The sequence below is a fragment of the Sulfurospirillum arsenophilum NBRC 109478 genome (assembly GCF_000813345.1).
Classification (GTDB): domain Bacteria; phylum Campylobacterota; class Campylobacteria; order Campylobacterales; family Sulfurospirillaceae; genus Sulfurospirillum; species Sulfurospirillum arsenophilum.
In genome coordinates this window covers 1-47,872 of the sequence record NZ_BBQF01000007.1, presented here as the reverse complement: position 1 = coordinate 47,872, position 47,872 = coordinate 1, and the positions used below count along the sequence as shown (strand labels likewise).

The following is a 47,872-nucleotide window of genomic DNA, read 5'->3' as shown; positions in this document are numbered from 1 at the left end:
CGATGTGGTTATTACGAATAACCTAACAAAGATACGTCCAGGTTCTGCCATTAACCTTGCAGAAGCGAAGGAATAAGCTATGTTTTCAAAATTCTTTATCAACCGCCCCATCTTTGCAACCGTTCTGTCGATTGTTGTGATTATTGCGGGGTTAATGGCGATTCGAGGGTTACCTATTGAAGAGTATCCTGAAGTTACGCCTCCTCAGGTTGTTGTGAGTACAACGTACAATGGTGCTAATGCTGAAACCATCTCAAAAACGGTAGCGGCTCCCATAGAAGAACAGATCAATGGTGTTGAAAATATGATGTATATGTCCTCAACCGCATCATCCACAGGAACACTGACTGTCAATGTCTATTTTAAAATCGGAACCGATCCTGATCAAGCGACGATTAATGTGAACAACCGTGTGCAAGCAGCTCTTAATAAACTACCTTCTGAAGTGCAAGCGCAAGGGGTTACAGTACGCAAACGATCATCCAATATTATAAAATTGGTTACACTCGTTTCGCCCAAACAAAGTTACGATCAGATTTACCTTGCAAATTATGCTCTTATTAATGTTATCGATGAACTTAAAAGAGTAGAAGGTGTGGGCGATGCTTCTTTATTTGGAACGCTTGATTATTCGATGCGTATCTGGATGAAGCCTGACCAACTCGCAAAATACAATCTTACTCCAGCTGATGTTATTAATGCAGTATCGCAGCAAAATGCACAGTTTGCTGCGGGAAGGTTTAATCAAACACCTTCTGAGAGTTCGCAAGCTTATACCTTTACAATCAGCACCAAAGGGCGATTGGATAAAGTTGATGAGTTTGAAAAAATTATTCTAAAATCCAATAAGGATGGTTCAACCTTACGCCTTAAAGATGTAGCAAGAGTAGAGCTTGGTGCAAAGTCGTATGATATTTCAGGAAAGCTCAATGGACAGCCTGGTATTCCTATTGGTATCTATTTACAATCAGGTGCCAATGCCCTTGCCACTGGTAAGCGAGTAGAAGCTGCTATGGCAGAAATTGCTAAATCTTTTCCTGAAGATACGGAGTACCATGTGCCTTATGATACGACAAAATTCGTTGAAGTTTCCGCACAAGAAGTCGTTAAAACACTCATAGAAGCGCTCTTACTCGTTGTTGCGATTGTTTATCTATTTTTACAGAATATGAGAGCAACGATTATCCCAGTCCTTGCAATTCCTGTTTCGATTATTGGTTCATTTGCGGGTATGTATGCTTTAGGATTTTCGATTAACCTTTTAACCTTGTTTGGTTTAGTGCTTGCCATTGGTATCGTAGTCGATGATGCCATTATTGTTATTGAAAACGTGGAGCGTATCTTACACTCTGAAAAAGATATTAGCGTCAAAGATGCTACCATTAAAGCGATGCAAGAGGTCACCGGTCCCGTTGTTGCCATCGTTTTAGTGTTGTGTGCGGTCTTTATTCCTGTAACGTTTATGGGTGGATTTACGGGTGCTATGTATCAACAGTTTGCGATTACGATTGTTATCTCTGTGGTCATTTCTGGGTTGGTTGCGCTGACGTTGACTCCTGCCTTGTGTGCAATTTTACTTAAAAAGAAAGAACCTAAACCGTTTTGGTTTGTACGAAAATTCAATGAATTTTTTGATGCCTCAACCAACTGGTTCACGAGTGGTGTCAGTCTCGTCGTTCGTCATGGAGTCATTAGTATTATTGTTTTTGCGGCACTGATGGGAACAACTTATCAGCTCTTTCAAAAAATCCCTACCAGTTTAGTGCCTAATGAAGATAAAGGGTATCTGGCTACCTTGGTTTCACTTCCCCCCGCTGCGACATTGAACCGCACACAAGAGATTATGGATCAATTAGACGATATCACACTCAAGATGGACGATGTTGTGTATTCGATGGTAATCACAGGATTTGATCGTAGTAGTGGTGCAAATAAGTCCAATGCAGGAACCTCCTTTTTACTCTTAAAAGATTGGGATGAGCGTAAAGATCCATCACGCCACTCAATGGTACTGAGTAAAAAGTATAATGAAGCATTTTCAAAAATTGCAGATGCCAATATTTTTACTGTCAATCCACCTCCTATTATAGGTCTCAGTCTTACGGGCGGATTTGAGATGTATTTGCAAGATAGAACAGGTAGTTCATTTCATGATTTAGGAAATGTTGTGAATGCTGTGGTCGCTAAAGCGCGTCAACGTCCAGAATTGATGGTCGTTAGGAGTACCTTTGATTCGGCTGTACCTCAATATCAGATGAATGTTGATCGTGAAAAAGCGATGGCACTGGGTGTTTCTATTCAAAACCTCTTTAGTACACTTCAAGCAACATTTGGGGCTTATTATGTGAATGACTTTAACCTTTTTGGACGTACATACCAAGTCAATGTTCAATCCGATGCCAATTTCAGAGAAAAACCAGAAGATCTAAAAAATGTTTTCGTTAAGTCTGACAATGGAAAGCTTATTCCGTTAAGTTCGCTGGTCAGTTATGAACGTATTGTGGGTCCCGATATTGTTGATCGTTTCAATCTTTTCTCAGCTGCAAAAATCATGGGAGAACCAGCCCCAGGTTATACATCAGGTGATGCACTCAAAGCTATCGAAGAGGTCGTAAAAGAGGTAGCACCTTCAGGTTATACAATAGCATGGTCAGGAACGGCATACCAAGAAAAAGCCATGTCTGGAAGCGGAAGCCAAGCGTTCATTTTTGGAATCGTCTTCATTTTCCTAATCCTAGCAGCGCAGTATGAGAGATGGTTAATGCCACTTGCCGTAGTCACCGCTGTTCCATTCGCGGTCTTTGGAGCGATTATGGCAGTCTATCTTAGAGGTCTTAGCAATGATATCTATTTCCAAATCGGTCTGTTAGTCCTTATTGGTCTTTCAGCAAAGAATGCCATCTTGATCGTTGAGTTTGCCATGCAAGCCCAAGAGAGAGGTAAGTCTATTTTTGATGCAACCCTAGAAGCGGCACGTCTTCGTTTCCGTCCGATTGTTATGACATCACTTGCCTTTACCATTGGTGTATTACCACTAGCACTTAGTTCTGGTGCAGGAGCAGGAAGTCGTCATGCGATTGGTACGGGTGTTATTGGTGGAATGATCGCCGCAACAACCATTGCGATTTTCTTTATCCCACTTTTTTACAACTGGTTAGCGCAGCTTAATGCGAAGTTTGCACGTAAAGGAAAAAAAGATGAAGAATAGTCTCTATTACAGTGCTGTTATAGCCTTAATGCTTAGTGGATGTTCGCTCTCTCCAGAGCTGAACATCCCAACAACACAGTTTCCTGAAGCATACCGCTCTGATGTAAAAAGTGAATCACCGTATGTGGACGCAGCATGGTGGAGTAGTTACCACGATGCAAAGCTTTCAGCTCTTATTGAAGAGGCATTGGCAAATAACTATGACCTTCAAACGTCTATGGCAAATATCTCTTTAGCTAGAGCAACGCTTTCCAGCAGTACCTCCAATCGTTACCCAAGCCTTGATGTCCAAGGTTCAGGTCAAAGAATCAGAAGTAGTGCCGATACGTATAACTCTAAAGCGCATAACACGTACAATGACTTCTCACTCAGTGCAGTGCTAAGTTATGAGCTAGACCTATGGGGCAAATATAAAGAAGCAGAAGCCTCTTCAAGATCTTCACTTATAGCAACCTATGCTGCTAAAGATACGGTGAAGATCTCTTTAGCTTCCAGTGTGGTGGACAGTTACTTTACCCTTATTAGTTTGTATGAACAACTGGACATTACCAATGAGACCATCAAAGCAAGAGAAGAAGGACTTAAACGTAATGAGTCTAAGTACACCCTTGGAGCTATCTCTAAAGGAACGCTTTTATCTGAACGCGCCGAGCTAAACAGTGCTCAAATCACCAAAGATGCCCTAGAGCAATCAATCGCTTTACAACAAAGTGCATTGGCAGTACTTGTAGGTAAATCACCTGAAGCCATTGCTGCTTTTAGTAAAGATGGTTTACCAAGAGTGTTGCCAAGTGATATAACAGTACCGTCTAACTTACCATCGGAACTGTTAACCAAACGTCCTGATATCAAACAAGCCGAAGAGAATCTCAAAGCAGCCAATGCTAACATCGGTGTAGCACGTGCGGCATACTTTCCAAGTATTAGTCTCTCAGGCGCACTTGGGTTTGAAAGTACACAACTCTCTAATCTGATGAAGTCGCAATCCGCCATGAACAGCTTTGGTGGAAGCCTTGCCTCACCACTGTTTAATATGGGTAAAACCAGCTCCAACGTTGAGAGTGCCAAAGCCAATAAAGAGCTAGCAGAGATTGCTTATGCAAAGACAGTACAACAAGCGTTTCAAGAGGCGTATGATGCTTTAAATAAACGTCATACACTCACTCAAAAGCTTGAGCATCAACTCTCTTATGAGAAGAATATTGAACAAGTCTATACATTGGCTAAAAAACAGTATGAGAGCGGTTATGGCGATTACTTAACCCTTTTAGATGCAAAGCGTAATCTTCTTTCTGCAAAACTAGCAACATCGCAAACCAAACAAGCCTTGCTGAGTTCGGGTGTTTCTCTTTACAAATCACTTGGTGGCGGTTGGGACAAAGAGGTGTTTGAAAGACACGCTGAAGAGCTGTAACGTCTTTACATGTAAAGCGTGAATGTGAAAATATATATATGAGGAAAAAAAGATGAAAAGAGTTTTGATTTTAGGAGCAAATGGACAGATTGCTCGTGTAGCCATTGATATGCTTTTGAAAGATACTAATGTCAAGTTAACACTTTTTTTACGTAATGCAAAACGTTTAAAACATATCGCACAGAACAATAACGTAGAATTAGTAGAAGGTGATGTTTTAGATAAGGTTGCACTAAAATTGGCAATGGATAATCAAGATATTGTTTATGCCAATCTATCGGGCAATTTGGAAGCACAGGCTAAAACCATTGTTGAAGTAATGAATCAAACAGGTATTAAGCGTTTAATTTTTATTAGTTCTATGGGGATTTACAATGAAGTTCCAGGAGAGCATTATGGAAGTATCTTAGATCCTTACCGTAAATCTGCCTCTATTATTGAAGCATCAGAACTTGATTATACAATTATCCGCCCTGCTTGGCTGAATAATCAAGATGAAATTTCGTATGAAACCACTCAAAAAGGAGAGGGATTCAAAAATGCATCCGCATCGGTTTCTCGCAAGAGTGTAGCCGATCTTGTTATGAAACTTGTGAGTACACCTACTTTGGGGGTGCATCAAAGTTTGGGTGTCCATAAAGCGTAGTAATATAGAGTTGGAGGTTCTCAATCTGAGGTGCCACCTAAATATTTTGTCCCAAAATAGGGACTTCAATTATAAAAAGGAAAAAATATGAACACAACATTAGAACAACGCATTCAACAATTGGAAGATCGTGCAGCATTGAAGCATCTTATTGATCATTTTGCGAATTTGGCAGACGACAAAGATGTCGCCAATCAAATGTTTCTTTTTACTGAAGACGCTGCTGTTGATACATACTTTGGCGATACACTTTTCGCCTCGATGCGTGGTCGTGATGAGATCGGCAAAGTCTTTACGGCATTCTTAGCCAACTTTGAAATTGTCTATCATATGAACGGACAACAAACGGTAGAGGTAAATGGAGACAAAGCTTCCTCCATCCACTATTGTCAAGTTGTATTGATATCAACCGTTGATGGTAAAAAAATCAAGAATACCAATGGCATTATCTATAAGGATGAGTATGTTCGTCAAGATGGAAAGTGGCTTATTGCAAAACGTCTCGCTCGCTTCACTTGGCGTGATGAAGTGGAATTAAAAACACCAAACGTATAAAGTTTTGATGGACATGGGCAATGTTGTAATTGCCCATGCTATCCACAATAAACTGCTAAATACAGACTTTTACAATGTATCTTAAGACTTTTTCATTATGTTTGCAGAATAAGGCAATGAATTTCCAAAATCGTTCTATTAAGAAGTGTAGATAAAAATATATAATTTTTCAATTACAACTTAGGCTTAAACAAGTTATTTGATAAGGAGAAAAATGCTTAGTACTAACTATCTGAGGATTTATTTACTAACGCTCATCAGCTTTTTGGTCGGTACTTCACAGTTTATTATTGCTGGAGTTTTAGACAAAATTGCTACATCACTTGATATATCCATTTCAAGTGCAGGTCAATTAGTCACTGTATTTGCTCTTGCAAGTGGACTTGGAACGCCAATTTTAACCGTTTTAGTTTCAAAGTATTCATTAAAAAAACAACTTTTAATTGCACTGTTTATCTTTTTAGTAGGTGCTTTTTTAACACCTCTAAATTTAGGATATGATGTATTGATCTTTGCAAGAATTATCACAGGGATAGGAACTATTTTATTTGTTGTTGTTGCGTACGTTGTTGCTGGACGATTGGCAGGAGAGGGAAAACAAGGCAGTGGAATGTCATATATTGCCTTAGGGTTTAGTTTATCACAAGTTGCCGGAGTTCCACTGGGTAGAATCATTGCCAATATCTATAACTGGCAAATGATATTTTATATTGTAGGTGTTTTAGTGCTTTTAGGCTCTATTGTGGTGATGCTTTCATTTCAAAATAGAACCCCTCAAAAAATGCCTTCTCTTAAAGAACAAATGTATATTTTAAAAGATAAAAGGGTTGCTTTATCTTTAAGTATTACAGTATTCGCCTTTATTACTTTTTCCGCGATTACGACGTTTATAACCCCTCTTATATTCTCCATTGAAAAAGTGAGTGAGCACACCCTTGCACTTATCTTTACGATTCTTGGAATTGCAAGCGTTATTGGTTCAAAATCGGGAGCGACAATTGCCGATAAAATTGGTGTAACACGCGTTTTATCCGCGACACTCATCATAACGGCTATTTCATTGATTGCGATGAATGTTTTTTCAAGTTCTCTCTCTGTCTTTATTACAATGCTTACCATTTGGAATATAACGATATGGATGTTTGGACCTACACAAGGGCTTAATTTATCTAAGATGGTACCTACGCATGCCTCAATCCTTTTGAGCCTTAATAGTTCATTTGTGCAAGTTGGATTTGCACTCGGTGCATTTTTGGGTGGCATAACCATTGAAAGTTTTTCTATTCATTCGATACTTCTTCTTGGTGTCATGTCGACATTAATCGCACTTGCAATTTATCTCTATACATTAAAAAAACATACATAAATAATAATTTGAAAAGAAGGATTTACATGAAAATACCCGTAAAAAAGACAAATATTATGCATTGGATTCTATTTTCAATGCTTGCGCTCATCATGACTGGATGTGCAGGAAATATGAAAAATATGGGTTTGGAGGAAAATTCAAAACCAACTGTCTTAATACCGCCTGCAATAGCTACGCCTATGAGTGCAACGGCAATGCCTTTGAACAACTATGATTATGAAGAAAAAGAATATTTTATTCAAGGTAAAGCAAGCAGGTATCGTATAAAAGATAAAATGAAGGACGCCCAATTCATTGATTCAGGATATCCCTATACAACAAGAATTCTTGTAAGAAAACCCAACAACCCCGCTAAATTTAACGGTACTGTTATCATAGAATGGCTCAATGTCAGCTTGGATCAAGATGTTGATTTTGTATTTGGCGCTACGAGAGAATTAGTTGTTAGAGAGGGCTATGCGTGGATTGGAATAAGTGCTCAAAGACATGGTGTTGAAGCAATGAAAAAGTGGAATCCAAAACGTTATGATGCCCTTAATGTTGCGGTTTCTAATATCGACCCAGTTGATGGAAGTGAAATTGACCCTGCAGATCCTCAAATTATGGCAGTAGGTGCAGACGTCTTAGCTTGGGATATTTTTTCTCAAATAGGACAGATGGCATCATCAAGTGCACCTGAAATTATGGGAAATTTAAAGGTCAAAAAAGTTATTGCAGCCGCTGAATCTCAATCAACGCTAAAGGTTTCAACCTACTATAATAGTATTCAGCCTTTGCATCATGTCTATGATGGTTTTCTCTTTTATGATAGAAGTGGGTTGTTGCGTACTGATATAGATGCTAAAACGATTGCTATCGGAACTGAAATCTTTACAGCATTAATGGGATACCCATCACAAGAAGACACAGATCATCAACGTTGGTGGGAAGTAAATGGTGCATCTCATTTTTCTTTGGATGAAGTAGAAAATTATGTAGATCCATTTATGAAACGTGACGGAGCTTTTCGTGATGCACATGGTAAAGCGTTAAATTTATCTGAAATTACAGCAAAAAATGGTCCTTGTACTCCTGCAACGATATACAGTCGTGTACCAAATGGTGATATTATGAAAGCTGCACTAAAATCACTCAATAGATGGATTTCAGGGGGTAAAGCTCCTAAAAATGCACCACGATTTATTGTTGATGCACAAAATAAATATGTTCGTGATGTAAATGGCCAGGTACTTGGCGGAATTCGTACTGCAGCACAAGATGCACCGATTGCAACAAATGCAGGTATTGGGCAAGGACCTTGGTTTTGTGGACCATCTGGTAATCATGTTGACTTTACAAAACAAGAATTTTGCAAACGTTATGGCAATCACGATAATTTTGTATCAAGAGTGAAAGCGGTTGTGAATGCAAATGTTCATGATGGTTTTTTACTTCCAGAAGAAGCGCAAAAAACTATCAATGAAGCAGAATCTTTAAATTTCTCTTGCATAAATTAATTTATGCAAGGGGTTAGTCGTACTCTAATAAACTGAATATTTATACAATGGTTGATTTTGCAGTGACTTTTTATACTATGTAATAGTTGCTTATTTACTGGGAAATCAATGTAAGAATCTTCCATACAGCAGAGAGAATAGATGACAATGTATCTGTTGAATTTTAATATATGCATAGGAGAAAAAGATGGCACAACGTACTTGGCTTATTACAGGTGTTAGCAGTGGTTTTGGTCGCGAGCTTAGTCAACAACTTCTTGAACGTGGCGATCGTGTTATCGGTACAGTACGCGATACAAAGAAAATTGATGATCTTATCAAGCGTTATCCAGAGACTTTTAAAGTTGAAATATTGGATGTGACCGATACAAAGGCAGTACATGAAATGGTTAACCAATCATTTGCACGGTTTGGACGTATTGATGTGGTCATTAGTAATGCAGGGTATGGCTTATTTGGTGCTAGTGAAGAACTCACTGATGCCCAAGTTACACATATGATTGCTACCAATCTAACAGGCTCCATTCAATTGATTCGCTCAGCCCTTCCTCATCTTAGAGCACAAGGCGGTGGTCGTGTAATTCAGATTTCATCGTATGGTGGACAAGTTGCTTTTGCAGGCAATTCGCTTTATCACGCGACTAAATGGGGTATTGAAGGTTTTGTTGAATCGGTTGCCCAAGAGGTAGCTTCTTTTGGAATCGGTATGACAATTATTGAACCAGGAGGTGCACGCACCGAGTTTCGTTACGGCAGTGCACAAGTAGCTACCCTAATGCCTGAGTATGATGCAACACCAGCGCATGCATTTTTAAAGATGCTAGATCCTGCAAATGGTTTGGCACCAGGGGACCCTGCACGTATGGCAACGCGTATTATTGAAAGTGTTGATATTGAGCCAGCTCCTTTGCGTATGGTGTTAGGTTCTCAAGCATTGGAGGGTACGATTGCAACATTGAAAAAACGTCTGAGTGCCTTTGAAGCTCAAAAAGAGCTTGCCGCATCGACGGATTTTCCAGCAGGTGAATAAGCAAATATTATGAGTAGATATAAGATTTAAGGGCTTGAAATAATCAATATGCGTGAAAGAGAGTAGTATCGTATGAGAGAATTGGAACAATTTCTTGGTTTATTCATCGCGGCAGTTATACTTGCGGCACTTGCAAGGCGTGTGGGAGCGCCTTATCCTGTTTTTCTTGCGCTTGGCGGTGCGGCACTTGCATTTTTGCCTGGAGCACCGATGTTATCTCTTCCTCCTGAACTTATTTTGGCACTTTTCGTAGCACCCGTTTTATTGGATGCAGCCTATGATTCTTCACTTAGAGATCTTAAAGATAATTGGTTTCCTGTGATGTGTTTGGTTATATTTGCCGTTGGTATTACAACAATGGCAGTTGCGTTTGTCGTTCACGCAATGGTCCCATCAATGCCATGGGCTGTAGCAATTGCGCTTGGTGCAATCGTGGCACCACCCGATGCGGTAGCTGCAACAGCGGTACTTCGACCGTTACATACACCGCATCGTATCTTGACAGTCCTTGAAGGAGAAAGTCTATTAAACGATGCCAGCTCGCTTTTAATTTACCGCTTAGCCGTGGGTGCCATCGTAGCAAATAGTTTTACCGCGTCTGAAGTGGCACCTGTTTTTTTACTAGCAGTAGCAGGTAGTCTGATTGCGGGTCTTGTATTTGGGTGGTTGACTTTGCGTGTGATGGAGCATATAGAGCATATTCCAACTGCCATTATCCTTCAATTTATATGTGCTATTGGGATATGGATTCTTGCGGAAGATCTTGGGTTGTCTGCGGTACTCACGACCGTATCTTATGCCATTGCTATGGCACGTACAGCTCCATGTAAGATTTCTGCTGAAACACGTATTTCAACAAATGTTGTGTGGCAAACGGTTGTTTTTGCTCTGAATATTTTTGCGTTTATTTTTATTGGTTTACAAATGAGACCTATCTTGGGGAACTTGATTGAAGCGGATCGTACACACTATTTGATTATTGCGATTGTTGTACTCTTCACTGTTATTATAGTGCGACCTCTTTTGCACATGCCTTTTAATTTATTCGCTAGATGGAGGGAACGTCAAATAGGTTTTAATTCTCCACGTCCCATGGTAGGAGCTACAATTCAAGGTGGTATTGTTATTTCTTGGGCGGGTATGCGCGGTATTGTTTCCTTATCTGCGGCTATGGCATTACCTTCGGAGTTTCCATATCGCGACCTCATTCTTTTAGTAACATTTGCTGTTGTGTTTGGTACGCTTGTCATTCAAGGGCTTACTCTTAAACCATTGATAAAAATCTTCAATTTCCATGACGATAATCACATAAGTCGAGAAGTAGGCATTGCTCGTAAAGCGATTTTACATTCAGTATTAGCAGAGCTTAAAAATGATCATTCTCCTTCGGCTGATGAAATCCGCCAAAAATTTGTTACATTTTTCAAAATTGATACAGATTTTGACAACACACAATATGCACAGTTACAACACGTTATCCAATCAGCTAGAAAAATAATCGTAACGATGCGTGCCAGTGAAGAGATTGGTGATGATGCATTTCATCGCATAGAAGAAGAGTTGGATGGGCTAGAAATAGCTTGGAGTAATAAAAATACATAAAATTGATGCAAAATGTATTTCAGGTGTTTCACTTTACAAATCACTTGGTGGTGGTTGGGACAGAGAGGTGTTTGAAAAGAGTTTGTAAAAATTTTGAAAATCAAATAACACAAGAAAATAAATTTTAAAAAGGAAAAACATGCATAATGATAACACTATGAGTAGACGTCAGTTTTTAGTTACCGGATCTAGTGTTGCTACTGCGACACTACTTTCTGGCATTCCAGCCTTAGCGCAAGAAAAAACAATGAAAGTAGCCAATAGTGCTATATCACCACAAAGTTCATTGTTAGGACGACGAAAATTAGGCTCACTTGAAGTTTCCAGTCTTGGCTTGGGGGTTCAGAACATGAGCCGTAAATATGATACTTCTGTGCCATATAAACCAGAAATGATTGATGTTATTCAAACAGCTTTTGACAATGGTGTTACTTTCTTTGATGCGGCAGAAGCCTATGGACCGTTTGAAGTCGAACGAATTCTTGGTGAAGGCGTAGCCCCTTTTAGAGATAAAATAAGTATCGCAACGAAGTTTGGCTGGAACATAGACCAAGAAACGGGTAAGCGTTTACCCGGGCTCAATAGCCATCCAAAACATATAAAACAGGTTGTTGAAGGTATGTTAAAACGCCTTAGGACAGATCGTATTGATTTACTCTATCAACATAGAGTTGATCCTGCAATTCCTATAGAAGATGTTGCAGGAGCTGTTAAGGATTTGATGACTGAAGGAAAAGTTCTTCATTGGGGACTTTCAGAGATGGGACTTCAAACACTGAGACGTGCTCATGCGGAGCTGCCCGTTACAGCTGTACAAAGTGAATACTCTATGCTTTGGCGCGGACCAGAAAATGAAGTAATCCGAACTTGCGAAGAACTTGGCATTGGTTTTGTTCCATGGAGTCCTCTAGGTGTTCAATTTCTTACGGGGTGGATCGATGAAAATACACGATTTGCCGCTGGAGACTTTAGAAGTACTGAATCTAGATTTGCTCCTGAGAATTTGACACACAATCTTGCACTTGTCGCGTTATTAAAAAAATGGGCATTACAAAAGTCTGCTACTCCTGCACAAGTCGCACTCGCATGGTTAATGGCGCAAAAGCCATGGATTGTGCCAATTCCTGGAACAACACATAAAGGGCATATGCTACAAAATATTGGTGCTGTTAATGTTCATTTTTCAGCAAGTGAATTAGCTGAACTGAACGATTCCATCGCTAAAATTGAAATTCGAGGGAAACGCTTACCCGATATGGTGCAAGCATTTTCCAATGTCGAAGCTCCTATAAAAAATAAAATGTAAAGCTTATAGGAACCTATGTCCTAACGAAATATATTGAAGAGTATCTATACGATACTCTTTTCTTTCAAGAAAGCTATTTGTTAACTAAAACTTCGTAGAAATGGGCAATATTTAGGGAGAATTGTTCTATTGAAAACCTCGCTCTTCTTTCTATAATTTATCTCGTTATATACGAGAAAAATCAATCAAAACCTCCTAAAAATAGCCATTTTATTAGATCTGTTTTTATTCCTTTTGGTTGATTTTTTCTCATTTATTCCTTCATTTTAACATTCAAAAAATCATATTTTATTCAAAGAGGATTCCTATGGAAAGCATTGGAAGTTTTGTCAATATTAAAAGCCATAATTTATACTTTAATGGCTGTTCAGCGTGCGAGGGTAATTGTTGCAATGGTGCCAAAGGTTTTGCGGCATCTCCGCTTATATTAGAAGATTTTGAAGATGTCTATAAAAATTTTCCTATTTTATTTAGCGTTAATGGTGAAGATTTGGTCGTTTATGTTTTACTGAACGATGGAAAGGGGCATTGTAAATATTACATTGATAAGAAGTGCAGTATATATGAACAAAGAACACCAGCATGCAGGCTCTATCCTATTAGTCCTTATTGTGAGCATATTCTTGTGGATACTGCGTGCCCTGCTGTTAGTTATGAAAGTGGAAAATCATTATGTAAAGATGGTATCGTACAGAGTGATTTTTACACGAAGAGGCTTGAAAATTTTGTAGCAAAACGAGACGCAACGAAGGTGTTTTTAGAGAGTATTAAACAAGTAGAAGATTTTGAATACGTAGGCGAACTTCTAGGGCTACCACTGCTTAAATACATTAAATCAAGTGATAACCCCTATATTCAAATGCATTTAGAATCATTAAAACATTTTTGGGTATAAGTCTTCCAAAAAGGGAAGATTCTTTTTAAATTTTATTTGGCAACACACATGATCTCTCCTAAAAAAGGATTGATCATAGCTACTTTTTGCTCTTCAGTAATTTTGAGTGACTGCATAAAAGGATCTAACCAGTGGTGTGCAGAGAGTCTGAACATACTCCAGTGAATGGGAACAAAGAATTTAGCTTTGATGTCTTTAATAGCTTGGATGGTTTGTTCGGGCATCATATGCGCGTAAATCCAACGCTTATCGTACTGTCCATTTTCCATAAAAGCGACATCAAATGGCCCATACATAGAGCCAATCTCTTTAAAATGTGGGCTGTATGCCGAATCTCCACTAAAAAATAATTTCTCATTTTTTCCTTTGATAACCCATGAAGCCCAAAGCGTTTTATTGTGTCCAAAGAGGCTTCTGCCTGAAAAGTGATGAGCGGGTGTCGCGGTAAAGGTTACAGAACCTATATCATGGGATTCATGCCAATCAAGCTCTATAATTTTAGACTCTGCTATTCCCCAATTGATTAAATAACGTTTTATACCAAGGGGAACTAAAAAGCGTGTCTTATGGTGTTTGAAAAATTGAATACTTTTCTTATCTAGGTGATCGTAATGGTCATGTGAGATGACAATTACATCAATAGGTGGTAGTTCTTTAAGCTCGACTACGGGAGGTTGAAATCGTTTAAAAGTCCCTATAATAGGAGAAGCATAGGTTGAAAACATAGGATCAATAAGAACTTTGAGTCCATCTATTTTGAGCAAAACCGTGGAGTGTCCAAACCAAATAAATTTGAGCGTATCACTTTTTTGACCAAACATATCAAGATCAGGTTTTATTTGTGGCATCTTTCGTTTAGGGTTTTTATAAGAAGATTTATAAAGAATTTCATAAACCGCACGAAGACTTTGTGCCAATGTCATTTTAGGCATTTGAATTGGATAGAGATTGCGAAAACGCTTTGTTTTTAAATCAAAATTTGATGTGTGCATAATGTTTCTTTGTTGTGAATATAAAGGTGGTTTTGATATAAAAAAACCACCTTTAGTTATGTCGGTTATAAAGCGCTTGTCAGAATCTTGGTAATAGCCTCTTTCGTGTATAACTCTGGCATACCAAAATAAGTAGCATTTTCAGTTGCATTATCAATCACAGCATCTAATGTAGCGCGAGAAATGTTCATCTGTGACAATTTGGTCGGTGTTCCAACTTTGTTAAACCATGCTTCAAGGGCATCAATGCCTTTGTTGGCATCATCAAGACCAAAAATTGTTTTCGCAAAACGAGTAAATTGAGCTTCATTTTTCTCTTTATACCAACGCATCCATGCTGGCATCACGACAGAAAGTCCCGCACCATGAGGAACGTTGCAGATGGCAGAAAGTGCATGTTCTATCATATGATTTGGGTAACCAAAACCTGAAGTCCCAACATAAGTTAATCCATTGAGCGCACACGTAGCAGCCCAAGCAAATTCAGCTCTTGCATCATAATCTTTTGGATTAGCAATCAGTTTTTCAGTGGTATACATAACGGTTGTGATGATCGCTTCTATTTGTTTGTTAATGAGTGTAGGTTGAACAGTTGCTGTAAAATAACCTTCAATACAATGCGCGATGATATCAGAAGCCGAATAAACGAGATAATCTCTACTCACGGAACTTTGAAGTTCAGGATTGATGATAGAGACTTTTGGAAACAAGAAAGGTGATTGAATCGCATACTTTTGTTTCGTGGTATCATTGGTAACAACGCCACCACAATTCATCTCACTTCCTGTTGCAGCTAAGGTAATAATATCAACAATAGGCAATGCCTTTTCAACAGCAGCTTTACCTAAAAAGAAGTCCCAAACATCACCAGTATACAAAGCCCCCGCTGCAATCGCTTTAGAGCTATCAAGCACAGAACCACCACCGATGGAGAGAATGGCATCAACACTATTCTTTTTTGCGACTTCAATGCCTTCATAAACTTTTGAAAGTAGAGGATTACTTACAATGCCACCAAGTTCAACGTACGCAATATTATTTTCTTTTAAGCTGTTGATAACAGTATCGAACAGACCATCTTTTTTAATACGCTCACTGCCGTAGGTTAACAAAACTTTTTTAGCACCAATTACATGTAAATGTTTACCGACCTCTTTCTCTTTCTCTTTTCCAAACTCAATTTGAGTTGGATTACAAAATGTAAAATTGTCCATAGTCTTTCCTTGTTAAAATATATTCAGTATTATAGAACGAAGCCATGACCAAGTGGTAGATAAATAATCCATATAAATTGCCTGATTCTGCAAAAATTTATCTTAACAGTTTTTGGAATTTTAAAAAAGAGCGTGTCAAAAAAATGAGTGCTATAGACATACTCATATAATCAAGCGCAACACTCCAGATAGACTGTTCTGTATCCCAAAATTCAAAAGCAAAGGTCATAAAAAGTTTTGAAGCAATGTCTCTTTGAATAAAGATAAATCCTGCATAAAGTACTATCAACAAAGCGATGAAGGTTGCAAGTGGGTGCGATAAAAGTGCGTGAATACGAAATTTTTTTTGAAGCAATGCACTAAAACGATGCCAATGAATACCTAAATGGATAAATCCCAAAATAAAGAACCAATAGGCAGATGTGGTATGAAGTTGACGTAGCATCAATGTACTTTTAAAGTCTAAAAATGTGAAGAGAGACTTTGAAATCATAAGACTGCTAGTAATTAACACTAAAAAAGCAACTACCATTAGCAGAAGAATAGTTGTATTAAAAAGACGATGAAATGTATTCTTTTGTTTCCAAAAAACAGTAAACCAGCGAAGGTTAAAAAACGTATGTGTTGCAATCAATAAGAGAATAATTACACCAACTACCTCATGCAACGGATTTCCCGTTAGCTTATTTAAAATTGATGACGGGATAAGGCTGATTAAAAATGTATTGAGTATAAATCGAGACAGAGAGTTAGAACGCATCAGCTTAGATTTTAGCAATATTGAGTTTTGTAAGCCACGCGGTGATATCTTTTTTACTCGATGAAGATTGCACACTTCTTCCTCGCATCTCTAGCCCTTTGAAAAAGGTTGATTTTGGGTTGAGAGCTTTTAAATCGCTGATGCTATCTCCAAAGTGACTTCCCTCATGCGTTGAAAAAGGGATGAGTGTTTTTCCCTCAAAATGGTTCTCTTCAAAAAAAGTAAACAATGCCATGGGAATCGTTCCCCACCAGTTTGGATAACCTATAAAGATAATGTCATACGCATTGAGATTGGTTGGAAGGGTTGCAAGTTTAGGTCTAAATTTTGCCTTTTGCTCTTTTTTAGCCACATCGACAACACTGTCATAATCCACAGGATAAGGATTAACGGTTTTGATTTCCAAGAGATCACCGCCTATTTGTGCTTGAATCTCTTTTGCAAAGTAACGTGTATTTCCTGAGTGTGAGAAATAGGCAATTAAGATTTTCTTAGTGGTGGTTGATTCTTCTGCAAATAATTCGTGTGGTAACAATGAACCAGCAGCTAATGCAGCGCTGGTGATTAAAAAATTTCGACGTTTATTGGTATTGGATAAAACCATTTTATAACTCCTACGATGATGTAAAAACGTAGAAATTATAGTGGCATTGTCTCTTTGGGTGGTAGAACGATTATGTATGATGCTTGTCAGATTCTGCAAAGTTTTTTACATGTAAAGCTTTACATGTAAAAAACAATAAGCAGTAATTACAGTAGCAAACCTAAGAGATATCTTCCGCATCTTCTTGAACGGTTTTCGCGTACATTTTAGGAGGTAGACCAAACATACGAGCATATTCTCTGCTAAACTGTGATGGACTTTCATATCCGACCGCAAAGGCAACTTCAGTGGCTTCGATATTTTGTGTTAAAAGCATGCGTCTGGCTTCTTCGAGACGTAGGGTTTTTTGAAATTGCAAAGGGCTTAACATGGTTACTTTTTTAAAGTTGTGATAAAGTGAAGATTCGCTCATACCATAAGACTTTGCAAGCTCTTTCATATTGATAGTTTCTGTAAAATCTTGCTTGATTTTGGCAATAACCTTAACAATTTGCTGAACAATGCTTCCATCCATAACATACTTACGAAGAAAATCTCCCCCTTTGTCATTGATGACATGGTATAAAACCTCTTTAATAATCATCGGTGCCATGAATTTGATGTTATTGGGAGTATCCAGCAGACGTACTAAGCGCGCGATTGGGTCTATCACTTGTGTACTCATATCTCCAAAGCAAAGACCTAATTCTGGCGTTAGATTTGTAGTGCGTGATTGAGTATGTGCTTCTTTTATTACCTCAAAAATATCTTCCATTGTAAACGTCAGTTTTAAAGAGATATAAGGCTTCTCTTCTGAAGCCTCCATGATGCGTACACGTGTAGGCATATGAACCGAAGCTAAAAGGTAACGTGAAGGGTCATAACTATAGTTTTCATCGCCCAATATTAATGCTTTTGATCCTTGTAAGACAAGGCAAAGGGAAGGTTCATAAACGACTGTTGCAAATTCAGTGGTTGATCTTGAGTAGTAAAAACTCAGTGTTGGAATCTCTGTTTTTATAATGCCATCTTCCACGCGTTTTGCTTCAATTCTCTTGATAATTTCAGCTCTGTATGCTTCAAAAAGTGCATCCATGTTTTTATTCCTTTATTTTTTAAATTATAGCATTTGTGATGAATGAGCGTATTTTTTAACGCTTAAAAGCAACATGCCTATGGCACATAAGGTACAAAGACTACCAACGCCACTGAGGGCGATTAGCGGTAAATGGCTAATGGTAATGCCTCCCAAACCTGCACCCACGGCAAAACCAAGTTGGACAAATGAGCTGTTAAGGCTAAGGAGTATGCCAGAAGCTTTGGGCGCAATAGAGGCTAAGTTGAAACTTTGCGTTGGTCCAAATGTCCATGATGCCGCCACCCAAATAAAAAGTAAAAGTGATGTTAAGAGAATGGAGTGTGCCACAAAGAAAAGAAGGATGAGCGCTACAAGATGCACAGACATACTGCCCAAAAGCGTTCGGGTGATGCCGATGCGATCGGCTAAAAAGCCTGCTAACTTTGAGCCAACAAAACTCGCAATGCCAAGGGCAAATAAAATCGTACTTATTTCATGCTCACTCAGAGGGCGAATGGAAAATAAGAAGGGTGTGATGTAGGTATTGATAATGGAAAAACTGATAAAAAAGAGAAACGTAATGCCAAGAGCGCTCATGATTTTAGGCTGTTTTAAAAAGGAGAGTTGTTCACTTATCGCAATAGGAGGTTCACCCACCGTTTTGGGAAGGACTTTAGCCACAACGAAAAACGAGAAGAGACTTAAAATGCCTATGAGCCAAAAAATAGCCTGCCAATTCGCCATAGCCGTAATGACGCGCCCTAAGGGAACGCCCAAAACAAGGGAGAGACTAAAACCCATTGCAATGTTTGACATAGCCGTTCCTTGTTTTCCTCTCTCAGCCAAGTTGGCGCTCATCGCATAAGCTGTTACCACAAAAACACCTGCTCCCACACCTACAATGATGCGAGAAAGCACGATCAAAAGATAGCTATGAAACAGAGGCATTGCAAAAACACCGATGATAAACACAACCAATGAGAGTAACAGTTGCGCTCGTTGATCCATTTTAGAAGTCGCCATAATGACCAGAGGCGTTCCTATAGCACTAGCGAGAGCATAAACACTTACAAGCTGTCCAGCAGACGAGACGGAAATGCCCAGTGAATCTGCTATTTGATCTAAAACACCCACAATAATAAACTGTGATGTACCGACTAAAAAGCTCATAAAGGCGAGGAGGTAAATTTTAAATACGTTTGTCATTAAGCATTTTTACCAAATGTATAGGCTTCATTCATAGAGGGTTTGCCCTTGATGTCACCTATTTGCCAAGCACCTGTTCCATAAACAATCCCTTTTTCTTTAGGGTTGCTCAAACAGTAGGTAAAGCCACGAAACTCCTCAATGGTTCGCTGCATCAAAGCTTTACTGCCATCGGCTGCGGCCACGATAAAATAAAACTCTTTGTTGTTAATCTCTTGGTACCTCGCACAGGTACGGTCAATGAGTGTTTTCATCTGCCCGTTCATCGCATAAAAATAAACGGGTGTCGCCATGACGATGACATCTGCATCAATCATCTTCTCTAACACTTCACCCATATCATCTTTTTGAGAGCAGGGCTTGCCTCCAAAACAGACACCACAGCCGGTGCAGTAACCAATATTTTTATTTTTCAGAAAAATCTTCTCAGCCTTATTTCCAGCATCAAGTGAGCCTTTTAAAAATTCATCGCATAAAAGATCCGAATTGCCCCCTTTGCGTGGGCTTGCTGAGAGAATTAAAACGTTTTTTGACATAGGGTATTTTCCTTATAACTTTCTATTTTTAAGCACGATGGTTAGAACATCATGAGCACTTTGCGCTTCTTGGTCTCCGACTTCTTTTTTAAGTACCGCCGTAAACGCTTCCAACTGCTCTTTCGCAAGCCCCATATTTAGGGCAATACCAAGATGTGCTTGAAGTTGTGGTGCTGTGCCCATCATCGAAGCAAGGGCTGAAATGGTAACCAGTTCTCGTGTCTGATAATCCAAAATATCCCGTGCAAAGATGTCCGCAAAAAGGTGTTCTTTTAAAAACGTATCGATGGTAGGTGCGAAGAGTTGGTAACTACTCGGGGAGGGAATCTCTTTTTGACCCAGCAGTTCAGCTCTCACACGCGCACCGTATTCGTCTTTGTTAAAATTAGAGGGTAACGCAGTTGCCTCTTTCCCCATGGTGTCTTTTATGCCTTTTGCTTGACGTTCATTTATCACTGTCATAAAGGTATTGATACCATTAAGGCTTCGTGGAAATCCCGTATACGCATACAGATGCACTAAAATTTCTTTGATCTCATTGACACTAAGACCAGCATCTAATCCCTGAATAAGGGCAGATTTGAGTTTTTCAAGGTCGCCATTAGCCGTAAATGCTGAAATGGTAATGATGCTTTGTTGTTTAGGGGTTAATGCGTTTTCTAACATCTCTTTTGCCTCCAGAAATGGTATGAAACCAATGAATACGATAGCTAAAATAGCCCATAGTGCTTGTTTCATTATTTATTGCCTTTCCTATAATGCGTATTGCTGTAAGTGAGCCGAATCAATCATCACGTTACCCGTAGTTTTTGGCACTTCTGCACGTAAAGCATTGGCTACTTTTGTTGCTTCTATCGCCCTAAAGGTTTTGGGTAGAAATGGGTTGAGTAGCTTGGCAAGAGCCATGAAAATTTCTTCACCCCTGCGTGTAGGCTGACCTAAGGATTTTCGATCTCCTAGCAAAATGGATGGTCTGACAATGACCAAACCTTCGGGCGTTAACGCTTTCAAGGCATCTTCGAGTTGCCCTTTTACTTGAGGATAAAAACTGTTGGAATGAGCATCTGCTCCGATGGAGCTGACAACACCAATTTTCTTCGCTCCTGCTGCTAACGCTGTTTTTGCTACGGCTAGATTATACGTAAAATCCACCTTTGAAAATGCATCTTTACTCCCCGCAACCTTAATGGTCGTTCCCAGTGCCAAATAGACTTCATCAAGGGGTGGCAAAGTGGGTAACGCATCAAAATTAACGTGAATGAACGTTAGCTTTTCATGCGAAATAGGTAAGGGCGTTCTGCCCAACGCATAAACTTTTTCAATCGCTGGATCGGCTAATAAGCCATTGAGTAAATGACTACCAACGAGTCCCGTAGCACCTGCAATAGCAACAGTTTTGTGTTTCATGATTATCGTCCCATCATTTTATTCACGATTTATAGCCACTTAGCCACTTAACCATTGCTGGGTCACGATGGTCAAAAAAGCTACTCTTTTTTTGGTCAAGTGCAACAATGTCTTGCATCTCTTGCTCAGATAATTCAAAATCAAATATAGCAAAATTTTCAGCCATTCGCTCTGGACGTACGGATTTAGGTATGGCAACGATATTGCGTTGCATTAACCAACGTAAAACAACTTGGGCAATGGACTTGCCATGATTTTTTGCAATGGATGCTAGAAGCTCATTGTGGAAGATGTTGTTTTTCCCCTCAGCAAAAGGTCCCCACGATTGCATTTGAATGCCATACGCTTGCATCACGGTTTGCGCTTCTTGTTGTTGGTGAAAGGGATGCGTTTCGATTTGATTGAGCATAGGTGCTATTTCATTATACAGAGCAAGGTCGACGAGTCTATCGGGCGCAAAGTTGCAAACACCGATAGCTTTGATAAGACCTTCTTTATAAAGCTCTTCCATCGCTCTCCACGAACCGTACACATCATTGAAAGGTTGATGAATCAGATACAAATCAAGATAATCTAATCCTAATTTTTTTAAAGAGGTCAAAAATGCTTTTTTGGTCTTCTCATAACCTGCATCGCTGATCCAGAGTTTCGTTGTAATAAAAAGCTCTTCTCGTGCAATAGAACTTGTTTTAAGAGCGTTTCCTATAGCTTCTTCATTTTGATATGCGGAGGCTGTATCGAACAAGCAGTATCCCACTTCTAGTGCTTCATGCACTGAGGTTTCACACTGTTTTAAATCGGGGATTTGAAAAACACCAAATCCGAGTTGTGGCATTTGAATACCATTTTTTAATGTTACGTATTGCATGATTATTCCTTTACTTAGCGAGTGTTTTTTCAAAAAATTCGGTCAATTTTCCCATAGCTTGGTTGACATATTCTGGTATAAAGTATGTTTGAATATGCGTAGCATTTTTGATTAAGAAGAGCTCTTTACTTTGTGTATTGTGTGCTTTTTGAAAAGCTTCTAAAGTCATATAGAGCGAATCTGCTTTATCTCCAGCGATCATTAAAAGTGGTTGGTTGATGAGATCCATGTTAGCTGTCGCATCAAAAATCATAAGATCCAGTAAACTACTCATTGTATATTTAAACGTTGAGTTTGGATGCGCATGTGTTTTGAAGTAATACTCAAAACCTTCACGATACAAATCATAAGGCATTTTTGCAACTTGCTCATCGGTTGGTATAGTATCAGCAATATAGAGTACCTTTCCACCAGCAACTTCTTGTGCTCTAGCGTCACTTGCTTGTTTTAATCTGGCTTGGATTGTGTCGATTTGAGAGTCAAGATAACCGTTTTTTCGAACGATGCCTGAATTAAACATACTGAGTGTTGCAATGGCATGGAAACGTTTATCTGTTTTTGCTGCTTCCAATGAGTATCCACCACCACCGCAGATACCAAGAAGTCCCAAACGATTGGCATCAACACCAGCATAATGAGTGATAAAATCAGCCATACCGTGGATGTCTTCTACTCTGTTGGCTGGCTTATCCACGTTGCGTGGTTGTCCTCCACTAGCGCCTTGATAAGCAGCATCTGAAGCAATAGTAATATAACCTTGTTCAGCGAGGCGTTGGGCATACAAACCCGCTACTTGTTCTTTGACACCCCCATTTGGATGGGCAACGACAACAGCAGGATACTTTTTAGAAGGATCATAATTGGCTGGTGTGTAGACGTTGGCGGCAATTTCAATGCCGTTTAGTTTATAGGTTAAGGGATGAATGTTAACTTTGCCTTTGATATTTTCTTTGATAGCCCCATTATAGGTGAGGGTAAATGGATTTTGTTTGTAATCGGCTGCCATAGTAACTCCTGTTAAAAGATTAAAAATGATTGCTAACATAAATGATGTTTTTTTGACATAATGCATGATGACTCTTTCTTGTTAGTGTTTATATTGCTCATCCAAAACGGCTTCTAGCCATTCAACATTTTTGCCATTGAGTGTTCCTGTAAGTGCCATATGGGTCATAGAAGATGTTGTAGTTGCACCATGCCAGTGTTTGACACCGGGAGGACACCAAATAACATCGCCCTCTTTGACTTCCACTTTTGGTTTTCCGACCTCTTGCGTCCACCCCATACCTGAAGTTACAACGAGATGCTGTCCTGAGGGATGAACATGCCAAAACGAACGCGCTCCTGGTTCAAAGGTGACATAAGCCCCTGAAAACGGGGATGCTTCTGTCACAGGAAAGAGAGGGTCGACACGAACATTTCCCGTGAAGTATTCACTGGAACCTTTGATAGAAGCTTGCGTTCCAGCTTTTGTAATGCTCTGGCTTTCTTCCGCAACAGCACATGTTAAAACCAATGAGGTTACTAGCCCCAGAATAGTTATAGATTTCATCGTTTTACTTCTTTACAAATTTATTTTCACGGTCACTGTAGCGAGGTCCAATATTAGGGTATTGCTTCATTATTCCTTCAATGATTGCTAAGTCTGCTGCATTTAGCATAACATCCACGGCACCAGCATTTTCTTCTAAGTATTTGCATTTTTTCGTGCCAGGGATGGGGATGATATTATCACTTTGCGCCATAACCCAAGTGATGGCAAGTTGTGCAGGCGTGCAGTTTTTACTTTGTGCAAAGTCGCTAAAAGCTGTGGATAGTTTTTGATTGTTTTCTAAATATTCACCATTGTAACGAGGTAAGTTTTTACGAAAATCGTTACTTTCAAGCGTACTTACTTCCAGCGTATTGGTGATAAGCCCACGACTCAGTGGCGCAAAGGGTACGAACGTTACGCCTAGCTCTTTCGTGAGAGGAAGTATCTCTTTTTCGACATCCCGTGTGAGGAGGGAGTATTCACTTTGAAGCGCGGTGATGGGATGAGTCGCATGTGCTCTTTTAAGATCATCGGCGGTGCATTCACTAAGCCCCAAATATTTGACTTTGCCTTCTTTAACCAGTTCCGCCATAGCTCCTATGGTCTCTTCAACGGGAATATTTGGATCAATGCGATGCGCATAGTAAAGATCAATCACATCGGTTCTAAGTCTTTTAAGGCTCTCTTCAACAGCGTGTTTAATATGTTTTGGTGAGCCATCAATATAGATGTCGCCACCGACAAAAGAGTCGCCTTCATTGTTACGCATGCGAAACCCAAACTTGGTGGCGATGAAAATTTTATCGCGGTTTTCCACAAGCACTTTGGAGATAAGCTCTTCATTGGCTCCATTGGCGTAAATATCCGCAGTGTCCCAAAAGTTGATACCAAGATCGAGTGCACGGTGCAGTGTTGCAAGGCTCTGCGCATCATCACGATCTCCATACGCAGCGCTCATTCCCATACAGCCCAGCCCTATGCTTGAAACTTTAGCATCTGTTTTGCCTATCGTTTTATAGTGCATTGAAATCATCTCCATGAATAATATGTTGATGAAATTATAAAACGAAGTAGGATTTTACGATAGAACGATAGTGTAATATCATTGCCTAATTCTGCAAAAATGGAGATGGGAAAAAAGTTTTGAGAGATTTACATGTAAAGAGGTTAGCGTTTCGTAGGAATTTTTTGTAAGAGGGCGTTCAGCGCATCTGCAAAGGCTCTTTTTTGTTTTTCACCGATGGCACTAGGCCCTCCAGTGATCTCTCCAGCATCTCTGAGCTCTTGCATAAGATTGCGCATGGCGAGCAGACTTTTGATGTTGCTCTCATCGTAAATCGTGCCTCTAGGATCAAGGGCAAGGACACCTTTGCTGACCAGCCTGTCAGCTAAAGGGATGTCAGCGGTTATAACCAAGTCTGAGCTTTCCGCGTGTTCGACGATGTAGTGATCCGCCTCATCTGCCCCTTGCGCTACGATAATCATCGTAAGGAGAGGTGAGTCTTGAAGCGGTATTTTTTTATTGGCAATAAAATGGGTCGTGATGCCGCGTTTAAAGACCGCTCGAAGAAGAATTTCTTTGAGCGTATTGGGAAAGGCATCGGCATCGACGTAGATCATCATCGCTGTCGTTCTCTTCTTTTCTCGACGTATTCACGAGGCGCATTGTCTCTGCGTCTTGGTTGACCTTGTGGTTTTGATCCACGACCTTGCTGAATTGGTTCTGCTTTGATGTTAGGATCAGGCTCAAAGCCTTCGACGATTTCACGCTCAAACTTTTTGTTGATCAGTTTTTCAATACCACGTAAGTAATCATGCTCATCCACGCATACCAAAGAGATGGCTTCACCATTATTGCCTGCGCGCCCAGTTCTTCCGATACGGTGAACATAGTCTTCCGCAATGTTTGGCAGTTCAAGATTGACGACATGTGGGAGTTGGTCGATGTCCAGACCACGTGCTGCGATATCTGTAGCCGCGAGTACTTTAATCGAGCCATTTTTAAAATCGCTCAAAGCCTTGGTTCGCGCACTCTGGCTTTTGTTTCCGTGAATGGCGGCTGAACTGATACCGATTTTGGCAAGGTACTCAGAGACTTTATTGGCATGGTGTTTGGTGCGTGTAAAGACCAGTACTTGCTCCCATTTATTCTCATTGATTAGTTTGCCCAAAAGTGCCGTTTTGCGTTTACAATCCACCATAATGACACGTTGATTCACGAGTTCACTGGAGGTATTACGACGTGCTACTTCGACAATTGCTGGATTTTTCAAGATCGACTCACAGAGTTTTTTGATGTCATCGGAGTAGGTCGCTGAAAAGAGCAGGTTTTGACGTTTTGCAGGGAGTAGAGAAATGACACGGCGAATATCTTTGATAAATCCCATATCAAGCATGCGATCGGCTTCATCGAGAACAAACGTATCGATATGTCTAAGATCAATCGTGCCTTGTGAAATGTGGTCTAACAAACGACCCGGCGTTGCAACAAGAATATCAATGCCTGCACGCATGGTTTGAATTTGGGGATGAATGCCAACGCCTCCAAAAATAACGGCACTTTTAAAGGGTAAGTATTTACCATACGCTTTAACACTTTCCCCAACTTGCGCGGCAAGCTCTCGAGTAGGTGTGAGGATGAGTACACGAAGAAGTGGTTTAGCTTTACTGTGAGGTTTTTTAGAGAGTAATTCTAAGATCGGAAGGGTAAAACCAGCGGTTTTTCCTGTTCCTGTTTGAGCACCCGCAAGCATGTCGCGACCCTCTAAGATAGGAGGAATAGCTTTTTCTTGCACGGGAGTTGGGGTTGTGTAGCCTTCATCTTGAATTGCTTTTAAAATGGGTTCACTAAGATTTAATTGTGAAAATAACATAAAATTTGGGTTTCCTTTTGATTATCAAAAAATGGACATTGTGTCACAGCGGTTGATCTATAGTTAAGAGCAGATAATGGATCGGTTGAAGCCACACTACATTGAGTTTTAGCTCACCTTGTATAGAATAGTCTTATAATCATAGCTTTTTCTTCATTAATTTTACGCATCAAATGTTTATTAATAGTTGTTCACTTTGGCTGATGTTAGCGCGAAGCCTCTTAGCTCAGATGTTTTAGCTGTTGTCTAAGGTCAACTAAAAGGGCATTTTGACGCATAATAACAAACTGTTTGATTTTGGATTTCATAAACGTATTGGGTTGGATGTTAAGCACGATGGTTTCATTAACGATGCTAAAGATGGTTGCTTTTGAAGAGATGGGTGCTAAAAATCCTTTTTCCGTTGGGATTTGAAACGTGATGTCAAACTCTTTTTTAAGGAGGTCTTGATGCAAGATTTTTTCGACGTCTTCCAGCTTTACATGTAAAACCACAGAGTTCTCTGAAATGGTGTCAATGGTACCATCCATCAGCCTGGTTTTATTGATGAGGATAGTTGCATTAATAGGTCTTAGAGGCTGAACCCTCGTATAAATACGGTCCATTGGAGAAGCATCTAAAAACTCTAAATTGGATAGAACAACAAGTGATTTTTCAGGATCGACTTTAATAATTCTTGCTTTAATAATGCTTGGAATTTTGTCGTGTTGTATAAAGGTGAAATTCTCTTTGGTGTAGTACAAAATCTTAGGTGTTGTGATCTTAATTTGGGCGATGCCTTCATCAAATTTAGCGATCTCTGCCTCTTCTTTAATGGGTATGCCATTGTAGAGATTGTAGAGCGTAACTGTTTTGTCTTTGCGTAAGATAGAGGCTAAGACATCATTTTTATTTTGTGTCTCGTAAAAGTCAAAATCAAGCGTGCCGTAAAAGATCTTTTTACGGGAAGAAAGACGTGACATAACGTAGTATTTATCCAAGCGATCGAGTAAACTTTTATAAGAATCTGTGGCATCAAAAAGGGTTAGACCAATGTGCTTTAGATCTATTTTAAAATTTTGCTTGATGTTATGCTCTAACTTTTTGAGCACTTTTTTGGCACGATGAATTTTAATATCGCGCAAGATAATCAAAAAGGCATCCGTTCCTTGTTGTAATAGCGTGTGAAAACCTAGTTCAGTATGAATAAACGTGATCAAATCTTTAAAGAAAAAGCCATCTTCAAGATCGACTTCAAATCCAAATTTAACAATCGAAAAAGAGGTTTGATGCATTTTTGCATAGGCAATATTGGCTTCAATAATTCCTCGATTTAGATAGGTGTTAATGGACTCATAACGACTGGTCATACTATTTCCTTTCAAGCGTGTAGATCATCTCAAATCCCGATATTTTTTGATCAAGATTATTTACCATAAATCATGAGGCAACGCTCATGCTTAAGGTAATAGTTAATCTCTTCATGCTATAAGGGGAGATAAAATTATACTTAAAAAATACAAAAAAATGAGAGAGTGAAAATGAGTCAGAAATTTGAAAACGATTTACAGCGGTTTTACGATCTTTTGGGCGAACGCCAAAGAGCATTGGGGAGTTACTTTAGTATTGTAGAATCCGAAAATTATGATGAGCGTATTGAAGCATTTATTGATGCTTTTTTGGTAAGCATTGAGCTTTCATGTATCCGTGAAAACAGAGTAGCCGCCCTTACACGTTTGATTAATCTTCGCGATGAACAGATGGTTCAAGCACTTGAAAAAGAGGGCAAAGATGAGGTTTTTATCTCTTTGGCGAAAGAAAAAGCTTATGTGTGGGTGAAAGAATTTTACCTTAAAGCTCATGGTGAACTCCTTTCCCAAGTGGACAAAGAGTGGCTTTTCTCTCCTTTTTACCGTCGTATTTTGCGTGGAATCCACGAGATTGGCATAGCAATGAGCACATGGCAATCACACTGGACTGAACACATCATCAATACGATCAATCCACTTTTAGAACTTGAATATAGCAAAGATCACGAAGCTATTGCACAAATGTTACATGTAAAAGGTTTGCTTGACCCAGACCCATCAGGGCAAGATGGCGATAGATCTTATTCTGTTTTGGAAAAAGTAGAGGGTGGTTATATAGCAAAAGCCTATGCAACAGCATTTGTTAAAGAGGTTCAACACGTCCGAAATGCCTTGCAGAGCTTATGCGATGATCTCTCCGAGATGGAAGATCCTGATTGGGATCAAAAAGCATTTTACATTGATTATTTTAAAGCGCTCGATGACGCTTTTGGTGAAGAAGATAGACGTGAGCTAATTGCAAAATGGGCTGAAGTGGATCGAAAATGGATGAAAATCACCGCACCGATTCAGATCGGACATCCTTTGGAATACTATGAAGATCACTATAAAAAAGCAGTTGCCCTCGAGTGGGATGTGAGGGTTTCTAATCCTGAAAACAAAGGTGCTTATGGGACGTTTGAGCGCATTCTCAAAATGTTCATCCGCCTTTTGGATCAAAATGGAGAAAATGCTTTACATGTAAAAGAAAATGTCCTCTCAAATCTTAAGCGCGTACAGCTTTACATCGGACGTCCCGCTCTTTTTTATGCGGCAGAATTCAATGGTCTTTTTTCCGCACAAGTCGTCCCTAATGATGAGACGGTAAGTAGAGAACTTGGCAAAAAAATCTTTGCCTTTGCCGATAATATTTTAGATGGGCTCAGAGCAAAACCTTTCTTAAAAATAAACCAAGAGGTTCTAGGCGAAGCATTTATGAATGATGAGCGAGAGATCATTTTTCACCAAGCTTCTTTATGGCATCAGGTGTATGAAGTAAGCACCATTGGGCATGAGTTTGGGCATATTTTATGGATGGATCATGACACGGAAACGCGAATGAATCAAAGTGGTGTTTTTAAAAATATTGAAGAGTTTAAAGCAACCACGGGTGGGCTTGTGGCTTTCTTTATGGATGAAGATGCAAGTCTTAGTCTTCCACTTTTACGCGATGTAATCAAGCGTTCAATCGGACTCATTGGCTGGATGAAAACAGGTGAGGTTGAGCCTTACTATTGTGAAGGATTGATTCATCTTACAGGGCTTTTCCAAAGTGGCATTTTGAAGTTTGATAAAACACTAGAGATCGACCTCTCAGAGGAAGCTTATAAAACACTCAAAGCATGGTATCTTCAAACCTATACGGAACTTTTACAACACTATCTTGCCAAAGCAGATGCGAAGCTTTTTTTAGAGCGTTTTGTGAACAAAGAAGAGGGGCAATATATGCCAAAAGATCAAAATGTCAAAGCATTTGTGGATTATTATTGGGCGTTGCACCAACGTATGGGACGCGATATTGATGAGAGTGTGAAGCGCGAAGATTGGCTATAAGAGTTATGTCAAAATTATGTCTTCAATACCGAGGTTAGTTTAATATTTAAGTGATATAATTTATTCTCAATTTTGTAGTGGGAGTTGTCAAGTGTACGCACGAAAAATCACAAAGGTATTGATCGCCAATCGCGGAGAGATCGCGCTTAGGATCATTAGAGCATGTAAAGAGTTGGAGATTAAGAGTGTTTGTGTTTTTTCAACGATTGATGCGAATGGTGTTTGGGTCCGAAAAGCAGATGAGAGTTATCTGCTCAAAGGCGATCCTATTGAAGTTTATTTGGATTATAAAAATATCGTAGCACTTGCCAAAGAGGTTGGTGCAGACGCGATTCATCCCGGATATGGCTTTTTATCTGAAAATGCTGATTTTGCACAGTATTGTATTGACCATGACATTATTTTTATTGGTCCAAAACCTGATCATATTGCACTTTTTGGTGACAAAATGGCATCTAAAATTGCTATGAAGGCTGTAGGGGTACCTGTTCTTGGTGGTACAGACCAACCTATTCTTCAGATTGGCGAAGCGATTAAAGTTGCAAACGAAATTGGTTTCCCTGTAATCATCAAAGCAGCGTTTGGCGGTGGTGGAAAGGGTATGCGTATCGTCAGAAAAGAAGAAGAGTTTGCGGCTATGTTTGAAGCTGCAACGAAAGAAGCCGAGCGCTTTTTTGGTAGAGGTGATGCTTTTATTGAAAAATATGTTCAAAATCCTCGCCATATTGAAGTTCAAGTCATGGCGGACAAATACGGTAACGTTATTCACTTAAGTGAACGTGACTGTTCAATTCAGAGACGTCATCAAAAAGTAGTTGAGATAGCTCCAAGCCCTAGACTTAACCCAAAAGTACGCAATGAGTTACTTCGCGCTTCTAAAAAAGCGATGTTCAAATTGGGTTATGAGAGCGTTGGAACGGTTGAGTATTTGGTTGATGAAGATGACAATTTCTTCTTTATCGAGATGAATACCCGTGTTCAAGTAGAACACACGATTACCGAAGCCATTACGGGTATGGACATTGTTCAAAGCATGATTCGCATTGCTGAGGGTGAACCACTTCCTGTGATGCAAGAAGATATCAAATTTAGAGGTTATGCGATTGAATTTCGTATCAACGCGGAAGATCCTAAAAATGGCTTTATTCCATCCTCTGGTCGCATTACAACGTATCTTTCACCAGGAGGCCCAGGTGTAAGACTGGATGCCATTGGTTTTAAAGATTATGTTGTGCCTACCAATTATGACTCCATGATTGGAAAATTGATCATTGTGGGTCTTGACTGGGAAGGTGTGGTACGAAAAGCAAGACGTGCTTTGGATGAATTTATCATCTCTGGTATTCCTACCAACATCCCCTTACATCGTCAAATTGTACGTGATGAAGATTTTAAAAACGGTATCTTTAACACCACGTACCTTGATAAAAAACTTCCTACATTTACACTGGATGCCATTCTTGATATCGAAGAAGATGAGACCAAACATGAGCACATTGCTGCGATTATTGCGGCACTTAAAAATCAAGGTAAGTAATCACATCGTCTTCTACGGGGTATGCTTTTTGCATACCTCTGCTTTTTTAAAGGCACATTATGCAAAATATTCCTCTTCTTAATCTACTCTATATGCTTCCACCTCTTTTCATAGTTGCTTTTTATTATTATGCATGGGTCGGCAAAAAAACAGAAATAGCGCTTGCAACACTGAGGATGAGTGTACAGCTGATTTTGATTGGGTATGTTTTAACCTCATTGTTTAGCACCAATTCACTTTGGCTTTTAGCTCTTTTGGTTGCGGTGATGATGACAGCAGCTTCACTGATTGCCAGGCGTAATATTCGTCATAAAGACCTGCAAACGTATTTTGCCATTCTTGGTGCTATCGCACTTGGAGGTTCTTTCAATCTTGCACTGGTTTTGTGGGGAGTTTTGGATCTTGAAAATCCATTGGAGCCTCGCTTTGTTATTCCTCTTGCTGGCATGATCTATGCGAATGCTATGAATGCTATCTCATTGTGTGCAGAGCGTTATGAGAAGGAGCGAGAACATCACGAAAAAGAAAAAGCCAGAGCGATTGCATTCAAAGCTTCGATGATTCCTCAAATCAACTCTTTCTTAGCCGTTGGATTTGTCTCCTTACCCGGCATGATGACAGGGCAGATACTTTCAGGGGTTGACCCGCTCATTGCTGTTCGCTATCAGATTGTGGTTATGGCGATGATCTTAAGCAGTGGCGCTATGAGCAATATTCTCTATCTCACGTACATTGCACACAAAGAGAGTTGACACTAAACGCGACTCTTATTTTTCTCAACCTTAAAATTTCAAATAAACTTCACAATTTTATTCTATAATACGCCAAAATATTTAAAAGAGGCTCTATGCAACATTTCCTTTGGGTGTTTATCGCTCTGCTTTTTGTCGGATGTGGACCACGCTATGTCATCAAAAATGAATATATTCCTCCCATTTCAGGGGTGTCGAAATCCTGTCTCAGTAGCTGTGAAAGCATACGTCAAGGCTGTCAAAATCAGTGTCAACGCAATTACCAATACTGCTTGGATGATGCCTATGCCAAAGCCAAAGCGGTCGAGGTAGATGAACAACGTGCCTATGAGAGGGCGTACAGTCGTTATCAAATGGATTACTCGCAGTATCAGTTTGAACTTCATCGTTGGCAGAGAGACTATTACGATTACAGTCGTGATCTTAGCCATTATCAAAGCCAATGTGAGCGAGATCGAGATCCTTACGCGTGCAAAAAGCGCGATGAATTACGTCACTATATGAACCGTTTAAGTCATGACCGTCCACGCGAACCTTGGGTTCCAGCTCGTCCAACGTTTGAGCAAATTTTAGTCAATCAGCAGAGTTTTTGTACCACCAATTGCGGTTGTGAACAGAACTACGATAACTGTTTTGTAGGGTGTGGTGGACAAGTGATACCGCATAAAATCTGCGTGGAAAATTGCGACTAAACGCTTTACATGTAATGATTTAGTAATCGCTTGAGAGTATGATTTTCTTCATTGAATAGGCTTCTTGCAAAATGAATTTTGCAAGAACTCGGAGCACTCAAAGTGCGTGGGCATTCCGCCGAGGAAAACCTAGTGTTAACGTAGTCTTTAGAGCTTTGCTTTAAAGACGTGTAAAAAGTTCTTATAGAACTTTAATGAAGGAATCATACGCAATGTTAAACGAAAAATGGCAAAAACTTATCGAAGTGGCGGATTTTGCCTTTCAACCTATTGTCAATATTTACACTGGAAAACTTTACGCGGTTGAAGCATTGATACGCAATTACGAACCTGCTGGATTTACAACGATTGACTGCATTTTTGATTCGGCATACAGTGAAAAAACACTCTATGCGATTGATGTTATATTGCGTGAAAAAGCGATTCATAAATTTTCGCTTCTTCCTTTTTCCAAACACATCAAACTCTTTTACAATCTTGACAATCGCATCACGATGATGCCCGATTTTAAGACAGGTTACACGTGCGAACTGCTTTCTACCTATGAGATGGATACTTCCAATATCTGTTTTGAACTCTCCGAAAAGCACCAAGTGGGTATGTATGCAGGAGTCGATAAACTGGTACTGAATCTTTATAAACAACAAGGTTATAGGATGGCGATTGATGACTTTGGTGTTGGATTTTCAGGGCTTCAGATGCTTTTTAATGCGGACCCCAATTTCATCAAGATAGATCGCTTTTTTATCAGCGATATTCATCTGAGTAAAAAGAAGAAGCTTTTTGTCAGCTCCATCGTTCAAATTGCCCAAGCTATGGGTATTTTTACGATTGCTGAAGGTGTTGAATGTGAAGATGAATACATTGAATGCAAAAAACTTGGCTGCAATATGGTGCAAGGTTATTTTGTTCAAAAGCCTACGTGTGATGTCACGCAGATCGTTTCAAGTTATGAACATCTCAAATTGGTATCGCAAAATGATAAACGTAAAAGTGGCAAAATCTCAAACATTGAAAAATACCTTCAAAAAAGTCATACCGTCTTTGTTGATTCACATATTAACGAGGTATATGATGTGCTTAAAAGCGATAAAAAAACTCATTTTGTCCCTGTGCTTGCACGTGACTTCACGCCACTTGGTATTATCAAAGACGGCGATATAAAAGCGTATATCTACTCCAATTATGGCAAAGCGTTGCTTTCAAATATAACGCAAGGAAGCCTTAAAAATATCATTTCACATTGTGGACGTGCGGACATCAATGATCCCATCGAGAAAATTTTGAAAATTTATGCCTTTGATGATGATAACGATGCTATCTTGATTACCGAAAATGAAAAATACGTGGGGTATCTTAGCTCCAAAGTGTTGCTGGATATTGTCAATGAAAAAAATATTGTCGATGCCAAAGATCAAAATCCTCTCACTGGGCTTTCGGGCAACCGCATCATTAACGAGTTTGTTGCGAACGCAATGGATAGTAAAGAGAAGGTCATGATGGCATATTTCGACTTTGACAACTTCAAACCTTTCAATGACTACTATGGGTTTCGCAAGGGCGACCGTGCCATAACGCTTTTTGCAGACATTCTTAAAAGCTCTGTAGGATTTGATGAGTGTTTGGTAGGGCATGTTGGGGGCGATGACTTTTTTTTAGGTTGGAGTTTGAAAGATGACGATACCTTTGAAAAAGTGTATGGCATTGTTTGGGAGATTGTCAATAAATTTTCGGAAGATATTAAAAGCTTTTACTGTGAACAAGGGCTCAGTTCTGGCTATATCATGGCTAAAAATCGCGATGGGCAGATTCAGCCATTCTCTTTGATGACCGTCAGTGCGGCAGTGATTTGCCATGGCTTTGGCTATCAACACGATCTGGACGATAATGAACTCAATGAAATCTTTGGCGTATTGAAAAAAAGTGCAAAAGCTTCACCAACACATATTGCTTGTGTGGATTTAGGTGTCATCAAACATTAAAAATCTTTACATGTGCGTTAGCATAGTCCTTTTTTATAAAGAAAGGTATGCACAATCCTCTTGTTTTTTTTGAGCATAAACCAGACATTTTTCTTTTGGATATTTGCATGTCAAAATCGAGATTACGGTTTGGAGAAACGGCGTATTTGGATGATTTTGTGGTCGGTTCTAACGCAAGACAAGCGATACCTGTACGCATTGAGAAAGTTTAAGTGGTTTTACATGTAAGGATTTTTCCTTACATGTAAAATAAAAAATAGGCCACTCATTAATATACCCATCCGATTTGAACAAGGACTTTATTTTGATAATTTGGTTCGCTTGTCACGTTTGCGCCTCCCATAACTCTAGCAAATTGCGCTTTGGCAAAAAAGTCTTTGTAATTGGCTTGATAACCTAGCCCAATATCTGAGAGATTGCGTGGATCGGTTGCTCCTGTTGGGTTTTCCATTCTTGCATAGCCTTGGTCGATGAAAATACTGGCTTTTGAGCTGATATTTTCATATGTTGGTAAAGCATAGAAAAACTCTAAACCTACGATATAGCCATTTTCAGCACTTAGTTCACCATCGGGGAACGCGCGAATGCCATAGGCTCCTCCTAAGGAAAAGTCTTCCGAGCCATCTAAATTTTTATTTCCCAGTGCTTTTTGAAAACGAAAACTACCTATCATGGAGTAGGTTGGATCAAAAGCGATATTTTTCTCTAACGTTCCTATCACTTTGCCATAATTTCCATCTGTTTTAGGCCCTGTTTGATCTGTTGCCAGCGCATCAGCGTTGTTAAAGCTAAGATTGCCGTAAGTGAAAGTAATCGAAGCTGTGGTGCTACTTTCAAACCCTAAAAAAAGGCTATTTTCAGTGTAGTTAGCGCCTAGATTTACAGAGTTGGATTCTTTTTTAGTCAGTGTTGAAGAGCTTCTTAGTTCATCTTTCATATGCTTGTTTGCATAACCAAGTGTAAGATTCAGCGTCTCTGCTCGTGTGCGAATGAGTGGATAAATGAGTGAAGCTTCCAGTGTGGTCGCATTTCCCACTGCATCAAGATTTTTATATTCCTCTGCTAGAGAGTACGTGGTTTTAGATGCGCTAATTTCACCACGAAGTCCATTGCTCATAAGTGGAAAATTGTAGTAGAGTTTGCCATTTTTAAGATCGGTTTCGGTTGAGACAATACCTGTTAGCCCCAGTTTATCACCGTATCCTAATGGCGAATTGGCGCTGAGTCCAAAGCTTGTTCGGTATTCTCCTGTGTAGCGAGAGCCGTAATTATCTCCTAAAATATAGGCACTGTATGGTTTTGTCTCTGCTGTTTGAATTAAAAAATCCGAGGTACCGACTTTCTCACCTGGCATAACATCGGCGGTAACCACTTGCGCACCTGGAGTATCGTTGATAATGAGCATGGCTCGCTCTAGGGTATTGACACTAACAATGTTGGCATCTTTAATATCATCAAGCATGCCTTGAAGTGTTTCATCATTGACTAAAGAACTGTTTTTGAGCTTGAACGCACCATAGTTACCTTCTATGACATTGATTTTTACCGTGCCCTCTTTAAGTGATTGTTTTGGAATATACGCGCGCGCGACAAAGTAACCTTTCGTGCGATAATACTTTGTAATCAATGCAGCAGTTTGCTCCAAAGAAGCAAACGTGTGTTTTTTGTTTTCTTCTTCAGCTATAACTGCAAGTAGTTCTTCGGCTGAGAGAGCACTATTTCCACTGAGTTTAAAAGCTTTTACAAAAAGTGTTTGTATGGCTTGGGGTGTTTGTACCGTTTCTTGTTTTTGAACACCTTCTTGTTTTTGCAAAATAGAGTTTTCTTTCAGCAAATCGGGATCTTGCATTATTTTCTCATGGTTTCTCGCTCGAATTGTTAAGGTCACTGTCCCATTGATAATATCTTTTTTATAGATAAATGCTTTAGCCTTAGACAAACCCTTTTTTTGATAGTACGCAGTGATTTTATTGGCAACGGCAAGTAACTCTGAAGCGCTTAATTCTTTGTTGACCATATCTGCGATGACGCTTCTTAATTCTGACGAACTCAGCGCTTCATTACCAACAAACTCAAAGCTTTTGACGAGGATGCGGGGTTCTTTCTGCATTGCTTGTGGTATTTCTATACTTTTTGTAGGCGGTGCTACACTCTCAGTTTTCTTTTCAGGAATTTCAATTTGTGGAATTGCTGGAGCTTCTTTAGTTGGCTCTTTTGATGACTCTATGCTTTTTAATGCAGAGCCAATATTAGGCATTTCGACTCCCAAAAGAGAACTTGCAACAATCAAAGACAGAGCGAGTACTTGGTGTTTAGTGTGTGTATGAACCATCTAATTTTCCTTATCTTTTTGTATTATCAAGCACATAAAATTCTTGTTCTATGCCAGTAGGAAGTTTTACACCACCATCAACGATATCAATTAAAGAGCCTCTCATCAGTGGAACACGAATAGGCGTAGTGCCACTGCTAGGTGTTTCACTTGTTGCACTAGCTCCAGATGTTTGCATTTCGCGAATTTCTGCCATAGTCACCAAGGTTGTTGCTTCTCCCGCTTCTGGGCTAGAAACGACATCTACAGTGTGTCCACCTTGTGCAAGTGGTGTACGTGTCGTGGAGGGCGTTTCAACATGTGACTGTTGTTGTGGAAGGTCAACGTGCGGCTGTGTTACTGCTGTGTTATTGACAATAGCTGAGATAACAGAAGGCGGTGTTGATGGAAGAGGTGTTGATGGAAGAGGTGTTGGTGTTGAGGCACCAGAAGATTGCCCCACTTGTTCAACGACGTTGGAAATGGCTGCAATAGGTCCTGCCGCATAATACCATGTAACACTGCCTCTTTGACTATTACTAATAGTGTCAAGATTCAAATAAATACCATAAGAGCCATCTTCTCTATTCGTAGTAATAGCTGAATCTATTGGATTCTTGTCAATAATATTCGCAAGAGAGCAGCACCAATCAGTAACGGTATTTGTTCCTGCCGTTGTCGAATAAAATAAAACTGCAGCACCTGCTCCATTTGTAAGTGTTTGTTCTGAAATCATAATAGCATTAGAGCTATCTGTTTGGTTTGTAATCGTTTCAAAACCATTTGAAGTAATATTTCCTTTTGTTTTATAATTTGCATCTGATAACGCAACCCAGTCATCTCTTGTTCCAACCCATAAACGTATATTAGATTGGCTTGATCCTGTATTGTTGATCAATGTGGTGGTAGCTTTAAGGTAACTTGTATCAGGTAATAAAGTATATTTATCTTCAACTGTAATGGGTCCGATACCACTAATATTCATTGTTGTTGTAGTAATAATCGAACCAGTTTTTTCATAATAACCTGCAATATTAAGATTTTGATTCGTTACAAGGGGCGCAATATCAGCATAAGGATTTCCATAGTCCCCTGTTGTAACAATGGTTCCATTATTATTCCACCCTGCTGTTGCTACTCCTCCAATACCAATTGCATAATCAAGTGGATAGCTTGAATAAGTGAGTTTATACCATCCATTTCTACCATTGGTTACATTATCATAATACCATGGTTGAAGTAGCGCGCCTGTATCATTAATAGAGGCTTCTGTTCCATTTCCAAAGCGAAGATTTCCATTATCTAAAATAAGATTTGTAAGCGTCCCCGCTGAGCCTTTCTTCCATGTAAAAGCACTGGCTGTTGGGATTAAAATGTTTACACCATCAGCCACTGTATAGCGGCTACTTCCACCATCTGCACTAGCTTGTCCATAGTAAAATGCCAGTGTTGCGGCTCCTGTTGCTGTAAGATCGGCATTGAGATAAATATTGCCACCAGAATTAAGGGTGAGCTTATTAGCACTCCACGTGATAGCATCATTAACGGTAATCGTATTGTCTGCTTGAATTTCAATATTTGTGCCTGCTAATCTTCCTGCTAAGGCAGCACCAGTTTCGTTACCACCACTCGCTGCAATCGTATAGTTTACAGGATCAATCAACCATTTTCCTGTTTTACCTTGTGCTGCAAGTGTTGTTACATGTAAAGATTTTGCGATATTGACAGTTTCACCTGATGTCTCAATAAAACCACCATTTCCAGAGGTTGTAGCACTTGCATCAAGTGTACCATCGGCATTAACAATACCACCATGTGCATAAAGTGTAATTTTTCCTGCAACATCATCCAGTGTTTTAGCTTCAATAACACCGGTATTGTTTACAACACCACGTAAGAGCTCATTGACAGCATTGGTTGTAAGGTAAACTTCACCTCCATTAGCAATCAGTGCACCTTTGTTTTCAACGAGTGCGTCTAAAATACCTTTATTGACAGTGAGATTGACCAAAGAGTTGCCATTAAGATTGATGGAGACTTCATTTGCACCCACCAGTTCAATCTTGCCTTTGACTGCCGTGATGGTTCCTTCATTGGAAACATTATTAGCAAGCAATGTAGCATAACCGCTATTGGCAATATCTATGCTACCTTGGTTGATAATGCTCTCTTTGCTATCACCTTTAAATGTGTAGTTACCTTTTTGAAAATCTGCATCACTTAAAAATTTTGTGGTTGCTAAAAGACCTGCAGTATTAACTGAAGCATTTTTACCAAACAAAACACCATTACTGTTTAAAATCCAAACTTGCCCATTGGCATTTAAAGCGCCATTAATGATACTTTTTTCATTTCCAATGACACGATTGAGGGTAATGGCTGAACTGTTTGGTTGATTGAAATTAACCGTTTCAGTAGAACCAATAGAAAAAGTTGTCCAATTGATAGATGCCTTTTGGCTTGATTGGTCAATGTTGGTAATAGAACCACTTTGTGAAATAGCAGCACTACCACTTGTGATGACACCGCCACTTGGTGCTGCATATAGTAATGTTGTTCCTACTAAAAGTGCTGAAACAACAAGTGATATTTTCCGACCTTTTAGGATACGAAAACGGGAATCGTAGTCGTATGCTTGAAGATATAAACTTTGCATAAACACCCCTTAGTGCAATTTAAACCTATTATAACGCTAGGATTGTTGCAAAGGCGTTGCATACTAAAATAAAGAGAAAAAGAAGTCTGAAGAAATGTAGAAATGAAGCATGAAAATATAAAGTTCTAATAATACAGATAATTGCAAATTTTAGTCAAAAAAAGTATAAAATAAATAAAGTAGTAAATGTTAAAAAGAAGTATGTTTGTAAGATAAAAAATGGGGATTTATAAAAAGTGGTGGCTGGAGACGGAATCGAACCGCCGACACGGAGATTTTCAGTCTCCTGCTCTACCGACTGAGCTATCCAGCCACTCTTTGAAGAGCTGAAATTATACAAAAAAAACTTTAATACTAGCTTATGTCTAAGCGAGTGCCAACTCTTTAAAGCGATCTCCTCTGTGGGCATAGGATTTAAACTGGTCTAAACTTGCAGCTGCAGGAGAAAGTAGGGCGACACTTTTGGTGTTATGCACGGCATGAATTTGTTTCATTGCCTCTTCAATCACAAAACATTTGTGAAGTTTAATACCTTCTTTTTGTGCAAAGGTAGCAAGTCTTTCCGTGTTTGTACCGATGGCAAAAACGGTTACATGTAAAGGCTTCATAAAATCAAAGAGCTCTTGAAGATCAACACCTTTGTCATCACCCCCTAGGACAATGAGGATTTCGTCATTTTTATAGCGTTTGAGCGCTTCAATGGTGGCATCAACATTCGTTCCTTTAGAGTCATCCACCCAAAGACGTCCTAGTTTGTCCCTAAATTCTTCAATTTTATAATGATCGATTTTAAAGGTGTTAAGAAGATCATAATCAACGGTGTCTAAGAGAACTTTTTGCGCGCTCATGGCAAGAACGGCGTCGAGTAAAAACGGTGTTTTAAAGTTCACTTTGGTGATGTCAATGCCCATTTGTGCTGCTAAATCTTCTTCCGTATCGTATGCAATCACGTGTGCTAGGGTTTTGACATTGGCATACGCTTTTGGAAGGATGGCAACACTGCCTTCTCTCATACGCTCAAGTGGGGAAAGTTTTGCTTCAATGTATGCTTCCATACTTCCATGCCATGTTAAATGGTCTGGTTTGATAGGGAGCAGTAGATAAATATCAGGAGCAGTCACTTTCGTGTAGTGAAACGTAAAAGAGCTGGTTTCTAAGATCCAAATCGGTGCTTTTTCGCTGAGTTCTGCTAAAGGTGTGCCAATGTTGCCACCTGCCTGAGCACCTTGTTTTTGAAGGAGGAACTCACACATTTGCGTTGTGGTGGTTTTGCCATTGGTTCCACTGATCCAAATACTAAAAGGCATTTGCTCTTTAAAGAAGTCGTATTCACCGACCACATTGCGCGCTTTTTGAATCAAAGGATGATGTGCTGGAAAACCAGGACTGGGGATCTCTACATCGCTCGTGGTTGGGTCGAACGCTGAGGGAGGCAATAAAAGGTTGCCAAATTCATCTTTATCGTTATTGACAAAGCCGTCGTCAAAAATTTGACATTGACCTGCGAAGCGTTTTGCAATTGCTTTAGTTGTTTTTCCGTGTCCAAAAAGTGTTATCATCTGAGTTTCAATGCCGTAAGTGCTAAAAGATTTGACATGAGCGCAATAATCCAAAATCTCACGATAATCTTGTTTTCTGGCCAACCCTTCACCTCAAAGTGGTGGTGGATCGGCGCCATAAGGAAGATGCGCTTTTTACGCGTTTTATAACTTCCCACTTGTAAAATAACCGAAACCGTTTCAAGTACAAATACAAAACCAATTAAAAGAAGTAGAATTTCATTTTTAGAGATAATTGCCATATAGCCAATAAACGCGCCAATGCTAAGGCTTCCGCTATCGCCCATAAAGATTTCTGCTGGGTAGCAGTTAAACCATAAAAAGCCCACAAGTGAGCCCATAACAGCCGTTGCAACAATCACAACTTCACCACTACCACCCACTTTTGGAAGGAGTAGGTAGCTGCTTAAAAAGGCGTTACCGCCCACATAAACAAAAACAGCAAGTGAAAAAATAGACAAAATGGCAGGAACGGTTGCCAGGCCATCAAGCCCATCGGTCAAATTCACTGCGTTGCTCGCAGAAATCATAACCAGTACCCAAAAGCCAAGGGCAAGTAGATGCATATCAAACAGTGGAAATTTGTAAAAAGGAACGAAAAAAGTGGTATCCAAATCAACGGCGACGTATAAAATAAGTGCGACAATAGAAGAAGCAATGATTTGAAAGCCTAGTTTTGCACGTGGGGTAAGCCCTGCTGTATTGCTTTTACCTAAAATTTTAGAGAGGTCATCTTTCATCCCGATGAGTCCAAAGAGCAAAATACACGCCAGTGCTGAAAGAACGAAAAGGTTATTTATTCGGGCGCACATTAAGATAGAAAGCGTTGCAGCACATAAAAAGACGATGCCGCCCATGGTTGGAGTTTTAGATTTTTGTTGATGCGTTTGAGGTGCTAGGGAATAAATAGGTTGATTGGCATTGCGTGATTTTGCCCATTTGATGAACTTTGGCATCAAATAAATGGTCAAGGCGAAGGCTAAAAAGAAGGCAATTCCTGCACGAACGGTGATGTATTGAAAAAGATTGATTGAGGTGAGTTTGTAAAGAGCGTATAACATTAATGTTGTTTCCAGCGTTTAGGGATATATTTTTATAAAAGCAACATTTTAGTAAGATATTGCTTATAAGCTTATAACAAAGGGTATGATTTTGAAACCACACGTTACGAAAACATTACTTATTATCACCGATGGTATCGGGCACAATATCAGTCAAACCGCTAATGCTTTTGCCATGGCACATAAACCAACCTACGATAAGCTTTTTAAAGAGGTTCCTTACAATCTTATAGCAACTTCTGGACTAAGCGTAGGACTTCCTGAAGAACAGATGGGAAATAGTGAAGTCGGGCACATGTGTATCGGAAGTGGTCGCATTTTGTACCAAAACTTGGTCAAAATCTCGTTAGCGGCGAAAGATGGCTCTCTTGCCACCAATCCAGCCTTAACGCAGCTTTTACATGTAAAGGGTGCGATTCATATTATAGGGCTTGTCAGCGATGGTGGGGTGCATTCGCATATTGATCATATTATTGATCTTGCGCATATTGCTGAGGCAAAAGGTAAACACGTTTATTTGCATGTGATTACCGATGGGCGCGATGTCTCTCCAACATCGGGCATTACTTTTTTAGAGCAACTTTTAGCGATTTGCAATGAAAATATTAGCATTGCCTCTATTTCAGGGCGTTTCTTTAGTATGGATCGTGACAATCGTTGGGAGCGAGTGAAAGAAGGGTATCGTGTTATGGTCGATGCAAAGCCAAAGACGGCTTTACATGTAAAAGAGTATTTACTGGGGATGTATGATCAAGGCATCACCGATGAATTTGTTGAACCAATGGCTTTTGAGCCTTACGTAGGCATGCACAGCGATGATGGCGTGATTTTTGCAAATTTTAGAAATGATCGTATGCGTGAACTCTCCCGTGCTATTGGATTTAGCGAATTTAATGAATTTGCACGCACCCTTAATGGGGTAGAGTGTATTACGATGACCGAGTATGACAGCAGTTATCCCTTCCCTATTATGTTTAAAGCGGATACGCCTCAAAATACACTGTGCGATGTCATTTCAAGCGCAGGCCTTACGCAGTTTCATACTGCAGAGACAGAGAAGTATGCACACGTGACATTCTTCTTTAATGGTGGTGTCGAAGAGCCAAAAGTGAATGAAACCAGACTCCTCGTGCCAAGCCCTAAAGTCAAAACCTATGATCTTCAGCCTCAGATGAGTGCTCCTGAAGTAGGGGATGCCGTTCTTAAAGCGATGGATGAACAGTATGATTTTATCGTCGTTAATTTTGCCAATGGCGATATGGTAGGACATACGGGAAGTTTGGATGCGGCCATTTGCGCGGTAGAAGCAGTCGATACAGAACTTGGAAGATTGTTTGAAAAAGCAAAAGCGTTAGGCTATGCCATCGTACTTACGAGCGATCATGGTAACTGTGAACAGATGTTTGATGTTGAAGGATCAAGGCTGACCAACCACACTACATTTGAAGTGTATGGTTTTGTGATGGATGAACGTGTTAAAAGTGTACAAAAAGGTGGACTGAACAACATTGCACCAACGGTGTTAAAACTGATGGGTTTACCAATTCCTAGCGAAATGGATAAACCGTTAGTTCAGTTTTAAATTCAATTTAAAGATATAAAGGAACAATAATGAAATTTAGTGGAAAAAATGTTTTAGTGACAGGTGCAGCCAGCGGAATCGGTAAAGAGATAGCGTTAACACTTGCAGGGTATGGTCTTAAAGTATGGGTTAATTACCGTTCACGCCCTGAGCAAGCGGACGCGATTAAAGCAGAGATTGAAGCAAACGGTGGCGTGGCTGCGGTTATTGGTTTTGATGTGGCGGATGAAGAGGCATTTATAGAAGGTATTAAAACCATCGTTGATGCAGATGGCGAGCTCTCTTATTTAGTGAACAATGCAGGCATTACCAATGACAAATTAGCAATTCGCATGAAAAAAGAGGACTTTACCTCAGTAATTGATATTAACCTTACTTCTGCTTTTATAGGGTGTCGTGAAGCACTTAAAGCGATGAGTAAAAAACGTTTTGGCTGTGTGGTAAACATTGCTTCTATCGTAGGCGAGACAGGAAATGCTGGACAAGTCAATTACAGTGCGAGCAAAGGTGGTTTGATTGCGATGACCAAAAGTTTCGCACAAGAAGGCAGTGCGCGAGATGTTCGTTTTAACGCAGTGACTCCAGGTTTTATTGCTACAGAGATGACGGATAAATTAAGCGATGAGATTAAAGAATCCTACACGTCAAAAATTCCACTCAAACGTTTTGGAAGCCCTAAAGACATTGCAGAGTCTGTTGCTTTCTTGCTCAGTGACAGTGCAAGTTACATCACAGGCGAAGTTTTGAAGGTCAATGGCGGAATGTACATGTAAACGGGAGTTTACATGTATAAAATTCAAATTAAAGGTTTTTTTGATAAAATAGTGGAAATTTTTTAAAGGAGCTATTAAATGGCACTATTTGATGATGTAAAAGCGGTTGTTGTTGAACAATTAAATGTAAATCCTGACGAGGTAAAAGAAGATTCAAAATTCGTAGAAGATTTGGGTGCAGATTCTTTGGACGTTGTTGAACTTGTTATGGCTCTTGAGGAGAAATTTGACATTGAAATTCCAGACACTGACGCTGAAAAAATCGTCACTGTAAAAGATGCTATGTCTTACATTGAAGCACATAAATAATTTTATGACACGCAACCCGCTAAAAAGCGGGTTCTCCCCTTCCCACAAAAGATCACTAAAGAGGATAAAAATTTGAAAAGAGTCGTTGTTACTGGTATAGGAATGATTAATTCATTAGGTTTGGATAAAGAGAGTTCTTTTAAAGCTATCGTTGAAGGTCAATGTGGCATTAAAAGCATTAGTTCGTTTGACACAACCGAGCATTCTGTTACCATTGCCGGCGAAATCACCGACTTTGATCCTAATACCATTATGAATCCAAAAGAGGTCAAAAAAGCAGACCGTTTTATTCAACTAGGACTTGCTGCGGCTAAAGAAGCAATGGCGGACGCGAAATTTGATACTGACTATGAAGCTGAATCATTCGGTGTCAGTTCTGCTTCGGGTATTGGTGGCTTAGTGGTCATTGAAAAAAATTCTGTAATCGTTAACAGTGCAGGTCCTCGTAAAATTTCTCCTTTCTTTATCCCATCAGCACTCATCAACATGCTTGGCGGTATGGTTTCGATTGAATACGGTTTAAAAGGACCAAACCTTTCATCTGTTACAGCATGTGCAGCAGGTACGCACGCCATCAGCGATGCAACCAAAACAATGTTAACAGGTGGCGCTAAAAAGATGCTCGTTGTTGGTGCAGAAGCGGCTATTTGTGCAGCAGGTATTGGTGGTTTTTCAGCGATGAAAGCACTTTCTACTCGTAATGATGATCCTAAAAAGGCTTCTCGCCCGTTTGATGCAGAGCGTGATGGATTTATTATGGGTGAAGGTGCAGGTTCACTTGTTTTAGAATTTTATGAGGATGCAGTAGCTCGAGGGGCTCACATCTATGGCGAAGTAGTTGGATTTGGTGAGAGTGGTGATGCCAGTCATATTACTTCTCCAAGTTTAGACGGTCCACTTCGTGCGATGAAGGCTGCTTACGAGATGGCAGGACGTCCTAAAATTGACTATATCAATGCACATGGAACTAGTACACCGGCAAACGATAAAAATGAAACAGCAGCTATTAAAGAAGTTTTTGGCGCGAATGTCCCACAAATTAGCTCTATTAAAGGGCAAATTGGTCACTGTTTAGGTGCCGCGGGCGCTATTGAAGCGGTTGTCTGTTTGATGGCAATGCGTGATGAGATTTTACCTCCAACAATCAATTTAGAGAATCCAGATCCTGATTGTGATCTTGATTATATCCCTAATGTGGCACGTAAATGTAGAGCAGAATATACCATGAGTAACTCGTTTGGCTTTGGCGGAACGAATGGCTCTGTCATCTTTAAGCGTGTATAAGGAATTATAGTGGCTACTTATTTGGATTTTGAGAATGGAATTAAGCAGATTGATGAGGATATATCCAACGCCAAAATCAAAGGCGATAGCCATGCTGTTGAGATTTTAGATAAGACACTTTCTAAAGAGATTTCGAAAACCTATAAAAATTTAAGTGAATACCAAAAGCTTCAACTTGCACGTCATCCTGATCGTCCTTACGCCTTAGATTATATCCGTGCTCTTTTGCATGATAGCTATGAAATTCATGGTGATCGTAACTTTGCGGATGATGCTGCTATTGTCTCTTATATCGGCTATATTGGTGAGCGCAAAGTCATTGTTGTTGGCGAGCAAAAAGGCCGTGGTACTAAAAATAAAATCAAACGCAATTTCGGTATGCCTCATCCCGAAGGTTACCGTAAAGCACTTCGTATTGCTAAAATGGCAGAAAAATTTGATCTTCCGATTCTTTTCTTAATCGACACTCCCGGTGCATATCCTGGAATTGCAGCAGAAGAACGCGGTCAAAGTGAGGCGATTGCTAAAAACCTTTTTGAGCTAAGTAAGCTTAATACCAAAAGTATCTCAGTTGTTATTGGCGAAGGTGGTAGCGGTGGAGCTTTAGCGATTGGTGTGAGTGATCGTGTTGCTATGATGCGTTACTCCGTCTTTTCCGTTATCTCTCCAGAAGGTTGTGCTGCCATTTTATGGAATGATCCAAGCAAACAAGAAAATGCGACAAAAGCGATGAAAATTACGGCGGAAGATTTACATCAACTGGGTCTTATTGATGCTATTATTGATGAGCCACTTATTGGTGCACACCGCGATAAAGAGAGTGCAGCAAAAGCACTTGGAGATTATTTTTTAAAATCACTTGAAGAGCTTGATAAACTCAGTAACGAAGAGCGTATGATGAAGCGTTATGAGAGAATCATTTCTATCGGAGCTTATGAAGAGCGCTAAGAGAATTTTCTCTTAGCGTTTTTAACTTTCTTTTTCTTCTACTTCTTACCAACCACGAACTAACGTGTGGCAATCTGTACAAGCATTAACAATATCTGAAAAAGAATTAAATGCTTTTCTTGGTTGTTGAACCGACAAATAGTACTTCATCTCTTTAGCTGCATTTTCAATACGCTTTGAGCTAATAAACGCTAAATTTTCCATCTGTTTTTTACCTTCTGGTAAAAAGGCTTTGATGGCATTGCGGTTATCATAAGTACTATTTTCTTTTTCAACTTGGTCAAGACCCTCTTGAACGAGTTTCATGTTATTGTATAAAAAACCTTTTTGAATATTTGCCAAACCATTTTCCATGTTAAGCATAACCATAGCATTAATTTTTTCAGCTTCAGAGGCATTGAGATTAAGGGAACATACAAGGGATAGGGAAGCCAATATCATCGTTAGTTTCATTCGTTTCATCATTTCCTCCTT

Annotated in this window: 41 protein-coding genes and 1 tRNA gene; 20 read left to right on the top strand and 22 right to left on the bottom strand. The window is 39.7% G+C overall.

What is annotated here, in order from left to right; genetic code table 11:
• Positions 1-79: 79 nt before the first annotated feature.
• The 10 genes from SAR02S_RS12950 (at position 80) to SAR02S_RS12905 (ending at position 13,521) form a co-directional block, all read left to right on the top strand.
• A complete protein-coding gene (locus SAR02S_RS12950; protein ID WP_041960391.1) occupies positions 80-3,208 on the top strand; it encodes an efflux RND transporter permease subunit in 3,129 nt (1,042 codons plus the stop codon).
• The gene (locus SAR02S_RS12945) at positions 3,198-4,622 is read left to right on the top strand and encodes an efflux transporter outer membrane subunit (protein WP_041960389.1); all 1,425 of its coding nucleotides are present in this window, start codon (positions 3,198-3,200) and stop codon (positions 4,620-4,622) included. Before SAR02S_RS12950 ends, SAR02S_RS12945 begins: the two co-directional genes overlap by 11 nt.
• A 52-nt stretch (positions 4,623-4,674) precedes the next feature.
• A complete protein-coding gene (locus SAR02S_RS12940; protein WP_041960387.1) occupies positions 4,675-5,268 on the top strand; it encodes an NAD(P)H-binding protein in 594 nt (197 codons plus the stop codon).
• A gap of 87 nt (positions 5,269-5,355) precedes the next feature.
• Positions 5,356-5,823, top strand: a complete 468-nt coding sequence (locus tag SAR02S_RS12935; RefSeq protein WP_041960385.1) for a nuclear transport factor 2 family protein — start codon at positions 5,356-5,358, stop codon at positions 5,821-5,823.
• 214 nt (positions 5,824-6,037) lie between these two features.
• The gene (locus SAR02S_RS12930) at positions 6,038-7,189 is read left to right on the top strand and encodes an MFS transporter (protein WP_041960383.1); all 1,152 of its coding nucleotides are present in this window, start codon (positions 6,038-6,040) and stop codon (positions 7,187-7,189) included.
• Positions 7,190-7,215: 26 nt separating this feature from the next.
• Positions 7,216-8,688 (top strand): alpha/beta hydrolase domain-containing protein, encoded by a 1,473-nt coding sequence (locus SAR02S_RS12925; protein ID WP_041960381.1) that lies wholly within the window; start codon positions 7,216-7,218, stop codon positions 8,686-8,688.
• Between the two features lie 187 nt (positions 8,689-8,875).
• A complete protein-coding gene (locus SAR02S_RS12920; RefSeq protein WP_041960379.1) occupies positions 8,876-9,718 on the top strand; it encodes an SDR family oxidoreductase in 843 nt (280 codons plus the stop codon).
• Between the two features lie 72 nt (positions 9,719-9,790).
• Complete coding sequence (locus tag SAR02S_RS12915; RefSeq protein WP_041960377.1) at positions 9,791-11,320, top strand: cation:proton antiporter; 1,530 nt, start codon at positions 9,791-9,793, stop codon at positions 11,318-11,320.
• Between the two features lie 139 nt (positions 11,321-11,459).
• A complete protein-coding gene (locus SAR02S_RS12910; protein ID WP_084218525.1) occupies positions 11,460-12,626 on the top strand; it encodes an aldo/keto reductase in 1,167 nt (388 codons plus the stop codon).
• 307 nt (positions 12,627-12,933) lie between these two features.
• A complete protein-coding gene (locus SAR02S_RS12905) occupies positions 12,934-13,521 on the top strand; it encodes a YkgJ family cysteine cluster protein (RefSeq protein ID WP_041960375.1) in 588 nt (195 codons plus the stop codon).
• A gap of 32 nt (positions 13,522-13,553) precedes the next feature.
• Here SAR02S_RS12905 and SAR02S_RS12900 read toward each other — a convergent pair whose 3' ends face one another.
• From SAR02S_RS12900 to SAR02S_RS12825, 16 genes are all read right to left on the bottom strand, one after another.
• Entirely contained in the window at positions 13,554-14,513 is a 960-nt protein-coding gene (locus SAR02S_RS12900; protein ID WP_041960373.1) for an MBL fold metallo-hydrolase, read from the bottom strand.
• Between the two features lie 65 nt (positions 14,514-14,578).
• Positions 14,579-15,727, bottom strand: coding sequence for an iron-containing alcohol dehydrogenase (locus tag SAR02S_RS12895; RefSeq protein ID WP_041960371.1), 1,149 nt, complete (start codon positions 15,725-15,727; stop codon positions 14,579-14,581).
• A 97-nt stretch (positions 15,728-15,824) separates the two neighbouring features.
• The gene (locus SAR02S_RS13515; protein WP_198133112.1) at positions 15,825-16,259 is read right to left on the bottom strand and encodes a DUF4405 domain-containing protein; all 435 of its coding nucleotides are present in this window, start codon (positions 16,257-16,259) and stop codon (positions 15,825-15,827) included.
• A 232-nt stretch (positions 16,260-16,491) separates the two neighbouring features.
• On the bottom strand, positions 16,492-17,091 hold the full coding sequence (locus SAR02S_RS12885) for a flavodoxin (protein WP_084218523.1): 600 nt from the start codon (positions 17,089-17,091) through the stop codon (positions 16,492-16,494).
• Between the two features lie 160 nt (positions 17,092-17,251).
• Positions 17,252-18,166 carry an AraC family transcriptional regulator gene (locus SAR02S_RS12880; protein ID WP_041960367.1) on the bottom strand — a complete coding sequence of 305 codons (915 nt, stop codon included), beginning with the start codon at positions 18,164-18,166 and terminating at the stop codon, positions 17,252-17,254.
• A gap of 24 nt (positions 18,167-18,190) precedes the next feature.
• Positions 18,191-19,354, bottom strand: a complete 1,164-nt coding sequence (locus SAR02S_RS12875) for an MFS transporter (protein ID WP_041960365.1) — start codon at positions 19,352-19,354, stop codon at positions 18,191-18,193.
• A complete protein-coding gene (locus SAR02S_RS12870; protein WP_041960363.1) occupies positions 19,354-19,890 on the bottom strand; it encodes a flavodoxin family protein in 537 nt (178 codons plus the stop codon). The genes SAR02S_RS12875 and SAR02S_RS12870 overlap by 1 nt, the downstream gene beginning before the upstream one ends.
• A gap of 12 nt (positions 19,891-19,902) precedes the next feature.
• Entirely contained in the window at positions 19,903-20,628 is a 726-nt protein-coding gene (locus tag SAR02S_RS12865; RefSeq protein ID WP_041960361.1) for a carboxymuconolactone decarboxylase family protein, read from the bottom strand.
• 15 nt (positions 20,629-20,643) lie between these two features.
• The gene (locus SAR02S_RS12860; protein ID WP_041960358.1) at positions 20,644-21,297 is read right to left on the bottom strand and encodes a Rossmann-fold NAD(P)-binding domain-containing protein; all 654 of its coding nucleotides are present in this window, start codon (positions 21,295-21,297) and stop codon (positions 20,644-20,646) included.
• Between the two features lie 22 nt (positions 21,298-21,319).
• Complete coding sequence (locus SAR02S_RS12855; RefSeq protein WP_041960356.1) at positions 21,320-22,165, bottom strand: aldo/keto reductase; 846 nt, start codon at positions 22,163-22,165, stop codon at positions 21,320-21,322.
• Between the two features lie 10 nt (positions 22,166-22,175).
• Positions 22,176-23,237: an alpha/beta hydrolase gene (locus SAR02S_RS12850; RefSeq protein ID WP_041960354.1), complete on the bottom strand. Its 1,062-nt coding sequence runs from the start codon at positions 23,235-23,237 to the stop codon at positions 22,176-22,178.
• A 15-nt stretch (positions 23,238-23,252) separates the two neighbouring features.
• Positions 23,253-23,717: a (R)-mandelonitrile lyase gene (locus SAR02S_RS12845; RefSeq protein ID WP_052433646.1), complete on the bottom strand. Its 465-nt coding sequence runs from the start codon at positions 23,715-23,717 to the stop codon at positions 23,253-23,255.
• A 4-nt stretch (positions 23,718-23,721) separates the two neighbouring features.
• The gene (locus tag SAR02S_RS12840) at positions 23,722-24,723 is read right to left on the bottom strand and encodes an aldo/keto reductase (protein ID WP_041960352.1); all 1,002 of its coding nucleotides are present in this window, start codon (positions 24,721-24,723) and stop codon (positions 23,722-23,724) included.
• A gap of 143 nt (positions 24,724-24,866) precedes the next feature.
• Positions 24,867-25,322 (bottom strand): YaiI/YqxD family protein, encoded by a 456-nt coding sequence (locus tag SAR02S_RS12835; protein ID WP_041960350.1) that lies wholly within the window; start codon positions 25,320-25,322, stop codon positions 24,867-24,869.
• Positions 25,319-26,572, bottom strand: a complete 1,254-nt coding sequence (locus SAR02S_RS12830; protein WP_041960348.1) for a DEAD/DEAH box helicase — start codon at positions 26,570-26,572, stop codon at positions 25,319-25,321. Before SAR02S_RS12830 ends, SAR02S_RS12835 begins: the two co-directional genes overlap by 4 nt.
• A gap of 221 nt (positions 26,573-26,793) precedes the next feature.
• Positions 26,794-27,921: a hypothetical protein gene (locus tag SAR02S_RS12825; RefSeq protein ID WP_041960346.1), complete on the bottom strand. Its 1,128-nt coding sequence runs from the start codon at positions 27,919-27,921 to the stop codon at positions 26,794-26,796.
• 171 nt (positions 27,922-28,092) lie between these two features.
• Here SAR02S_RS12825 and ciaB point away from each other — a divergent pair, with 171 nt between their 5' ends.
• The 5 genes from ciaB to SAR02S_RS12800 all read left to right on the top strand — a co-directional run bounded on the left by ciaB (position 28,093) and on the right by SAR02S_RS12800 (position 34,915).
• Positions 28,093-29,952, top strand: a complete 1,860-nt coding sequence (ciaB, locus tag SAR02S_RS12820) for an invasion protein CiaB (RefSeq protein WP_041960344.1) — start codon at positions 28,093-28,095, stop codon at positions 29,950-29,952.
• A 91-nt stretch (positions 29,953-30,043) separates the two neighbouring features.
• Positions 30,044-31,489 carry an acetyl-CoA carboxylase biotin carboxylase subunit gene (locus SAR02S_RS12815; protein ID WP_041960341.1) on the top strand — a complete coding sequence of 482 codons (1,446 nt, stop codon included), beginning with the start codon at positions 30,044-30,046 and terminating at the stop codon, positions 31,487-31,489.
• 59 nt (positions 31,490-31,548) lie between these two features.
• Positions 31,549-32,241, top strand: coding sequence for an ABC transporter permease (locus SAR02S_RS12810; protein ID WP_041960339.1), 693 nt, complete (start codon positions 31,549-31,551; stop codon positions 32,239-32,241).
• A gap of 95 nt (positions 32,242-32,336) precedes the next feature.
• Positions 32,337-32,933 (top strand): Aq_678 family protein, encoded by a 597-nt coding sequence (locus SAR02S_RS12805; protein ID WP_041960337.1) that lies wholly within the window; start codon positions 32,337-32,339, stop codon positions 32,931-32,933.
• 212 nt (positions 32,934-33,145) lie between these two features.
• Positions 33,146-34,915 (top strand): GGDEF domain-containing protein, encoded by a 1,770-nt coding sequence (locus SAR02S_RS12800; RefSeq protein WP_041960335.1) that lies wholly within the window; start codon positions 33,146-33,148, stop codon positions 34,913-34,915.
• A 268-nt stretch (positions 34,916-35,183) separates the two neighbouring features.
• On the opposite strand, the gene SAR02S_RS12795 is transcribed toward SAR02S_RS12800, so the two are convergent.
• The 5 genes from SAR02S_RS12795 to mraY all read right to left on the bottom strand — a co-directional run bounded on the left by SAR02S_RS12795 (position 35,184) and on the right by mraY (position 42,502).
• Complete coding sequence (locus SAR02S_RS12795) at positions 35,184-37,247, bottom strand: POTRA domain-containing protein (protein ID WP_084218522.1); 2,064 nt, start codon at positions 37,245-37,247, stop codon at positions 35,184-35,186.
• Positions 37,248-37,257: 10 nt separating this feature from the next.
• Complete coding sequence (locus tag SAR02S_RS13315) at positions 37,258-39,882, bottom strand: two-partner secretion domain-containing protein (protein ID WP_052433645.1); 2,625 nt, start codon at positions 39,880-39,882, stop codon at positions 37,258-37,260.
• A 237-nt stretch (positions 39,883-40,119) separates the two neighbouring features.
• Positions 40,120-40,195 (bottom strand) — tRNA-Phe (locus SAR02S_RS12785).
• Between the two features lie 52 nt (positions 40,196-40,247).
• Entirely contained in the window at positions 40,248-41,441 is a 1,194-nt protein-coding gene (gene murD / locus SAR02S_RS12780) for a UDP-N-acetylmuramoyl-L-alanine--D-glutamate ligase (protein WP_041960333.1), read from the bottom strand.
• Positions 41,438-42,502: a phospho-N-acetylmuramoyl-pentapeptide-transferase gene (gene mraY / locus SAR02S_RS12775; protein ID WP_041960331.1), complete on the bottom strand. Its 1,065-nt coding sequence runs from the start codon at positions 42,500-42,502 to the stop codon at positions 41,438-41,440. The genes murD and mraY overlap by 4 nt, the downstream gene beginning before the upstream one ends.
• A gap of 85 nt (positions 42,503-42,587) precedes the next feature.
• Here mraY and gpmI point away from each other — a divergent pair, with 85 nt between their 5' ends.
• The 5 genes from gpmI to accA all read left to right on the top strand — a co-directional run bounded on the left by gpmI (position 42,588) and on the right by accA (position 47,398).
• Positions 42,588-44,084 (top strand): 2,3-bisphosphoglycerate-independent phosphoglycerate mutase, encoded by a 1,497-nt coding sequence (gene gpmI / locus SAR02S_RS12770; RefSeq protein WP_041960329.1) that lies wholly within the window; start codon positions 42,588-42,590, stop codon positions 44,082-44,084.
• A gap of 29 nt (positions 44,085-44,113) precedes the next feature.
• Entirely contained in the window at positions 44,114-44,857 is a 744-nt protein-coding gene (gene fabG / locus SAR02S_RS12765) for a 3-oxoacyl-ACP reductase FabG (RefSeq protein ID WP_041960327.1), read from the top strand.
• Positions 44,858-44,935: 78 nt separating this feature from the next.
• Positions 44,936-45,166, top strand: a complete 231-nt coding sequence (acpP, locus tag SAR02S_RS12760) for an acyl carrier protein (RefSeq protein ID WP_025345613.1) — start codon at positions 44,936-44,938, stop codon at positions 45,164-45,166.
• 72 nt (positions 45,167-45,238) lie between these two features.
• Complete coding sequence (locus tag SAR02S_RS12755) at positions 45,239-46,450, top strand: beta-ketoacyl-ACP synthase II (protein ID WP_041960325.1); 1,212 nt, start codon at positions 45,239-45,241, stop codon at positions 46,448-46,450.
• Positions 46,451-46,459: 9 nt separating this feature from the next.
• On the top strand, positions 46,460-47,398 hold the full coding sequence (gene accA, locus SAR02S_RS12750) for an acetyl-CoA carboxylase carboxyl transferase subunit alpha (RefSeq protein WP_041960324.1): 939 nt from the start codon (positions 46,460-46,462) through the stop codon (positions 47,396-47,398).
• Between the two features lie 45 nt (positions 47,399-47,443).
• Here the strand turns inward: accA and SAR02S_RS12745 are convergent, their stop codons facing one another.
• A complete protein-coding gene (locus SAR02S_RS12745; RefSeq protein ID WP_156961484.1) occupies positions 47,444-47,860 on the bottom strand; it encodes a hypothetical protein in 417 nt (138 codons plus the stop codon).
• Positions 47,861-47,872 lie beyond the last annotated feature (12 nt).

Bases quoted from the DNA above. Each gene is read 5' to 3' on its own strand.
- SAR02S_RS12745 (WP_156961484.1), bottom strand. From the start codon at position 47,860: ATGAAACGAATGAAACTAACGATGATATTGGCTTCCCTATCCCTTGTA.
- SAR02S_RS12915 (WP_041960377.1), top strand. From the start codon at position 9,791: ATGAGAGAATTGGAACAATTTCTTGGTTTATTCATCGCGGCAGTTATA.
- SAR02S_RS12825 (WP_041960346.1), bottom strand. From the start codon at position 27,921: ATGACCAGTCGTTATGAGTCCATTAACACCTATCTAAATCGAGGAATT.
- SAR02S_RS12865 (WP_041960361.1), bottom strand. From the start codon at position 20,628: ATGAAACAAGCACTATGGGCTATTTTAGCTATCGTATTCATTGGTTTC.
- SAR02S_RS12845 (WP_052433646.1), bottom strand. From the start codon at position 23,717: ATGAAATCTATAACTATTCTGGGGCTAGTAACCTCATTGGTTTTAACA.
- SAR02S_RS12800 (WP_041960335.1), top strand. From the start codon at position 33,146: ATGTTAAACGAAAAATGGCAAAAACTTATCGAAGTGGCGGATTTTGCC.
- SAR02S_RS12950 (WP_041960391.1), top strand. From the start codon at position 80: ATGTTTTCAAAATTCTTTATCAACCGCCCCATCTTTGCAACCGTTCTG.
- SAR02S_RS12855 (WP_041960356.1), bottom strand. From the start codon at position 22,165: ATGCAATACGTAACATTAAAAAATGGTATTCAAATGCCACAACTCGGA.
- SAR02S_RS12835 (WP_041960350.1), bottom strand. From the start codon at position 25,322: ATGATGATCTACGTCGATGCCGATGCCTTTCCCAATACGCTCAAAGAA.
- SAR02S_RS12795 (WP_084218522.1), bottom strand. From the start codon at position 37,247: ATGGTTCATACACACACTAAACACCAAGTACTCGCTCTGTCTTTGATT.
- murD (WP_041960333.1), bottom strand. From the start codon at position 41,441: ATGATAACACTTTTTGGACACGGAAAAACAACTAAAGCAATTGCAAAA.
- acpP (WP_025345613.1), top strand. From the start codon at position 44,936: ATGGCACTATTTGATGATGTAAAAGCGGTTGTTGTTGAACAATTAAAT.
- SAR02S_RS12860 (WP_041960358.1), bottom strand. From the start codon at position 21,297: ATGAAACACAAAACTGTTGCTATTGCAGGTGCTACGGGACTCGTTGGT.
- SAR02S_RS12805 (WP_041960337.1), top strand. From the start codon at position 32,337: ATGCAACATTTCCTTTGGGTGTTTATCGCTCTGCTTTTTGTCGGATGT.
- SAR02S_RS12930 (WP_041960383.1), top strand. From the start codon at position 6,038: ATGCTTAGTACTAACTATCTGAGGATTTATTTACTAACGCTCATCAGC.
- SAR02S_RS12910 (WP_084218525.1), top strand. From the start codon at position 11,460: ATGCATAATGATAACACTATGAGTAGACGTCAGTTTTTAGTTACCGGA.
- SAR02S_RS12895 (WP_041960371.1), bottom strand. From the start codon at position 15,727: ATGGACAATTTTACATTTTGTAATCCAACTCAAATTGAGTTTGGAAAA.
- ciaB (WP_041960344.1), top strand. From the start codon at position 28,093: ATGAGTCAGAAATTTGAAAACGATTTACAGCGGTTTTACGATCTTTTG.
- SAR02S_RS12885 (WP_084218523.1), bottom strand. From the start codon at position 17,091: ATGGTTTTATCCAATACCAATAAACGTCGAAATTTTTTAATCACCAGC.
- SAR02S_RS12900 (WP_041960373.1), bottom strand. From the start codon at position 14,513: ATGCACACATCAAATTTTGATTTAAAAACAAAGCGTTTTCGCAATCTC.
- SAR02S_RS12905 (WP_041960375.1), top strand. From the start codon at position 12,934: ATGGAAAGCATTGGAAGTTTTGTCAATATTAAAAGCCATAATTTATAC.
- SAR02S_RS12850 (WP_041960354.1), bottom strand. From the start codon at position 23,237: ATGCATTATGTCAAAAAAACATCATTTATGTTAGCAATCATTTTTAAT.
- SAR02S_RS12840 (WP_041960352.1), bottom strand. From the start codon at position 24,723: ATGCACTATAAAACGATAGGCAAAACAGATGCTAAAGTTTCAAGCATA.
- SAR02S_RS12870 (WP_041960363.1), bottom strand. From the start codon at position 19,890: ATGTCAAAAAACGTTTTAATTCTCTCAGCAAGCCCACGCAAAGGGGGC.
- SAR02S_RS12920 (WP_041960379.1), top strand. From the start codon at position 8,876: ATGGCACAACGTACTTGGCTTATTACAGGTGTTAGCAGTGGTTTTGGT.
- SAR02S_RS12935 (WP_041960385.1), top strand. From the start codon at position 5,356: ATGAACACAACATTAGAACAACGCATTCAACAATTGGAAGATCGTGCA.
- SAR02S_RS12940 (WP_041960387.1), top strand. From the start codon at position 4,675: ATGAAAAGAGTTTTGATTTTAGGAGCAAATGGACAGATTGCTCGTGTA.
- mraY (WP_041960331.1), bottom strand. From the start codon at position 42,502: ATGTTATACGCTCTTTACAAACTCACCTCAATCAATCTTTTTCAATAC.
- SAR02S_RS12810 (WP_041960339.1), top strand. From the start codon at position 31,549: ATGCAAAATATTCCTCTTCTTAATCTACTCTATATGCTTCCACCTCTT.
- SAR02S_RS12925 (WP_041960381.1), top strand. From the start codon at position 7,216: ATGAAAATACCCGTAAAAAAGACAAATATTATGCATTGGATTCTATTT.
- gpmI (WP_041960329.1), top strand. From the start codon at position 42,588: ATGATTTTGAAACCACACGTTACGAAAACATTACTTATTATCACCGAT.
- fabG (WP_041960327.1), top strand. From the start codon at position 44,114: ATGAAATTTAGTGGAAAAAATGTTTTAGTGACAGGTGCAGCCAGCGGA.
- SAR02S_RS12880 (WP_041960367.1), bottom strand. From the start codon at position 18,166: ATGGATGCACTTTTTGAAGCATACAGAGCTGAAATTATCAAGAGAATT.
- SAR02S_RS13315 (WP_052433645.1), bottom strand. From the start codon at position 39,882: ATGCAAAGTTTATATCTTCAAGCATACGACTACGATTCCCGTTTTCGT.
- SAR02S_RS12830 (WP_041960348.1), bottom strand. From the start codon at position 26,572: ATGTTATTTTCACAATTAAATCTTAGTGAACCCATTTTAAAAGCAATT.
- SAR02S_RS12945 (WP_041960389.1), top strand. From the start codon at position 3,198: ATGAAGAATAGTCTCTATTACAGTGCTGTTATAGCCTTAATGCTTAGT.
- SAR02S_RS12875 (WP_041960365.1), bottom strand. From the start codon at position 19,354: ATGACAAACGTATTTAAAATTTACCTCCTCGCCTTTATGAGCTTTTTA.
- SAR02S_RS13515 (WP_198133112.1), bottom strand. From the start codon at position 16,259: ATGGTAGTTGCTTTTTTAGTGTTAATTACTAGCAGTCTTATGATTTCA.